At 73.2% G+C, this 56,433-nt stretch carries 51 protein-coding genes and 1 tRNA gene (2 of these 52 cut by a window edge); 23 read left to right on the forward strand and 29 right to left on the reverse strand.

The window, feature by feature from the left end:
* A protein-coding gene (locus APR03_RS02140) for a hypothetical protein (protein ID WP_253832260.1) crosses the window boundary here: on the reverse strand, nucleotides 1-1,131 show its 5' portion. It extends 438 nt beyond the left edge of the window; 1,131 of the gene's 1,569 nt are visible here — the first part of the coding sequence; the start codon lies at nucleotides 1,129-1,131; the stop codon falls past the left edge of the window.
* A gap of 17 nt (nucleotides 1,132-1,148) precedes the next feature.
* A complete protein-coding gene (locus APR03_RS02145) occupies nucleotides 1,149-1,976 on the reverse strand; it encodes an ABC transporter ATP-binding protein (RefSeq protein WP_253832262.1) in 828 nt (275 codons plus the stop codon).
* A gap of 179 nt (nucleotides 1,977-2,155) precedes the next feature.
* On the opposite strand from APR03_RS02145, the gene APR03_RS02150 reads away from it, so the two are divergent.
* On the forward strand, nucleotides 2,156-3,655 hold the full coding sequence (locus APR03_RS02150) for a DNA recombination protein RmuC (RefSeq protein ID WP_253832264.1): 1,500 nt from the start codon (nucleotides 2,156-2,158) through the stop codon (nucleotides 3,653-3,655).
* Between the two features lie 2 nt (nucleotides 3,656-3,657).
* Here the strand turns inward: APR03_RS02150 and APR03_RS02155 are convergent, their stop codons facing one another.
* Entirely contained in the window at nucleotides 3,658-4,695 is a 1,038-nt protein-coding gene (locus APR03_RS02155) for a 4-hydroxy-3-methylbut-2-enyl diphosphate reductase (protein WP_253832266.1), read from the reverse strand.
* Between the two features lie 64 nt (nucleotides 4,696-4,759).
* Between APR03_RS02155 and xseA the strand changes: the two genes are divergently transcribed.
* Nucleotides 4,760-6,049, forward strand: coding sequence for an exodeoxyribonuclease VII large subunit (gene xseA / locus APR03_RS02160; RefSeq protein WP_253832268.1), 1,290 nt, complete (start codon nucleotides 4,760-4,762; stop codon nucleotides 6,047-6,049).
* Between the two features lie 26 nt (nucleotides 6,050-6,075).
* Entirely contained in the window at nucleotides 6,076-7,218 is a 1,143-nt protein-coding gene (locus APR03_RS02165) for an epoxide hydrolase family protein (RefSeq protein ID WP_253832271.1), read from the forward strand.
* A gap of 40 nt (nucleotides 7,219-7,258) precedes the next feature.
* Here the strand turns inward: APR03_RS02165 and APR03_RS02170 are convergent, their stop codons facing one another.
* Entirely contained in the window at nucleotides 7,259-8,008 is a 750-nt protein-coding gene (locus APR03_RS02170) for a class I SAM-dependent methyltransferase (RefSeq protein WP_253832273.1), read from the reverse strand.
* A 79-nt stretch (nucleotides 8,009-8,087) separates the two neighbouring features.
* Between APR03_RS02170 and APR03_RS02175 the strand changes: the two genes are divergently transcribed.
* Nucleotides 8,088-9,002 carry an RNA polymerase sigma-70 factor gene (locus APR03_RS02175; protein ID WP_253832275.1) on the forward strand — a complete coding sequence of 305 codons (915 nt, stop codon included), beginning with the start codon at nucleotides 8,088-8,090 and terminating at the stop codon, nucleotides 9,000-9,002.
* A 4-nt stretch (nucleotides 9,003-9,006) separates the two neighbouring features.
* Here APR03_RS02175 and APR03_RS02180 read toward each other — a convergent pair whose 3' ends face one another.
* Together APR03_RS02180 and APR03_RS02185 are read right to left on the reverse strand one after the other, a co-directional pair.
* Nucleotides 9,007-9,750, reverse strand: a complete 744-nt coding sequence (locus tag APR03_RS02180) for an SDR family oxidoreductase (protein WP_253832277.1) — start codon at nucleotides 9,748-9,750, stop codon at nucleotides 9,007-9,009.
* Nucleotides 9,751-9,837: 87 nt separating this feature from the next.
* Nucleotides 9,838-11,457, reverse strand: a complete 1,620-nt coding sequence (locus APR03_RS02185) for an ABC-F family ATP-binding cassette domain-containing protein (protein WP_253832279.1) — start codon at nucleotides 11,455-11,457, stop codon at nucleotides 9,838-9,840.
* 119 nt (nucleotides 11,458-11,576) lie between these two features.
* Here APR03_RS02185 and APR03_RS02190 point away from each other — a divergent pair, with 119 nt between their 5' ends.
* From APR03_RS02190 to APR03_RS02205, 4 genes are all read left to right on the forward strand, one after another.
* Nucleotides 11,577-11,849 (forward strand): exodeoxyribonuclease VII small subunit, encoded by a 273-nt coding sequence (locus APR03_RS02190; protein WP_253832281.1) that lies wholly within the window; start codon nucleotides 11,577-11,579, stop codon nucleotides 11,847-11,849.
* Entirely contained in the window at nucleotides 11,846-12,760 is a 915-nt protein-coding gene (locus tag APR03_RS02195; RefSeq protein WP_253832283.1) for a carbohydrate kinase family protein, read from the forward strand. Before APR03_RS02190 ends, APR03_RS02195 begins: the two co-directional genes overlap by 4 nt.
* On the forward strand, nucleotides 12,760-13,428 hold the full coding sequence (locus APR03_RS02200) for a carbonic anhydrase (protein WP_275976948.1): 669 nt from the start codon (nucleotides 12,760-12,762) through the stop codon (nucleotides 13,426-13,428). The genes APR03_RS02195 and APR03_RS02200 overlap by 1 nt, the downstream gene beginning before the upstream one ends.
* Nucleotides 13,429-13,511: 83 nt before the next feature.
* A complete protein-coding gene (locus APR03_RS02205) occupies nucleotides 13,512-14,954 on the forward strand; it encodes a class II fumarate hydratase (protein WP_253832285.1) in 1,443 nt (480 codons plus the stop codon).
* 76 nt (nucleotides 14,955-15,030) lie between these two features.
* On the opposite strand, the gene APR03_RS02210 is transcribed toward APR03_RS02205, so the two are convergent.
* The gene (locus tag APR03_RS02210; protein WP_253832287.1) at nucleotides 15,031-15,801 is read right to left on the reverse strand and encodes a GOLPH3/VPS74 family protein; all 771 of its coding nucleotides are present in this window, start codon (nucleotides 15,799-15,801) and stop codon (nucleotides 15,031-15,033) included.
* A 253-nt stretch (nucleotides 15,802-16,054) separates the two neighbouring features.
* The gene (gene phoH2, locus APR03_RS02215; RefSeq protein ID WP_253832696.1) at nucleotides 16,055-17,314 is read right to left on the reverse strand and encodes an RNA 5'-3' helicase PhoH2; all 1,260 of its coding nucleotides are present in this window, start codon (nucleotides 17,312-17,314) and stop codon (nucleotides 16,055-16,057) included.
* A gap of 505 nt (nucleotides 17,315-17,819) precedes the next feature.
* On the opposite strand from phoH2, the gene APR03_RS02220 reads away from it, so the two are divergent.
* Nucleotides 17,820-18,380 carry a DUF1697 domain-containing protein gene (locus APR03_RS02220; RefSeq protein ID WP_253832289.1) on the forward strand — a complete coding sequence of 187 codons (561 nt, stop codon included), beginning with the start codon at nucleotides 17,820-17,822 and terminating at the stop codon, nucleotides 18,378-18,380.
* Between the two features lie 123 nt (nucleotides 18,381-18,503).
* Nucleotides 18,504-19,796 carry a Na+/H+ antiporter NhaA gene (nhaA, locus tag APR03_RS02225; protein WP_253832291.1) on the forward strand — a complete coding sequence of 431 codons (1,293 nt, stop codon included), beginning with the start codon at nucleotides 18,504-18,506 and terminating at the stop codon, nucleotides 19,794-19,796.
* A 152-nt stretch (nucleotides 19,797-19,948) separates the two neighbouring features.
* On the opposite strand, the gene APR03_RS02230 is transcribed toward nhaA, so the two are convergent.
* The 5 genes from APR03_RS02230 to APR03_RS02250 all read right to left on the reverse strand — a co-directional run bounded on the left by APR03_RS02230 (nucleotide 19,949) and on the right by APR03_RS02250 (nucleotide 24,906).
* Nucleotides 19,949-21,130, reverse strand: a complete 1,182-nt coding sequence (locus tag APR03_RS02230; RefSeq protein ID WP_253832698.1) for an acetyl-CoA C-acetyltransferase — start codon at nucleotides 21,128-21,130, stop codon at nucleotides 19,949-19,951.
* 140 nt (nucleotides 21,131-21,270) lie between these two features.
* Nucleotides 21,271-21,921, reverse strand: a complete 651-nt coding sequence (locus tag APR03_RS02235; RefSeq protein WP_253832293.1) for a CoA transferase subunit B — start codon at nucleotides 21,919-21,921, stop codon at nucleotides 21,271-21,273.
* 3 nt (nucleotides 21,922-21,924) lie between these two features.
* Nucleotides 21,925-22,731 carry a CoA transferase subunit A gene (locus APR03_RS02240; protein ID WP_253832295.1) on the reverse strand — a complete coding sequence of 269 codons (807 nt, stop codon included), beginning with the start codon at nucleotides 22,729-22,731 and terminating at the stop codon, nucleotides 21,925-21,927.
* 67 nt (nucleotides 22,732-22,798) lie between these two features.
* A complete protein-coding gene (locus APR03_RS02245) occupies nucleotides 22,799-23,548 on the reverse strand; it encodes a 3-hydroxybutyrate dehydrogenase (protein ID WP_253832297.1) in 750 nt (249 codons plus the stop codon).
* The gene (locus APR03_RS02250; RefSeq protein WP_253832299.1) at nucleotides 23,545-24,906 is read right to left on the reverse strand and encodes an MFS transporter; all 1,362 of its coding nucleotides are present in this window, start codon (nucleotides 24,904-24,906) and stop codon (nucleotides 23,545-23,547) included. The genes APR03_RS02245 and APR03_RS02250 overlap by 4 nt, the downstream gene beginning before the upstream one ends.
* A 169-nt stretch (nucleotides 24,907-25,075) precedes the next feature.
* Between APR03_RS02250 and APR03_RS02255 the strand changes: the two genes are divergently transcribed.
* Nucleotides 25,076-26,002: a LysR family transcriptional regulator gene (locus tag APR03_RS02255; protein WP_253832301.1), complete on the forward strand. Its 927-nt coding sequence runs from the start codon at nucleotides 25,076-25,078 to the stop codon at nucleotides 26,000-26,002.
* 25 nt (nucleotides 26,003-26,027) lie between these two features.
* On the opposite strand, the gene APR03_RS02260 is transcribed toward APR03_RS02255, so the two are convergent.
* From APR03_RS02260 to APR03_RS02295, 8 genes are read right to left on the reverse strand one after another with little or no spacing between them, the layout of a single operon-like run.
* Nucleotides 26,028-26,993, reverse strand: coding sequence for an alpha/beta fold hydrolase (locus APR03_RS02260; protein ID WP_253832303.1), 966 nt, complete (start codon nucleotides 26,991-26,993; stop codon nucleotides 26,028-26,030).
* On the reverse strand, nucleotides 26,990-27,652 hold the full coding sequence (locus APR03_RS02265; protein ID WP_253832700.1) for a TetR/AcrR family transcriptional regulator: 663 nt from the start codon (nucleotides 27,650-27,652) through the stop codon (nucleotides 26,990-26,992). Before APR03_RS02265 ends, APR03_RS02260 begins: the two co-directional genes overlap by 4 nt.
* Nucleotides 27,653-27,657: 5 nt before the next feature.
* Complete coding sequence (locus APR03_RS02270; protein WP_253832305.1) at nucleotides 27,658-29,214, reverse strand: class I adenylate-forming enzyme family protein; 1,557 nt, start codon at nucleotides 29,212-29,214, stop codon at nucleotides 27,658-27,660.
* Nucleotides 29,211-30,260: a branched-chain amino acid ABC transporter permease gene (locus APR03_RS02275; RefSeq protein WP_253832307.1), complete on the reverse strand. Its 1,050-nt coding sequence runs from the start codon at nucleotides 30,258-30,260 to the stop codon at nucleotides 29,211-29,213. Before APR03_RS02275 ends, APR03_RS02270 begins: the two co-directional genes overlap by 4 nt.
* Nucleotides 30,257-31,132 (reverse strand): branched-chain amino acid ABC transporter permease, encoded by an 876-nt coding sequence (locus tag APR03_RS02280; RefSeq protein ID WP_253832309.1) that lies wholly within the window; start codon nucleotides 31,130-31,132, stop codon nucleotides 30,257-30,259. The genes APR03_RS02275 and APR03_RS02280 overlap by 4 nt, the downstream gene beginning before the upstream one ends.
* Nucleotides 31,129-31,863, reverse strand: a complete 735-nt coding sequence (locus APR03_RS02285) for an ABC transporter ATP-binding protein (protein WP_253832311.1) — start codon at nucleotides 31,861-31,863, stop codon at nucleotides 31,129-31,131. Before APR03_RS02285 ends, APR03_RS02280 begins: the two co-directional genes overlap by 4 nt.
* Nucleotides 31,860-32,645, reverse strand: a complete 786-nt coding sequence (locus APR03_RS02290) for an ABC transporter ATP-binding protein (protein ID WP_253832313.1) — start codon at nucleotides 32,643-32,645, stop codon at nucleotides 31,860-31,862. The genes APR03_RS02285 and APR03_RS02290 overlap by 4 nt, the downstream gene beginning before the upstream one ends.
* Complete coding sequence (locus APR03_RS02295; RefSeq protein WP_253832315.1) at nucleotides 32,645-33,841, reverse strand: substrate-binding domain-containing protein; 1,197 nt, start codon at nucleotides 33,839-33,841, stop codon at nucleotides 32,645-32,647. The genes APR03_RS02290 and APR03_RS02295 overlap by 1 nt, the downstream gene beginning before the upstream one ends.
* Before the next feature lie 246 nt (nucleotides 33,842-34,087).
* On the opposite strand from APR03_RS02295, the gene APR03_RS02300 reads away from it, so the two are divergent.
* On the forward strand, nucleotides 34,088-35,371 hold the full coding sequence (locus APR03_RS02300) for an extracellular catalytic domain type 1 short-chain-length polyhydroxyalkanoate depolymerase (RefSeq protein ID WP_253832316.1): 1,284 nt from the start codon (nucleotides 34,088-34,090) through the stop codon (nucleotides 35,369-35,371).
* Nucleotides 35,372-35,447: 76 nt separating this feature from the next.
* Here the strand turns inward: APR03_RS02300 and APR03_RS02305 are convergent, their stop codons facing one another.
* Nucleotides 35,448-36,980 carry a helix-turn-helix domain-containing protein gene (locus APR03_RS02305; protein WP_372494733.1) on the reverse strand — a complete coding sequence of 511 codons (1,533 nt, stop codon included), beginning with the start codon at nucleotides 36,978-36,980 and terminating at the stop codon, nucleotides 35,448-35,450.
* Between the two features lie 156 nt (nucleotides 36,981-37,136).
* Between APR03_RS02305 and aceA the strand changes: the two genes are divergently transcribed.
* From aceA to APR03_RS02320, 3 genes are all read left to right on the forward strand, one after another.
* Nucleotides 37,137-38,495 (forward strand): isocitrate lyase, encoded by a 1,359-nt coding sequence (aceA, locus tag APR03_RS02310; protein ID WP_253832320.1) that lies wholly within the window; start codon nucleotides 37,137-37,139, stop codon nucleotides 38,493-38,495.
* Nucleotides 38,495-40,318: a malate synthase A gene (gene aceB / locus APR03_RS02315; protein WP_253832322.1), complete on the forward strand. Its 1,824-nt coding sequence runs from the start codon at nucleotides 38,495-38,497 to the stop codon at nucleotides 40,316-40,318. Before aceA ends, aceB begins: the two co-directional genes overlap by 1 nt.
* A 317-nt stretch (nucleotides 40,319-40,635) precedes the next feature.
* Nucleotides 40,636-42,138 carry a M15 family metallopeptidase gene (locus APR03_RS02320; protein WP_253832324.1) on the forward strand — a complete coding sequence of 501 codons (1,503 nt, stop codon included), beginning with the start codon at nucleotides 40,636-40,638 and terminating at the stop codon, nucleotides 42,136-42,138.
* On the opposite strand, the gene APR03_RS02325 is transcribed toward APR03_RS02320, so the two are convergent.
* A complete protein-coding gene (locus APR03_RS02325; RefSeq protein WP_253832326.1) occupies nucleotides 42,135-42,410 on the reverse strand; it encodes a DUF2798 domain-containing protein in 276 nt (91 codons plus the stop codon). The two genes, APR03_RS02320 and APR03_RS02325, sit on opposite strands and share 4 nt — an antisense overlap.
* Nucleotides 42,411-42,668: 258 nt before the next feature.
* Between APR03_RS02325 and APR03_RS02330 the strand changes: the two genes are divergently transcribed.
* Complete coding sequence (locus tag APR03_RS02330) at nucleotides 42,669-43,400, forward strand: hypothetical protein (protein ID WP_253832328.1); 732 nt, start codon at nucleotides 42,669-42,671, stop codon at nucleotides 43,398-43,400.
* 80 nt (nucleotides 43,401-43,480) lie between these two features.
* On the opposite strand, the gene lysA is transcribed toward APR03_RS02330, so the two are convergent.
* The 4 genes from lysA to APR03_RS02350 form a co-directional block, all read right to left on the reverse strand.
* A complete protein-coding gene (gene lysA, locus APR03_RS02335; RefSeq protein WP_253832330.1) occupies nucleotides 43,481-44,842 on the reverse strand; it encodes a diaminopimelate decarboxylase in 1,362 nt (453 codons plus the stop codon).
* On the reverse strand, nucleotides 44,839-46,500 hold the full coding sequence (argS, locus tag APR03_RS02340) for an arginine--tRNA ligase (protein ID WP_253832332.1): 1,662 nt from the start codon (nucleotides 46,498-46,500) through the stop codon (nucleotides 44,839-44,841). Before argS ends, lysA begins: the two co-directional genes overlap by 4 nt.
* 125 nt (nucleotides 46,501-46,625) lie before the next feature.
* Nucleotides 46,626-48,239, reverse strand: coding sequence for a hypothetical protein (locus tag APR03_RS02345; protein WP_253832334.1), 1,614 nt, complete (start codon nucleotides 48,237-48,239; stop codon nucleotides 46,626-46,628).
* Nucleotides 48,236-48,826 carry a SigE family RNA polymerase sigma factor gene (locus tag APR03_RS02350; protein WP_275976950.1) on the reverse strand — a complete coding sequence of 197 codons (591 nt, stop codon included), beginning with the start codon at nucleotides 48,824-48,826 and terminating at the stop codon, nucleotides 48,236-48,238. The genes APR03_RS02345 and APR03_RS02350 overlap by 4 nt, the downstream gene beginning before the upstream one ends.
* Nucleotides 48,827-49,036: 210 nt before the next feature.
* Here APR03_RS02350 and APR03_RS02355 point away from each other — a divergent pair.
* From APR03_RS02355 to APR03_RS02385, 7 genes are all read left to right on the forward strand, one after another.
* Nucleotides 49,037-49,112: transfer RNA gene (locus APR03_RS02355), tRNA-Arg, on the forward strand.
* A 262-nt stretch (nucleotides 49,113-49,374) separates the two neighbouring features.
* Nucleotides 49,375-50,913 carry a SulP family inorganic anion transporter gene (locus tag APR03_RS02360; protein ID WP_253832336.1) on the forward strand — a complete coding sequence of 513 codons (1,539 nt, stop codon included), beginning with the start codon at nucleotides 49,375-49,377 and terminating at the stop codon, nucleotides 50,911-50,913.
* A gap of 202 nt (nucleotides 50,914-51,115) precedes the next feature.
* Entirely contained in the window at nucleotides 51,116-51,421 is a 306-nt protein-coding gene (locus APR03_RS02365; protein ID WP_253832338.1) for a hypothetical protein, read from the forward strand.
* Between the two features lie 141 nt (nucleotides 51,422-51,562).
* Nucleotides 51,563-51,814, forward strand: a complete 252-nt coding sequence (locus APR03_RS02370) for a cupin domain-containing protein (protein ID WP_253832340.1) — start codon at nucleotides 51,563-51,565, stop codon at nucleotides 51,812-51,814.
* 13 nt (nucleotides 51,815-51,827) lie between these two features.
* Nucleotides 51,828-52,625, forward strand: a complete 798-nt coding sequence (locus APR03_RS02375) for a sulfite exporter TauE/SafE family protein (RefSeq protein WP_253832342.1) — start codon at nucleotides 51,828-51,830, stop codon at nucleotides 52,623-52,625.
* A gap of 57 nt (nucleotides 52,626-52,682) precedes the next feature.
* Nucleotides 52,683-53,264, forward strand: a complete 582-nt coding sequence (locus tag APR03_RS02380; RefSeq protein ID WP_253832344.1) for an STM3941 family protein — start codon at nucleotides 52,683-52,685, stop codon at nucleotides 53,262-53,264.
* Nucleotides 53,265-53,303: 39 nt separating this feature from the next.
* Nucleotides 53,304-53,966, forward strand: a complete 663-nt coding sequence (locus APR03_RS02385; protein ID WP_253832346.1) for a CYTH domain-containing protein — start codon at nucleotides 53,304-53,306, stop codon at nucleotides 53,964-53,966.
* A 28-nt stretch (nucleotides 53,967-53,994) separates the two neighbouring features.
* Here the strand turns inward: APR03_RS02385 and APR03_RS25145 are convergent, their stop codons facing one another.
* Together APR03_RS25145 and APR03_RS02395 are read right to left on the reverse strand one after the other, a co-directional pair.
* Nucleotides 53,995-55,257: a M15 family metallopeptidase gene (locus APR03_RS25145; protein ID WP_253832348.1), complete on the reverse strand. Its 1,263-nt coding sequence runs from the start codon at nucleotides 55,255-55,257 to the stop codon at nucleotides 53,995-53,997.
* Between the two features lie 157 nt (nucleotides 55,258-55,414).
* On the reverse strand, nucleotides 55,415-56,433 hold the 3' portion of the coding sequence (locus APR03_RS02395) for a hemolysin family protein (protein WP_253832350.1). 34 nt of this gene lie beyond the right edge of the window; only the last 1,019 of its 1,053 coding nucleotides appear in the window; its start codon lies off the right edge, out of view — the gene reads right to left on this strand; the stop codon is at nucleotides 55,415-55,417.

Raw genomic sequence — 56,433 nt, forward strand, 5'->3', positions numbered from 1 at the left:
CAGCAGCATCGGCACGGTCCGACCCCACCGGTCGGCCCGCCCGTCCACCCCGGCGGCCACGTGCAGCGCGAACGCGGTGTAGTCGTAGCCGATGTCGTTGGAGATGCTGAACCCGAGCAGCCAGGCCACGAAGGGGCCCGTCGCGAGCAGCATGAAGTAGTTGCCCGTGCTCTGCGTCGCGAAGTAGATGACGACCGGCAGCAGCGGGACCACCGCGATCGAGCCGGAGTACCTGGGGTCACGGAGCCAGTAGGTCGCCGTCCGCGCGGCGACGCCCCACGTGGGCGAGAACCGCACCAGGCCGAACGCGCCCAGCCCCTTCGCCCGGCCGCCCCCGCCGTCACCCATGGGCGGGCGCACCAGTGCCCGGCCGAGCGCCCGGTCCCAGACCAGCCAGGCAAGCCCGATCGTGCCGAGCGCGACGGCGAGCCGTCCGACCAGGCCGAGCCAGTCGCCGTCGTGCGCCGCACCGGCGAGCGCCCACGCGGCGCCGAACGGTGTCCAGCCGACGACGGCCGCCGCCTGCTGCACCATCGCGAGGAACGCGTTGCCGTCCTCCGCGGGCCCCACCGAGATCTCGACACCGTTGGTGAGCCAGCCGATGAGTGGGCCGATGAGCACCGCGAGCACGACGGCCACGATCGCGACGACCTCGCGGTAGCGGCGGGACTCCAGCACCGGCGCGAGCGTCGTGGTGATGGCGCGGGAGCCGATGACGCACGTGGCGACGCCGAGCACGGCGCCCACCAGGGCCACCAGGAGCACCCCCGGCTCGACCACCCACGCGAAGGCGGTGCCGAGCGCGAGGAGCACGGTCGCGATGCCGGGCACGGAGATCAGGCCCGCCACCGCCAGCCCGGCGACGAGGGTGCGTCGCGGGATCGCGAAGGTCGTGAACCGGTGCGGGTCGAGCGTCGCGTCCACGCCGAAGGCGAAGATCGGGATCAGCCACCAGCCGAGCACGGTCACGGCACCGCCGAGGGTGACGGCCAGACCGGCCAGCGCCGGGTCCTCGAAGAAGGAGATGGCGGCGACGGCCACGACCAGGGAGCCGACGATGCCCAGCGCGTAGAGCGACGCCAGGATCAGGCCGATGGTCTGCCACACGCTCTTGCGGAACGTGTTGCCCATCAGAGTCAGCTTGAGGGTCAGGAACCGCGCAACCACGAGAGCCCCTCCGAGTGCTGACGGCCTCCGACGAGGTCCACGAACCGGTCCTCCAGGCTCTGCTCGCCGCGCACCTCGTCCACGGTGCCCGCCGCGAGCACGTGCCCGCCGGCCATCACGGCGACGTGGTCGCACATGCGCTGCACGAGGTCCATGACGTGGCTGGAGACGATGACCGTGCCCCCGCCCGCCACGTAACCCTTGAGGATGTCGCGGATGTTCGCGGCGCTCACGGGGTCGACGGCCTCGAACGGCTCGTCCAGCACCAGGGTCCGCGGGGCGTGGATCATCGCGCTGCCCAGCGCGATCTTCTTCGTCATGCCCGCCGAGTAGTCGACCACGAACGTGTCCGCGTCAGCCGTGAGGTCGAACGCCTGGAGCAGGTCGGCCGTGCGCTCGACGACGGTCGCCTTGTCCATCCCGCGCAGCATCCCGGCGTAGGTGAGCAGCTGGCGGCCCGTGAGCCTGTCGAACAGACGCACGCCGTCGGGCAGGATGCCGAGCGTGGCCTTGGCCTCGTCGGGGTGCGCCCACAGGTCCACACCGTGCACCGACGCGCCGCCGAAGTCAGGGCGCAGCAGCCCGGTCGCCATCGAGAGCATGGTGGTCTTGCCCGCCCCGTTGGGACCCACCAGGCCGTAGAACGAGCCCGCCGGCACGTCGAGGTCGACGCCGGAGACGGCGATCTTCTGGCCGAACCGCTTCCACAGGCCGCGCACGCTGAGCGCGGCGGACGGGTCGAACGGGGGCGGTTCCGGGGCTCCCTGGGGTCCGCCGCCCCCAGGGTTCGGGTGGGCTGGGGTCGTCATGACACACAACGTATCGGTGACGTCCGACACCGCGGATCCGACGCGGGGATGAGTACCGGAGGAAAACGGGGTCCACCTGTGGTCGGAGGTCGGCGCCGCCGGCTCGCGGACCGCACGAATCAGACCGTGCGGGGTGTCGTCGTGCCGGAGTGTCGGTGGCTCGTGGCAGCCTGTCGCCCATGGACATCGTCGCGACGATTCTGCTGATCCTCGGCGCCCTCCTGGTGGGCGCGCTGCTGGGATGGCTCGGGCATGCGCAGCGCATCGCCCCCGCCCAGCGCGCCACCGACCTGGAGACGGCGCGCCTGCGCGCCCAGGCCGAGTCGGCCGAGCAGCAGATCGCGGCAGCGCAGGACCGGGCGGACGAGCTGGTGGCCGCGGCGCGCGAGCGGGCCGCCGAGCAGATCGCCGCCGCGCGGACCGAGCAGGAGAACGCCCGGCGGCAGTTCCAGGCGCTCGCCGGAGACGCACTGGACGCCAACAGCAAGCGGTTCCTGGAGCTGGCGGAGGAGCGGCTCAAGCGCTCGACCTCGGACGGCGTGCAGGCGCTGGCCCAGCGTGAGGCGGCCGTGAAGTCCCTGGTGGACCCGCTGACCAAGGCCGTGGAGCAGGTCCGTACGGAGGTGCTCCAGGCCGAGAAGGCGCGCATCGAGGGTCAGGGCGCGCTCGTGGAGCAGATGCGCAACGTGGCCGAGGTGTCGGCGGAGCTGCGCAACGGCACCGCCGACCTGGTCACCGCGCTGCGGTCGTCGCAGACCCGCGGTGCGTGGGGGGAGCTCCAGCTCCGCAAGGTCGTCGAGTCGGCGGGCATGATCAACCGCGTCGACTTCACCGAGCAGGCGCAGGTGACGAACGAGGACGGCACGCTCCGCCCGGACATGGTCATCAACCTCGCCGGCGGCAAGCGCGTGGTCGTCGACTCCAAGGTGGCGTTCATCGGCTTCCTGGAGGCCCAGCAGTCCGACGACGCCGCGTACCGCGAGCAGCGGCTGGACGCGCACGTGCGCCACATGCGCAAGCACGTGGACGACCTCGCCGGCAAGAAGTACTGGAACCAGTTCGAGCCGGCGCCTGAGTTCGTGGTCATGTTCGTGCCCGCGGAGGCGTTCCTGTCGGCGTCTCTCGAGCGCGCCCCGGAGCTGCTGGAGTACGCGGCGCAGAAGAACGTCATCATCGCGACACCCACCACGATGCTGGCCCTGCTCCGCACCGTGGCGTACGCGTGGCGGCAGGAGTCGCTCGCGGAGAACGCGCAGAAGGTGCTCAGCGTCGGCAAGGAGCTGTACGCGCGGCTCGTCACCATGACGGGCCACGTCACCCGGACCGGCCGGGCGCTGGAGACCGCGACGAAGAGCTACAACCAGATGATCGGCTCGCTGGAGCGCAACGTGCTGACGTCGGCCCGGCGCATGGTCGAGCTGGACGTGGTCGACGAGCGGGACGCCGTCGAGGAGCTCAAGGGCGTCGAGGAGGTGCCCCGCCCGATCACGAAGCCGGAGCTGCTCGCCGCGGACGAGGGCGGCATCGTCGCGATCGACCGCGCCCAGGAGGCCGAGGGGATCCTGGTCCAGGAGCTGGAGGTCACGGCGCTGGCGGTGACCGACAAGCGCGCCCTGGAGGCGGTCGAGAAGGCCGCGGCCGACGGCAAGGACTCCCCTGCCGTCGACCAGGCCGGCTGACCTCAGACCTGCGGAAGCTCCTTGCGGGCCTCGCGGCGGGGGCGCTTGGTCTCCTCGCCCGCGGCCTTGAGGCCGGCGCGCAGCTCGCGCGGCAGCGAGAACATCAGGTCCTCGGTGGCGGTGCGCACCTCCTCGACGGAGCCGAAGCCGTGGTCGGCGAGGTGCGAGACGACGTCCTGCACCAGGATCTCCGGCACCGACGCGCCGGAGGTGACGCCGACCGTCGTCGCGCCCTCGAGCCACTCGTCCTTGATCTCGGCCTTCCGGTCCACGCGGTAGGACGCGCGGGCGCCCGACTGCAGGGCGACCTCGACGAGCCGCACCGAGTTGGACGAGTTCGCGGAACCGACCACGATCACGACGTCGCACTCCGGCGCGAGCTTCTTCACCGCGACCTGGCGGTTCTGGGTGGCGTAGCAGATGTCGTCGCTCGGCGGGTCCTGCAGCGACGGGAACCGCTCGCGCAGGCGCCGCACCGTCTCCATGGTCTCGTCCACCGAGAGCGTGGTCTGCGAGATCCACACGACCTTCGCCGGGTCGCGGACGACCACCTGGTCCACCTCGTCGGGCGAGTTCACCACCTGCACGTGCTCGGGCGCCTCACCCGCGGTGCCCTCGACCTCCTCGTGACCGGTGTGCCCGATCAGCAGGATGTCGTAGTCGTCCTTCGCGAACCGGACGGCCTCCTTGTGCACCTTGGTGACCAGGGGGCAGGTCGCGTCGATGGTCTCCAGGCTGCGTGCCTCGGCCGAGGCGCGCACGGCCGGCGAGACGCCGTGGGCGGAGAACACCAGGCGTGCGCCCTCCGGCACCTCGTCGGTCTCGTTCACGAAGATCGCGCCGCGCTCGCGCAGCGTCTCGACGACGTGCTTGTTGTGGACGATCTCCTTGCGCACGTACACGGGGGTGCCGTAGGTCTCCAGGGCCTTCTCGACGGCGACCACCGCACGGTCCACGCCGGCGCAGTAGCCGCGCGGGGCGGCCAGCAGGACACGCTTGGTTGTGGTCTCAGCAGGACGCTCAGGGCTCGTGACGCTCACACCGGCCAGTCTAGGGGCGGTGTGCGGAGGCCTTGTGTCGGTGGTGGGTGGCAGGGTTGGACACGTGACGGACTCCACCCAGCGGCCCCTGCCCACCGAGCTGCCCGAGAAGGCGCTCGACACCACCCCCACCAGCCCCTGGCCCGTCCGCGTGCTCTCCGAGAAGATCCGGGGCTACATCGACCGGATGCCGCCGGTCTGGGTCGAGGGCCAGGTCGTGCAGTTCAACGAGCGGCCCGGCTCCGGCATGCAGTGGCTCACGCTCCGGGACACCGAGGCCGACGCGTCGCTGCCTGTGACGATCTTCTCGCGCGTGCTGGCGATGCTGCCGCAGCCGCCCGCCGAGGGTGACCACGTCGTCGTCCACGCGAAGCCCGTGTTCTGGACCAAGCGCGGCACGCTGCAGATGCAGGCGAACCAGATCAAGGCGGTCGGCGTGGGCGAGCTGCTGGCCCGGATCGAGGCGCTGAAGAAGGTGCTGGCGGCCGAGGGCCTGTTCGACCTGTCGCGCAAGCAGCGGCTGCCCTTCCTGCCCGCGGTCGTCGGCCTGGTGTGCGGCCGCGAGTCCAAGGCGGAGCACGACGTCGTCGTCAACGCGCGCGCCCGCTGGCCGCAGGTGCGGTTCGAGATCCGTGAGGTCGCCGTCCAGGGCGTGAACGCCGTGCGTGAGGTGTCCGCGGCGATCGCCGAGCTGGACCGGGACCCGGCCGTGGACGTCATCGTCGTGGCCCGCGGCGGCGGCTCGGTCGAGGACCTGCTGCCGTTCAGCAACGAGTCGCTGGTCCGCGCCGTCGCGCAGGCCCGTACGCCGCTCGTCAGCGCGATCGGGCACGAGACGGACGCGCCGCTGCTCGACCTCGTCGCCGACTACCGGGCCTCGACCCCGACCGACGCGGCCAAGCGGATCGTGCCCGACGTCTCCGAGGAGCGGCTGCGCCTCACGCAGGCACGGGGCCGCATGCGCGGCGCGGTCGCGGCCATGCTGGACCGCGAGCAGCGCGGGCTCGACGGTGTCCGCTCCCGCCCCGTGCTGGCCGCGCCGCAGACGATGCTGGAGGCGCGCGAGCGCGACGTCGTGCAGGCACTCCGGCACAGCCGACATGCGCTCAACGCGCTCCTGCTGCACGCGAGCGGTGAGATCGGCAGGCTCGGCGCGCAGGTCAGAGCCCTGTCGCCGGCCTCGACCCTGGAGCGCGGCTACGCCGTCGTCCAGCGTGCGGACGGCCACGTGGTCCGCCGGCCCGACGACGTGGCGACCGGCGCCGACGTGCACGTCCGCCTGGCCGAGGGCGCACTGGAGGCCACGGTCACCGGGACGCGCTCGTCACGCCGCGCGGTAGAGGACAACACCTGACCGCTACACCCGGCACAGTGGGTGTCATGACCGAGAACAGCACCCTCGTACCGTTCCGCATCGACGTGCCGCAGGCCGACCTCGACGACCTGCGGGACCGGCTCGCACGCACGCGCCGGCCGGCCCCCGTCCCGGGCCGGGACGACCGCACGGACTTCAGCCGCGGGATCCCGCAGGCGTACCTGACCGAGCTCGCGGAGTACTGGCGCGACGGCTTCGACTGGCGCGCCCAGGAGGCGCGGCTCAACGAGCACGAGCAGTTCACGACGGTCGTGGACGGGCAGACGTTTCACGTGGTGCACGTCCGCTCGGCCGACCCGCAGGCCACCCCGCTGATCCTCTGCCACGGCTGGCCGGGATCGTTCGTGGAGTACCAGCGGCTGATCCCGCTGCTGACCGACCGGTTCCACCTCGTCATCCCGTCGCTGCCCGGCTTCGGGTTCTCGACGCCGCTGTCCGGCACCGGGTGGGAGCTCGCGCGGACCACCGCCGCCTACGCCGAGATCATGACCCGGCTCGGGTACGAGCGGTTCGGGGCGCACGGCACCGACATCGGCGCGGGCGCCGCCGGCCGGCTCGCGGCGCTGTACCCGGAGCGCGTCGTCGGCACCCACACCGGTGGCGACGGCCGGATGCTCGGCATGGTCGGCGACAAGTTCCCCTACCCCGAGGGCCTGTCCGACGACGAGATCGCCCAGATCGAGGCGATCCGCACCGCCGACCGGGCCGAGCGCGGCTACTTCGAGATGCAGAACCACCGCCCCGACACCATCGCCGCGGCCCTGGCCGACTCCCCCGTCGGCCAGCTCGCCTGGATCGCCGAGAAGTTCCAGACCTGGACCAATGGCGCCCACGCCACCCCCGACGACGCCGTCGACCGCGACCAGCTCCTGACCGACGTCAGCCTGTACTGGTTCACCAACAGCGGCGCGTCGAGCGCGCAGTTCTACTACGAGTCCGAGCACTCGGGGCTCGACTGGGTGGCGCCCTCCGGCGTGCCCGCCGCCTGGGTCCTCTTCGACACCCACCCGCTGGCGCGCCGCGCGCTGGATCCCTGGAACGCGGTGAGCCACTGGACCGAGTTCACCGAGGGCGGGCACTTCCCGGCGATGGAGGAACCCGAGCTGCTCGCGGGAGACATCCGCGACTTCTTCGACACCCTCGCCTGAGGGTCCGCGCGAGATCTGGCCCTGCGCCGCTGGCTGCGCGTCAGCGGCGGCGGGCCACGAAGACCCACTCCAGGCCCGGCCGGTCCGGCGCGTCCAGCACCTCCTCGACGTCGAAGCCCGCCGCGGCCAGCGACGCCTCGATCTCGTCCCGTTCGCGGAACCGCAGGGTCGAGACCGAGGTGACCACGTCGCCGTCGGGCAGCAGGCCGGGCGGGAAGCGGTAGGTGCCCTGGAAGGTGACCAGCGGGAGGGCTACCTCCAGGAGGTCGTTCCAGGTCTCGACCTCGCCGATGCCGGGGATCTCCCGGCGCAGCGACTGGTGCTCGCGCGTCCAGCCGAGCCAGGCCTGCCGGGCCGGCACGCGCGTCTCGAACACGAGGGCACCGCCGGGGCGCAGCGCCTTCTGGACGGCGGCGAGCGCCCCGGCCCAGTCGTCGTCGGTGACGAACACCTGGGCGACGTTCCCGGTCATCGTGGCGAGGTCGGCGGCGAGCCCGAGCCCGCCCACCGTCTCGGCTCCGCCCTCGACCCAGGTGACCGCCTCGGCGCCGGGCTTGCCGCGGGCGACCTCGAGGGACGCCGGGGCCGGGTCGACGCCGGTCACGCTCAGTCCCCGGCCGGCGAGCAGGAGCGCGAGCACCCCGGTGCCGCAGCCGACGTCGAGCACGGTGCGGGCCCCGAGCCGTTCGGCGAGGCCGACGTAGAGGTCGAGGTCGCTGCGGTCGTCGTCGAAAGCGTCGTAGAGCCGGGCGAGGCGGGGGTCCACGAAGATCGGGTCGGGTGTGGTCATGACACCATGTTCACCCGTCGCCCGACCGCCCCCAAGAACATTTGGTCGCGTACCGTCGTCGGTGCACGAGGGAGACGCAATGACAGGTGACGTGGACACGCTCGACGACGCGGCGGAGGTGTTCGGCGGCGCGCGGCGCCGGCTCTTCGGCATCGCGTACCGGATGCTGGGCTCGGCGGCGGAAGCCGAGGACGTGGTTCAGGAGACGTGGGTGCGGTGGCAGACGACCGACCGGTCGGCCGTCCGCAACCCGGAGGCCTTCCTGACGACGACCACCACCCGCCTCGCGATCAACGTGCTGCAGAGCGCGCGGGTGCGCCGGGAGGCGTACGTCGGGCCGTGGCTGCCCGAGCCGGTGGACACCAGCGCGGACCCGACGCTCGGCGCCGAGCGGGCGGAGGCCCTGGACGTGGCGGTGCTGGTGCTGCTGGAACGGCTCAGCCCCACGGAGCGGGCCGCGTACGTGCTGCGCGAGGCGTTCGACTACGGCTACCCGGAGATCGCGCAGATCGTGGGCGCGACCCCGACGGCGGCCCGGCAGCTCGTGAGCCGGGCCCGGAAGCATCTCGACTCCGGGCGGCGCAACGCGGTGAGCGACGACGACCGGCGGGCGCTCCTGGACGCGTTCCTCGCCGCGGCCCGGGTGGGTGACGTGGCCGCGCTGGAGCGGCTGCTCGCCGAGGACGTCGTGACCCGTGCCGACAGCAACGGGCGCGCGAAGCACGTCGCGCGGGTGGCCGTACAGGGCCGGGCCAAGGTGGCCCGCGTGCTGTCCACGTTCGCGGACGTCTTCTGGGCGGGCATCACCACCCGGCCGGTCGCGGTCAACGGCACCGAGGGTTACGCGATGGAGCGCGACGGCGAGCTGGTCGGCGTCCTGTCCGTCGAGGTGTCCGACGCGGGGATCCACGAGCTGGCCTGGCAGCTGAACCCCGAGAAGGTGGCCGGTCTCCGGCAGGTCCTGGGGTACCAGGACCCGCCGGGGCCGCGGTGACCCGTTACGCCTGGGCCGCCCGCCACTGGTCGTAGCCGACCTCACCGAGCAGGGCCTCGCCGTGGGGCACGAGGTCCTTGTCCTGCAGGCGCGCGCCGAAGTAGGTGGCCTCGGCGTCGGCCCGGACCTCGCGCGGGTCGCCCTTGGCGGCCAGGTGCTCGCGCACGATCTCGTCGAAGCCGACCACGTCCGGCCCGGCGATCTCGATGGTGCCGTTCAGCGGCGTGCCCGCGGCGGTCCGCGCCACGAACCGGGCCACGTCCGACGAGGCGATGGGCTGGAAGCGGACGGGCGCGACGTGCGCGACGCCGTCGACCGTCCCGCTGTCGGCGATCGAGCTGAGGAACTCGAAGAACTGCGTGGACCGGACGATCGACCAGCCCGCGCCGGAGGCCTTGACGAGATCCTCCTGGACCACCTTGGCGCGCATGTATCCGGAGTCGATGCGGTCGGTGCCCACGATCGACAGGATCACGTGGTGCCCCACGCCCGCCGCGGCCTCGGCCTCCAGCAGGTTGGTCGTGGACGTCCGGAAGAAGCTGGTGACGTCTTCCTCGGCGAACGAGGGCGAGTTGCTGAGGTCGACCACCACCTGCGCGCCCTCGAGCACCTCGGGCAGACCCTCGCCGGTCAGGGTGTTCACGCCCGTCTGCGGCGCGGCGGCGACCGCTTCGTGCCCGTGGTCGGTCAAATTGCGGACGACCTGGCTGCCGACGAGTCCGGTCCCGCCGATGACGACGATCTTCATGGTGTGCTCCCGTTCGTGTCTGACGACGGGCCGGACGGCCCGTCGTCCTCTCGACCGGGAGCTCACGCGATCTGTGACAGCCGACCGCTACCGCTCGCGGTCGACGCGCCGCTCGTCCCAGACGGGTTCCGACGTCTCGCGCACCACGCCGTCGGACCCGAAGACGAGGTACCGGTCGAACGACCGGGCGAACCAGCGGTCGTGCGTCACGGCCAGGACCGTGCCGTCGAACGACTCCAGGCCGTCCTGCAGCGCCTCGGCGGACTCGAGGTCGAGGTTGTCGGTGGGCTCGTCGAGCAGCAGCGCCGTCGAGCCGGCGAGCTCGAGCAGCAGGATCTGGAACCGCGCCTGCTGGCCGCCGGACAGCCGGTCGAAGGGCCGGTCGGCCTGCTCCGTGAGCTCGTACCGGCGCAGGCGCGCCATCGCCTTGCCCTTGTCCTGGGCGTGGTCCTCCCACAGGATGTCGAGCAGCGCGCGCCCGAACAGCTCCGGGTGCGCGTGCGTCTGCGCGAAGTGCCCGGCGACCACCCGTGCGCCGAGCTTCCAGGAGCCGGTGTGGGCGACGTCGCCGCCCGCGAGCAGCCGCAGGAAGTGCGACTTGCCCGAGCCGTTCGAGCCGAGCACCGCCACCCGCTCGCCGTAGAAGACCTCGAGGTCGAACGGCTTCATGAGACCCGTGAGCTCCAGACCCTCGCAGGTGACGGCCCGCAGGCCGGTGCGTCCCCCGCGCAGGTGCATGGTGATGTCCTGCTCGCGCGGCGGCTCGGGCGGCGGGCCCGCCTCCTCGAACTTCTTCAGCCGGGTCTGTGCGGCGCGGTAGCGCGACGCCATGTCCGGGCTGCTCGCGGCCTGGTTGCGCAGGGTCAGGACAAGCTTCTTGAGCTGCGCGTGCTTCTCGTCCCAGCGGCGTCGCAGCTCCTCGAACCGCGCGAACCGCTCGCGGCGCGCGTCGTGGAACGTGGCGAACCCGCCGCCGTGCACCCAAGCGTCGGCGCCCGCGGGGCTCGGCTCCAGGGAGACGATGCGGTCGGCCGCACGGGAGAGCAGCTCGCGGTCGTGCGACACGAACAGGACCGTCTTCTTGGTGGACCTGAGCTGGTCCTCCAGCCACCGCTTGCCCGGCACGTCGAGGTAGTTGTCCGGCTCGTCGAGCAGCAGCACCTCGTCGGTGCCGCGCAGCAGGGCCTCGAGCACGAGCCGCTTCTGCTCGCCGCCGGACATCGTCCGCACCTCGCGGAACTGCGCCCTGTCGTAGGGGATGCCGAGGGCGGCCATGGTGCAGACGTCCCACAGGGTCTCGGCCTCGTAGCCGCGCACCTCCGCCCAGTCGGACAGCGCCTGCGCGTACGCCATCTGGGCGGCCTCGTCGTCCACGGTCAGCATGCGGTGCTCGGCCTCGTCGACGGCGCGCGCCACCTCCCGCAGGCGGGGCGCCGACACGGACACCAGCAGGTCACGCACCGTGGTCTCGTCGCGCACCGACCCGACGAACTGGCGCATGACGCCCAGTCCGCCGCTCACCGCCACGGACCCCGCGTGCGGGTCCAGCTCGCCGGTGATGATGCGCAGCAGGGTGGTCTTGCCGGCTCCGTTCGGTCCGACGATCGCCGTGGCGCTGCCCTCACCCACGCGAAACGAGACGTCGCCCAGCAGGGTCCGGCCATCCGGCAGGTGGTATTCGACGTGCGCTACTTCGAGATGGCCCATGGGTCACCATGGTCCGGTGTCGTGGGGCCCGGGGCCAAACTGATTCCGCACGGGTCCCTGAGTGGTCCCCCTGTGGACGACCGACCACGGATGTCGGTGACGTGCTGTTGACTGTCCCCGTGAGTACAGACGCTGTGACCGGAACCGATCCGACGAAGGACGCCCCCGACGTCGCGGGCCTGAGCTACGAGCAGGCGCGCGACGAGCTCGTGCAGGTGGTCGGCCGCCTGGAGGCCGGCGGCGAGCCGCTCGAGGCGTCGCTCGCGCTCTGGGAGCGCGGCGAGGCCCTGGCCGCGCGCTGCCAGGAGTGGCTCGACGGCGCCCGCGAGCGCCTCGCCGCCGCGCAGCAGGCCACGGCCGGTTCGGCCGACTCCCCGGAGGAGGCTCGATGAGCGCGCACGTGCTCGCCGTGGGCGAGGCTCTCGTGGACCAGGTGCGCCGGCCGGACGGGTCGACGGCCGACCACCCCGGCGGCAGCATCGCCAACGTGGCGCTCACGCTGGGCCGGCTGGGTCGCGAGGTCCGGCTGGCGACGTGGCTGGGCCCGGACGAGCGGGGCGACCTGGTGCGCGGCTGGCTCGCCGAGTCGGACGTCGCCGTGGTCGAGGGCAGCGACGGCGCGGAGCGCACCAGCGTCGCGGTGGCCACGCTGGACGACGACGGGTCGGCCACCTACGACTTCGACCTCACCTGGCGGGTCCCCGCGGAGGCCCGGGCCGACGCCGACACGCTGGCGGTGCACACCGGCTCCATCGCGGCGATGCTCGAGCCGGGCGCGGGGCAGGTGCGTGAGCTCCTGGAGGCGGCGCGGGCGACGGCGACGACCACGTACGATCCGAACGCCCGGCCCGCGATCATGGGGCAGGCGGACGAGGTACGTCCCCGCGTCGAGGCGCTCGTGCAGCTGTCCGACGTGGTCAAGGTCAGCGACGAGGACCTGGGCTGGCTCTACCCGGGCACCGACCCGGTGGCCGTGGCGCGCGAGTGGCAGAGCGGCACGCCGGCCCTGGTGGTCGTGACGTTCGGCGGCAAGGGTGCGGTGGCCGTGTCGGACGACGGCGAGGTCGAGGTGGTGGCTCCACGCGTCGACGTGGTCGACACCGTCGGCGCGGGCGACTCGTTCATGGGCGCGCTGATCGACGGCCTGTGGGAGCACGGTCTGCTGGGGGCGGACCGGCGCGACGCGCTGAACGCCGTGGGCGTGGGTACCGTGCGGCGGGTGCTCGAAGGTTGTGTCGCGGTGGCCGCCGTCACCGTGTCCCGGGCGGGCGCGAACCCGCCGCGACGCGAGGAGATCGCCTGATGAACCCGGTACCGATGCCCGAGCGGCTCAGCCCGCGCGACGCCTGGGCGCTGCTGCGCTCCGGCAACGACCGGTTCGTCGCGGACGCGCCCGCCCATCCGTCGCAGGGCGCGGACCGGCGCCGCGAGCTGCAGGCGGCGCAGCACCCGCACACGGTGATCTTCGGCTGCTCCGACTCCCGCGTGGCGGCGGAGATCGTCTTCGACCAGGGCCTGGGCGACATGTTCGTGGTGCGCACCGCGGGCCACGTCGTGGACACCACGGTGATCGGCTCGATCGAGTACGGCGTGGACATCCTGGGGGCCTCGCTCGTCGTGGTGCTGGGGCACGACTCGTGCGGGGCCGTCGCGGCCGCCGCGCACACGCTGTCCACGGGCGAGCAGCCCGAGGGGTTCGTCCGCGCGGTGGTCGACCGGGTCATCCCGTCGATCGCGAACATCACGTCGGGTGACCCCGCGGCGGCCATGGCCCTGCTGTCCGACCAGGACCTGCTGCGCCGCGAGCACGTCAAGCACACTGTGGGGATGCTGCACGGCTACTCGGCGGGCTTGAAGCAGGCGGTCGAGGACGGGCGGTGCGCCGTGGTCGGCCTCGAGTACGACCTCGCGGTGGGCAACGCCCGGCTGGTGAACGTGATCGGTGACATCGGGGAGAACCCGCCGTCCTGACGCGCGCGGCGACGCGCCGCAGGGGTGACACGAGTCACGCGCTGCGGTGCGTCGCCCGTGCGCGGCTGCGGCACGATAGACCCATGACTGCTGACACCGTCGTCTCGCCGGGCTCCGCCGAGCCCGGCGACACCACCGACTACCGCATCGAGCACGACACCATGGGCGAGGTCCGGGTCCCCGCGAACGCCCTGTACCGCGCGCAGACGCAGCGGGCCGTCGAGAACTTCCCCATCTCCGGCACCCCGCTCGAGCGCGCCCACATCGAGGCCCTCGCGCGCGTCAAGAAGGCCGCCGCGACGGCGAACGCTGAGCTCGGCGTGCTCGACCAGGACATCGCGGACGCCATCGTCGCCGCCGCGGACGAGGTCGCCTCCGGCAGGCACGACGCGCACTTCCCGATCGACGTCTACCAGACCGGCTCGGGCACGTCGTCGAACATGAACACCAACGAGGTGCTCGCGACGCTGGCGACGCGGTCCCTCGGCAAGGACGTGCACCCGAACGACCACGTCAACGCCTCGCAGTCGTCCAACGACGTCTTCCCCACGTCGGTGCACGTGGCCGCGACGTCCGGCGTCGTCAACGACCTGGTGCCCGCGCTGAACCACCTGGCGGACGCCCTGCAGGCGAAGTCGGACGAGTTCGCGACCGTGGTGAAGTCCGGGCGCACGCACCTCATGGACGCCACCCCGGTGACGCTGGGCCAGGAGTTCGGCGGCTACGCGGCCGCCGTCCGGTACGGCGTCGAGCGCCTGCAGGCCGCGCTGCCGCGCGCCGCCGAGGTGCCGCTCGGCGGTACCGCCGTGGGTACGGGCATCAACACCCCCGCGGGCTTCCCGCAGCGGGTCATCGCGCTGCTCGCACAGGACACCGGCCTGCCGCTGACCGAGGCCCGCGACCACTTCGAGGCGCAGTCGGCGCGCGACGGCCTGGTGGAGCTGTCCGGCGCGCTGCGCACCATCGCCGTCTCCGTGACGAAGATCTGCAACGACCTGCGCTGGATGGGCTCCGGCCCCAACACGGGCCTCGGCGAGATCGCCCTGCCCGACCTGCAGCCGGGTTCGTCGATCATGCCGGGCAAGGTCAACCCGGTCATCCCCGAGGCCGTGCTCATGGTCTGCGCCCGCGTGATCGGCAACGACGCCACCGTCGCCTGGGCCGGTGCGTCGGGCTCGTTCGAGCTCAACGTGCAGATCCCCGTCATCGCGCAGGGCGTGCTGGAGTCGATCCGCCTGCTGTCGAGCTCCGCGCGGGTGCTGGCGGACAAGACCGTCAGCGGCATCACCGCCAACGTGGACCGGGCGCGCGCCCTGGCCGAGTCGTCGCCGTCGATCGTCACGCCGCTGAACCGCGCGATCGGCTACGAGTCGGCCGCCAAGGTCGCCAAGCACGCGGTCAAGGAGGGCATCACGGTGCGTCAGGCCGTGCTCGACCTCGGCTTCGTGGAGCGCGGCGAGGTCACCGAGGAGCAGCTCGACACCGCCCTCGACGTGCTGTCGATGACGCGTCCGCCGCAGGCCTGAGCCGCACGGCAGAAGCGCCTGCCCCGCTCCCGGAACCGGGATCGGGGCAGGCGCTCTTTGGTGCGGATGACCGGCGTCAGACCGCGGGCGTCTCGGCGGGCGCAGCGGCCTCGACCGGGGCCGCCGCCTCGGCGCCCTCCTTCGTGGCCTGCAGGATGACGGCGGCGGCGACCGCCGCGCCGACCGTGGCGACGGCGGCGACCGAGGCCGCGATGGCGACCTGCGTGGCGACGGTGGCGACGCCCCACTCGCTGCCGGCGATCTCCTCGGCGCGCTCCTGGGCGACCTTGCGCTGCTCCTTGCCGACCAGGCCGGAGATGAGGCCGGAGCCGTGCAGCAGGGAGATCAGGGTGGCGGTGCGCTCGTCCGGCTCCGCGCCGTCGACCAGCACCTTGGTGAGGTTGGCGCGCAGCGCGGTCTCGTGGCTCGAGTCGGCGGCCGGCCAGCGGGTCACGGGGAGCATGCGGAAGAGCTTGGACTCCTCCTTCTCCAGGATGCCCCGCTCCACGAGCGCGGCCAGGAGGTTCTCCTCGGCGTCCTTCGAGATCGCCTCGACGACCTTGCGCGCCGGGGCGTCGGGCGTGGCGAGCACGGACTGCAGCGCGGCGTCCAGGGCGACGTGGCCCGTCGGGGTGTTGTCGGTGACGATGATCGTGGCGTCACCGGCCTTCTCGCGCTCCTCCTTGGTGGCCCCGGCCTCCGGAGCACCCCGCAGCAGGGTCTTGCGCGCGTCGGCGAGGTCGGCCAGGAGCGCGCCGGCGAGGCGAACGCCCAGGTTGTCGACGTTGGCGGTCTTGCCCGTCTCGTCGTCGACGGCGAGCAGCAGGAAGTCTTCGGCAATGAGCATGCCCCAGATGCTATATCCGACAAGGGAGACACAACCGAATTGAGACTCCGCGCGGACACGCCTCCCGAATCTCTTTGGTTAGGCTTACCTAATTCTGGTAGTCTCGCGCTGCACGCATCGGGAGGCGCGCCGCGGGACTGCGGGGCTGGGGGGTTCCGTCCGGCGGCGCGCTCCTCGCGCGGCGGCAGTACCACGAGGTGCCTGTGGCCCGGGCCGTCGAGACGGCCCGGGCCACTGGCGTCCGTCCCGACGGTCAGACGTCCAGGCGTTCCAGCATGTCGGTCACCAGCGCCGCCACGGGCGACCGCTCCGACCGGGTCAGGGTCACGTGGGCGAACAGCGGGTGCCCCTTGAGCGCCTCGATGACGGCGGCGACGCCGTCGTGCCGCCCCACCCGCAGGTTGTCCCGCTGCGCCACGTCGTGCGTGAGCACCACCCGCGAGCTCTGCCCGATCCGGGAGAGCACGGTCAGGAGCACGTTGCGCTCCAGCGACTGCGCCTCGTCGACGATGACGAACGAGTCGTGCAGGGACCGCCCGCGGATGTGGGTGAGCGGCAGCACCTCGAGCATGTCGCGGGCGATGACCTCCTCGACCACGGCCGGCGAGACCAGGGCGCCGAGCGTGTCGTAGACGGCCTGCGACCACGGGTTCATCTTCTCGGACTCGTTGCCGGGCAGGTAGCCCAGCTCCTGCCCGCCGACGGCGTACAGCGGCCGGAACACGACCACCTTGCGGTGCTGCTGCCGCTCCAGCACGGCCTCCAGGCCGGCGCACAGGGCGAGCGCCGACTTGCCGGTGCCGGCACGCCCGCCGAGCGAGACGATGCCGATCTCCTCGTCCAGCAGGAGGTCGATCGCCACGCGCTGCTCGGCCGAGCGCCCGTGCACGCCGAACACCTCCTGGTCGCCGCGCACCAGCCGCACGCGCTTGTCCGCCGTCACGCGGCCGAGCGCCGAACCGCCCGGCGAGTGCACCACCATGCCGGTGTGGACGAGGAGCGGCTCGGCCGCCTCGACCGTCGCCGGGTCCAGGGCGGCGATCTCGACGGACTCGTTCTCCCACAGCGAGCCCATCTGCTCGTCGGAGAGGTCGATCTCCCGCATGCCGGTCCAGCCGGAGTCCACGGCGAGCTCGGCCCGGTACTCCTCGGCCTGCAGGCCCACCGCGGATGCCTTCACGCGCATCGGCAGGTCCTTCGAGACCACGGTGACGCTGCTGCCCTCGGCGGCGAGGTTGGCGGCCACCGCGAGGATCCGGGTGTCGTTGTCCCCCAGCCGGAACCCGGCGGGCAGGACGGTGGGGTCCACGTGGTTGAGCTCCACGCGCAGGGTGCCGCCCGCGTCCCCGACCGGGACGGGCGAGTCGAGCCGGCCGTGCTGCACCCGCAGCCCGTCCAGCATCCGCAGTGCGCTCCGGGCGAAGTACCCGAGCTCCGCGTGGTGACGCTTGGCCTCCAGCTCCGTGATCACGACGATGGGGAGGACGACGTCGTGCTCCGCGAACCGCAACATCGCCTTCGGGTCGCTCAACAGCACTGACGTGTCGATGACGAAGGTCCTGCGTTCGTCACCTGCCGCGCCGGCAGCGGCGTCGGCACTCTGGTCGGACGGACGTGTGGTGTGTGCGGAATGGCTCACTGCGGCTCTCCCTCCGGCGCCGAAACGCCGTGACAGCCTGGTCGTTACCTGGCGGGTACCGCCTGCCGGCGGACCCGACCCGGCGACACCGGGGCTGGTGGATGGGCCGGGCGACCGGCTCGGCGCGTCGCGTCGTGGCGCAGAGCCGGGGCCGGCCCTTCTCCACGGAGCGAGCACTCCATAGGTTGGCCTCCCGAAGGGGCGACTGGGTGCCGTCCCTGGAGTGGAAACTACGCGCCCTGTCATCGCGTGGCCAGGGTTTGCCCCCGGCGGGTCGCAAGTTGTCACGAAGTGTTCACACAGTGGCAATGGCTTCGCCCGCACGTCAAGGAATCGCAAAACTCGCTGAGAGGCGCGCCGTACGTGCAGGATGGGACGCATGGCTCATCTCGCGATCCTGCTCCGCGCGGTCAACATCGGGCCCGGTCTGCGCGTCACGTCCGCGGACCTGCGCGACGCCGCCGACGACGCCGGCCTCGGCGACCCACGGACCCTCCTGAACAGCGGCAACCTCGTGGCCACGCCCGGCACCTCGGGGGCGGACGGTCCGGCGGAGGCCGCCCGCCTGGTGCAGGACAGGCTGACCGAGCGGCTCGGCCGGCCCGTGGCCGCCGTCGGGCTGAGTGCCGCGCAGCTGGAGGACATCGCCCGGGCGAACCCCTTCCCGGCCGCGGCCCGCGACGACCCGTCCCACCTCCAGGTGCACGTGCCCCTCGGCGCGCTCGACGAGGCCGCCGTGGCCCGGCTCGACCTGGCCAACGCGGGCCGGGAGCTGCTCGCGACCGCCGCGGGCGTGCTGTACGTGCACTACGCGGACGGCATCGGCCGCTCCCGGCTCACGTCGGCCGTGATCGACCGGGCGGTCGGCGCGCCGACGACGGCACGGAACTGGAACACGATCACCAAGCTGCGCGCCGCCTGCGCGGACGACGCGGCGTAAGGCCGGCCACGGCGCTCCGTGCGGCCGCCTGTAGGGTGAGGCCCAGGGAGTGCCGGGAAGTCTGGTCGGCGTGGACCGGGTCGACCGGTCCGGTTCAGCCGACCCCACCCGAGAGGACGACCTTTGTCCGGTAGCACCCCTGCCCCCACCCGGATCCAGCGCCTGCGCGCCTGGGCATCCCGCGAGACCACGGGCGGCGCGCTCCTGATCGGCGCCGCGTTCCTCGCGCTCCTGTGGGCCAACTCGCCGTGGCGCGACGCGTACGAGAGCCTGTCCGGCACCGTGGTCGGCCCGGCCGCGATCGGCCCGCTGCCCGTGCACCTCGACCTGTCGCTCGCGACCTGGGCCGCCGACGGCCTCCTCGCGATCTTCTTCTTCGTGGTGGGCGTCGAGCTCAAGCAGGAGTTCGTCGCCGGGAGCCTGCGCAACCCCAAGGAAGCGGGCGTCCCGATGATCGCCGCGGTGGGCGGCATGGCCGTCCCCGCCCTGATCTACGTGGGCACCGTGCTGGCGCTCGGCGAGCCCGGCGCCCTGCACGGGTGGGCCATCCCCACCGCCACCGACATCGCGTTCGCGGTGGGCGTGCTGGCGATCTTCGGCCGAGGGCTGCCGTCGGCGATCCGCACGTTCCTCCTGACGCTCGCCGTCGTGGACGACCTGCTGGCGATCGTCGTGATCGCCATCTTCTACACGAGCGAGATCCACTGGCTGTCGCTGCTCGGCACCCTGGTCTGCGTGGCGCTGTTCGCCTGGCACGTGCGCTCGCGCCGGCCGCGGTGGTTCGTGCTGGTCCCGCTCGCCGTCGTCGCGTGGGCGCTGATGCACTCCTCCGGCGTGCACGCGACAATCGCGGGCGTGCTGCTCGGCTTCACCGTGCCGGCGATCGCCCGGCACGGCGAGGCGGTGTCGCGCACCACGCGGTACGAGCACCGGCTCCGGCCCGTCTCGTCGGGCATCGCGCTGCCGGTGTTCGCGTTCTTCGCCGCGGGCGTCTCCCTGGTCGACGGCGGCGGCCCGGCCGCCGTGATCGGCCAGCCCGTGGTGGCGGCCATCGCCGGCGGCCTGGTGATCGGCAAGCTCGTGGGCGTGCTGGGCACGACGGCCCTGGTCACCCGCCTCACGCCGCTGCGCCTGCCCGACGGGATCGGCGTGCGCGACCTGCTGCCGGTCGGGCTGCTGGCCGGCATCGGGTTCACCGTGTCGCTGCTGATCAGCGAGCTGTCGTTCGGCGACTCGGAGCACACGGACGGCGCCAAGATCGCGATCCTGGGCGGGTCGGTGCTCGCCGCGATCCTGGGCAGCGTGTCCCTGCGCTGGGACGCCCGCAAGGCCCGGACGACGGACATGAACCTGGACGGCCGCGAGGACGAGGTGCGCGACTACATCGGCGACGCGAAGGACCGCGAGACCCACTGACCAGCCCCCCACCCCGCCGAAGTAGAACTGTGGCGAGATAGAACGCTGGCGAGGTAGAACGCTGGCGCGCGAGTGGTGCGCCAGCGTTCTACCTCGCCAGCGTTCTATCTCGCCGGCGTTCTATCTCGCCACGGTTCTACTTCGCCACAGTTCTACTTCGGCGGGAGCTCCAGGAGGAGGGCCTCGCCCTGGCCGCCACCCCCGCACAGGCCGACCGCAGCACGGCCGCCACCGCGGCGGGCCAGCTCGTGGGCCGCGTGCACCGCGATGCGCGCGCCGGACGCCCCCACCGGGTGCCCCAGCGCGATGCCACCGCCGTGCACGTTGACGCGGTCCAGCGGCACGCCCAGCTCCTTGGCGGACACGCCGACCACGACCGCGAACGCCTCGTTGATCTCCACGAGGTCGAGGTCCGAGGCCGACCAGCCCTGCCGCTCCAGCGCCCGGGCGATGGCCCGCGCGGGCTGGGAGTGCAGCGAGTTGTCCGGGCCGGCCACCTGGCCGTGCGCGCGCACCGTCGCCAGCACGGGCACGCCGGCCGCCTCGGCCCGCTCCCGCGTGGTGAGCACGAGCGCCGAGGCGCCGTCGGAGATCTGCGACGAGTTGCCCGCCGTCAGGGTGCCGTCCTTCCGGAACGCCGGACGCAGCCGCGCGAGCGACTCCGCGGTCGTGTCCGGGCGCACGCCCTCGTCGGTGCGCACCTCGACGGGCTCGCCGCGGCGCTGCGGCACCGACACCGGCGCGAGCTCCGCCTCGAAGTACCCGTCCTTGGCCGCCGCGGCCGCTCGCTGGTGCGAGGCCGCCGCGATCGCGTCCTGCTCCTCGCGCGAGACGAACACGTCGCCCGTGTTGTGCTCCTCGGTCGAGATGCCCATCGACACGTCGTCGAACGCGTCGGTCAGGGCGTCGTGCGCCACGGAGTCCAGCAGCTCTGCCGATCCGTAGCCGAACCCGGCGCGCGCGCCCGGCAGCAGGTGCGGGGCGTTCGTCATCGACTCCTGGCCACCGACCAGCACCACCGACGCCTCGCCGGTGCGCAGCAGGCGTGCGCCGTCGATGATCGCCGTCAGACCGGACAGGCACACCTTGTTCACCGTCACGGCGTGCACGTCCCAGGACACGCCCGCCGCCACCGCCGTCTGCCGCGCGGGGTTCTGTCCCGCGCCCGCCTGGATCACCTGGCCGAACACCACGGTGTCCACGTCCGCCGCGAGCGCTCCTGCATCCTCCAGCGCCTTGCGGGCCGCCACCGCGCCCAGCTCGACGGCGCTCAGCGTCGCCAGCGAACCCTTCAGCCGCCCCTGCGGCGTCCGCGCCGCCGAGACGATCACCACGTCGTCCGCGCGGGGTGCCGCGCCCTGACCACCCGTGGCGCCCGGACCAGTGCTCGTGGCACCCGTCGGGGCGGTACCTGCGTCACTCATGAGACCTCCTTTGGCCGTTCTTCCCAGCGTATCCGCGTCCTGACGCCCGGTCAGCCCACCGGCTCGACGAGCTCGACGGTGAGGTCCGGCTCGGTCTTCTCCACGACCTCCTCGGCCGTCACCCCGGGGGCGAGCTCGCGCAGCACCAGGCCGGACGGCGTCACGTCGAGCACCGCCAGGTCGGTGATGATGCGGTTCACCACGCCCTTGCCGGTCAGGGGCAGCGAGCACTCGCGCAGGATCTTCGGCGACCCGTCGCGCGCCACGTGCTCCATGAGCACGATGACCCGGCCGGCGCCGTGCACCAGGTCCATGGCGCCGCCCATGCCCTTGACCATCTTGCCGGGGATCATCCAGTTGGCCAGGTCGCCCGTGGCCGACACCTGCATGCCGCCGAGGATCGCCGCGTCGATCTTGCCGCCACGGATCATGCCGAACGACGTGGCGGAGTCGAAGATCGACGAGCCGGGCAGCAGCGTCACCGTCTCCTTGCCCGCGTTGATGAGGTCGGGGTCCACGGCGTCCTCGGTGGGGTACGGCCCCACCCCGAGGATGCCGTTCTCGGACTGCAGCACCAGGTGGCGCCCCTCGGGCACGTAGTTGGGCACGAGCGTGGGCAGCCCGATGCCCAGGTTCACGTACATGCCGTCGGCCAGCTCGCGCGCGGCGCGCGCGGCCATCTCGTGTCGCGTCAGTGCCATGGTTCAGGCCTCCTTCGGGGTCGCGGCCGACGACGGCGCGGCCACCGTGCGCCGCTCGATCCGCTTCTCGATGTCGGTGCCGACGTGCACCACGCGGTGCACGTACACGCCCGGCAGGTGCACGGTGTCCGGGTCGATCTCTCCCGGCTCGACGAGCTCCTCCACCTGGGCGATGCAGACGCGGCCCGCCATCGCGGCGAGCGGCGAGAAGTTGCGCGCGGACTTGTTGAAGACGAGGTTGCCGTGCCGGTCGCCCCGCAGGGCGTGCACGAGCGCGAAGTCGGTGCTGATCGCCTCCTCCAGCACGTACTCGGCGCCGTCGGTGCCGAAGGTGCGCACCTCCTTGGGCGGCGAGGCGATCGCCACGCCGCCGGCGCCGTCGTACTTGCGCGGCAGGCCACCGTCGGCCACCTGCGTGCCGACGCCCGTGCGCGTGAAGAAGGCTGCGATGCCCGCGCCGCCGGCGCGCAGCTTCTCGGCGAGCGTGCCCTGCGGGGTGAGCTCCAGCTCGAGCTCACCCGAGAGGAACTGCCGCTCGAACTCCTTGTTCTCGCCCACGTAGGAGCTGGTCATCTTCGCGATGCGCTGGGCCGACAGCAGCACGCCCAGACCCCAGTCGTCGACGCCGCAGTTGTTGCTCACCACCGACAGGCCCGTGGTGCCCTGCGCCAGCAGCGCCTCGATCAGTGCGATCGGGTTGCCGCACAGCCCGAAGCCACCCACGGCGAGCGAGGCGCCGTCGGGGATGTCGGCCACCGCCTCGGCCGCGCTCGCGACCACCTTGTCGAACCCGGTGCGTGCTCCAGTCATCCTTGACTCCTTCGTCGGTCCCGGCACGTCGTGCCATGTGCCAGTGTCACACCCCGGACGCCCCGGGTCATCGTGCGCTCCAGCCGCCGTCGATGGTCCAGGACGCGCCGGACACCATCGCGGCGTCCGGGCCGGTGAGCCAGCCCACCAGGGCGGCCACCTCGTGCGGCTCCACCAGGCGCTTCACCGCGGACTCGGCGAGCATGACCCGGGCCAGCACCTCGGACTCCGGGATGCCGTGCACGCGCGCCTGCTCGGCCATCTGCTTCTCCACGAGCGGTGTGCGCACGTACCCCGGGTTGACGCACACGCTGGTGACCCCGTGCTCGCCGCCCTCGAGCGCCGTCACCTTGGACAGCCCCTCGAGCCCGTGCTTGGCCGACACGTACGCCGACTTGAACGGCGACGCCACCAGCCCGTGCACCGACGAGATGTTGACCACCCGCCCCCAGCCCCGCTCGTACATGCCGGGCAGCGCGGCGCGCACCAGCAGAAACGGCGCCTCCAGCATGATGCGGTGCACCAGACGGAAGTCGTCGGGCACGAAGTCCTGCAGCGGGCTGACCCGCTGGATGCCCGCGTTGTTCACGAGCACGTCCGTGTCGAGCCGCAGGTCGTCGAGCGCCCGCGTGTCGGAGAGGTCCACGACCCACGCCTCGCCGCCCACCTCCTGCGCGACGGCCTTGGCGCCGTCGCCGTCCACGTCGGCCACGGTCACGTGGGCGCCCCGCGCGGCCAGCTCGCGCGCGCACGCCGCGCCGATCCCGCTCGCTCCGCCCGTGACCAGCGCCCGCCGGCCCGTCAACGAGGCGTTCATGCCCGGCCTCCCGCCGCCGCGCGCTCGCGCGCCTGGTCCTCGGCGTCGAGGGCGTGCAGCGACGCGCCCTTCGTCTCGCGCAGCGCCAGCGCCGCGACGAGCGTGATGAGGGCGGCCACGGCCATGTAGACGGCGGTGGGCCACCACGAGCCGGTGTTCTTGAGCCAGGTGGTGGCGAGGATGGGAGCCAGCGAGCCGGCGACGATCGAGGTCACCTGGTAGCTGATCGAGACGCCGGAGTACCGCATCCGGGTCGGGAACATCTCGGCCATGGTCGCGGGCTGCACGGCGTACATGAGGGCGTGGAAGAGCAGCCCGGCCGCCAGGACGCCGAGGATGACCCAGGAGTTCCTGGTGTCCATCGCCGGGAAGGCGAACCAGCACCAGGTCGCGCCGAGCACGGCGCCCGTGACGTAGACCGGCTTGCGGCCGACGCGGTCGGCCAGCCGCCCCACGGCGAGGATCACGACGAAGTGGAAGGCGTGCGCGGTGGCGACGACGCCGAGGATGCGTGTGGTGTCCATGCCGAGCGCGGTGCCGAGGTAGACGATCGAGAAGCTGACCACGAGGTAGTACAGGATGTTCTCGGCGAACCGCAGGCCCATGCCGGTGAGCACGCCGCGCGGGTAGCGCCGGACGACCTCGAGCACGCCGTAGCCCTGGGCGCCCTCGTCGATCTCGGCCTTCGCCTCCTCGTAGATGGGCGCGTCGGAGACCCGGGTGCGCACGTAGTAGCCCACGACGATGACGACGGCGGACAGCCAGAACGCGACGCGCCAGCCCCAGGCGAGGAACGCGGCGTCGGTCAGCAGGCCCGACATGGCGTAGAGCACGACGGTCGCCAGGAGGTTGCCCACGGGCACACCGGCCTGCGGCCACGCGGTCCAGCGCGCCCGCTCGTCGTCGCGGCTGTGCTCGGCCACGAGCAGGACGGCGCCGCCCCACTCCCCGCCCAGCGCGACCCCCTGCACGAAGCGCAGGACGACGAGGAGCGCCGGCGCGACGAAGCCCACCTGCTGGAACGTTGGCAGGCAGCCCATGAGCACGGTCGCCGCGCCGATGAGCAGGATGGTGAGCTGCAGGGTGTGCTTGCGGCCGAGCTTGTCGCCCAGGTGGCCGAAGATCACGCCGCCGAGCGGCCGCGCGACGAACCCGACGGCATAGGTCACGAAGGCGGCGATGATCGCGTCGTAGGCGTTGCCCGTCTCCGGCATCAGCACCTTGTTGAACACGAGCGCCGCGGCGGTCGCATAGAGGAAGAAGTCGTACCACTCGACGACCGTGCCGGCCATCGAGGCGGCGACGATGCGCCGGATCAGCGACCGGTCCTCCGGTGCGGGGGTCTGTTGTGCAGACATGCTGCTGCTCCTAGGTGTCGACTCTGACACGAGGGAGGCGAGGGGCCGGTGGGCCCGCCTCGCCACCGATGACGTGCCCGAGTGTTCCCGGCCGCGGTGTGCGCAGCAATGACGAAGTGGGCAGACGCGATGTGCACGGATGCACATCCGGCCTTGGTACGGTCGCGACATGCCCGCCCGCACCGACCCGCCGGGCCAGGTGGCCGACCAGCTCCTGGTGCTCCTGGAGGTGGCCCGCACCGGCCGCTACACGACCGCTGCGCAGGCGCTCGGCGTCAACCACACGACGGTCGCCCGCAACGTCGCGGCGCTCGAGCGCGCCCTGGGCGGCAAGCTCCTGGTACGCGGTGCGGACGGCTGGGAGCTGACGGCGCTCGGCCGCCGGGCGGCGCGGGCCGGCGAGGCCGTCTCGGAGGCCGTCGACCGCCTGGTCGCGGGGGACGCCGAGGCGGACCCGGTCACCGGCGTCGTGCGCATGACGGCGACCGACGGGTTCAGCGCCTACGTGGCCTCGCCCGCGATCGCCGGGCTGCGCCGTGAGCACCCCGAGCTGTCCGTGGAGCTCGTCACCGTCACGCGCGTGGCCACGCACCACCGGTCCGGGGTGGACATCGACGTCGTCGTCGGCGAGCCGAAGGTGCAGCAGGCCAAGGCCCTGCGCCTGGGCGAGTACGTGCTGGGCATGTACGGGGCGCGCGACTACCTGGAGCGCCAGGGCACGCCGACGAGCGTCGCCGAGCTGTCCCGGCACGGGCTGGTCTACTTCGTGGACTCGATGCTCCAGGTCAACGACCTCGACGTGCCCCGGCGGCTCGTGCCGGGCATGCAGGATGCGCTGGCCTCGACGAACGTGTTCGTGCACGTCGAGGCCACGCGCGCGGGCGCCGGGCTGGGGTTCCTGCCGTGCTTCATGGCCGACCGGCACCCCGACCTCGTGCGCCTGCTGCCCGACGAGGTCACCGAGCGGCTGCCCTACTGGGCCGTGGTGCGCAGCGAGTCCTGGCGGCGGCCCGCGGTCGCCGCGGTGGTGCAGGCCCTGGCCGGGGAGATGAACCGGCAGCGCGCCGCGATGCTGGGCCGGGCGGCGAGCGCCTGACGCGCGCCTCCGGCCCGCCGCCGGGTCAGGGCCCGACCGCCTCCACGACCGCCGAGATGCCCGGCTCGGCCATGATGATCGTGTAGTGGTTCACGCCGGGCACCTCGCGCGCGGTCAGGTGCGGCAGGTGCCCCTCCCACTCGGCGACGGCCTCCGCGGGGTACATGCCGCCCGGCTGGTCGAGCAGCCCGCGCGGCGCGCGCAGGAAGGTGACCGGCAGGTCCGCTTCGGCGGCCCAGGCGAGCGCGCCCGGCAGCGCCGCGCCGCGCGCGGAGTCCGCGGAGTCCGCCGCGACGGCGCCAGGCGAGGTGGACGGCCGGAGCACCGGGTCGCCACCGGCCGCGGCCGGATGCTCCGCCAGGTCGTAGTCCACGTACTGCTCCACCACGGGGGACCACTCGGCGAACGCCGGGTGCGCCCGCCAGAACTCGCGGTAGGCCTCGGGGCTGTCGAAGGTCTGGGTGAGCCGCTCCAGGGCAGGCCCGAGCAGCGCGCCCACCAGCTCCTCCGGCGTCGCGTCGGCGGGCACGCCCGGGGGCAGCGGGATGGGCAGGCCGCCGTCCACGAGCACGAGCCGGGACACGAGCTCCGGGTGCCGGTGGGTCAGCACCAGCGAGACGAACCCGCCCATCGAGTGCCCCACCACCACGGCCGGTCCCCCGGCGAGCGCGCGGACCACGGCGGCGACGTCGTCGGCGTGCGCGGCCATGCCGTACGGGCCGGGCAGTCCGTTGCTGCGGCCGCGTCCGCGCAGGTCGGGTGCCACCACGCGGCGTCCGGGCAGCGCGGCCGCGACGGCGGGCCACGCCCGGTGGGAGGCGGTGATGCCGTGCACCAGCACGACGGCGGGCAGCGGCTCGCCGTCGGGCCCGGTCGCGGCGGGCGCCGTCGGCTCCCAGACGCCCACGCGCAGCGGGCCGCCCGCCACCGCGACGTCGCGGGCGGCGTAGGTGTGCGAGCCGGTGGCCTCCACCTGGTCGACGATGCTCACGGTCGCTCCTCCCCCGCCCTGCCGGGCGCGAGCGCCCGCTCGATGAACGTCATGGCCTGCTCGAACACCTCGGGCGGCACTGCCGACGTCGGGCCGCCGGGCGCGACGTCGGGGCCCCACAGGACCCACCGCATGCCCACGATCTCGCCGATGCCCATGAGCGCCCACGCGGCGACCTCGGGGTCGATGTCGCCGACCTCCCCGGCAGCCTGCGCTGTCGCGAGGCCGTCGCGGTAGCCCTCGACGATCCGCGTGTAGTGCAGGCGCAGGGCACCCGGCGACACGAACTCCGCCTGCCGCACGATCCGGTACAGCGCCGGGTGCTCGGCCGTGAACCGGAAGAACGCGCGGAAGCCGGCCCGTTCGGCCTCGATCCGGGTCTCCGCCTGCGAGGACGCCTCGATCATGGCGTGCCGCACGCGCCGGTTGAGGTCCTCGACCACCTCGTCGAACACCTCGATCTTCGAGGTGAAGTACAGGTAGAACGTGCCCTGGCCGACCCCTGCGGCCTCGGTGATCTTCACGATCGACGCGTCGTGGAAGCCCAGGTCGGCGAAGACCTGCTCGGCGGCCACCAGGATCCGCGCCCGGGTGCGCTCGCCCTTCGTGAGGCGCTTGCCGGTCGGTTCGGCGGGTTCGGTCGCGCTGGGGCGGGAGATGGTGCTCACCGGGCCTCCTCGATGGTGTCGTGGTCGTGGTCGGGTCGCTCCGGGGCGAGCGCGGAGCGCACCACCTTGTCCAGGGACGAGCGTGGCAGGTCGGGCACGAGCTCGAAGTGCCGGGGCACCTTGTAGCCCGCCAGCTCGCGGCGGCAGAACGCCTCCAGGTCGTCGGCGTCGGTCAGCCGGCCGCCGCGCGGCACCACGAACGCGTGGCCCACCTCGCCCCACCGGTCGTCCGGCACCCCGACGACGGCGGCGTCCGCCACCGCGGGGTGCCGGCGCAGCACGGCCTCGACCTCGGCGGGCGTGACGTTCTCGCCGCCCGTGATGAACACGTCCTTGAGCCGGTCGACCACCCGGTAGTAGCCGTCCGCGTCGCGTTCCACGAGGTCGCCGGTGCGCAGCCAGCCGCGCGCGAAGGACGCGGCGGTCGCCTCCGGGTCCCGGAAGTAGCCGGCGAACACGCTCGGTCCGCGCACCAGCAGCTCGCCGGTCGCCGGTCCGGCGAGGTGCTCGCCCGTGACCGGGTCGGCCACCGCCACCTCGACGTGCGGGTAGGGCACCCCGGCGGAACCGGCGCGGTCGCGCGCGACGTCGTCGGGCAGGCACAGCACGTTGGGTCCCGCCTCGGTGAGGCCGTAGCCCTGCGTGAGCGCCACGCCCCGGCGGTGCCAGGCGCGCAGCAGCGGTTCGGGCATGGGCGCGCCGCCCACCACGGCGTGGCGCAGGGAGCTCAGGTCGGCCGCGGCGAACCCGGGGTGCTCGGCGAGCAGCAGGTAGTTGGTGGGCACGCCCATCATCGTGGTCACGCGCCGGTCGGCCACCAGGCGCAGCACGCGCTCCGGCTCGAAGGTGCGCTCCAGCACCACCGTCGCACCCGTCCACCAGGCCAGCAGCGGCTGGATGTTCCAGCCGCCCACGTGGAACTGCGGCAGCACGGACAGCACTACGTCCGCGCTGGTCAGCTCCACGGTGCGGGACAGGGACAGGTTGTTCCAGAAGCAGTTGGCGTGGGTCAGCAGCGCGCCGCGGGACGTCCCGCCCGTGCCGGACGTGAACACCAGCAGCAGCGGGTCGTCGTCGTGCACCGCGCGGCTCGGCGGCGGCTCCGCGAGGCTCCGCCGCGTGGGCGGCGGTACCCGCGCCTCCACGCCGTGCGGCCCGAGCGCCGTGCGCGACGGCGGCAGCGGCAGCCGTTCCAGCGCGGCGTCGGCGAGGGTGCCGCACTCCTCCGCGACGAGCACGAGGGCCGGGTCGGCCCGGTCGAGCTGCGCCGCGAGCTCGTGCGGCGACAGCCGCCACGACAGCGGCGCGAGCACCAGCCCGGCCTTGGCGCACGCGAAGAACAGGACCACCTGGTCCGAGCTGTTCCCCGTCACCGTCGCGACCCGGTCCCCCACGCCGTAGCCCGCGGCGCGGAACCGGGCGGCCAGGGCCGTGGCCCGCTCCTCCAGGGCGCGGTAGGTCAGCGTGACGCCGCGGTCGTCCACGGCCACGCGGTCGGGCGTGGCCAGGGCGCGGTCGCGGGGCCAGCGGCCCAGGGTGTGCAGGTCCGTCATGCGGCGGCCCCCTCGGGTACGGGCCGGCGGCGCGCGGCCAGCCGCTCGGCCGCCCCCGCCAGCCCGCCGGGCAGGAAGATCACGACCAGGATGAAGCACGTGCCCAGCAGGAACATGGGTTCCGACAGCGGGATGCGCAGCACGGCGGGCAGCCCGGCCACCGCGTCGGAGTGCGCCAGCTCGGCGAGCCGCTGGTCGAGCACGGTGTACAGCACCGCCCCGACCACGGCCCCCCACCGCGACCCGACCCCGCCCAGCACCACCATGACCAGCAGCGTCAGCGTGAAGTCCGCCGTCGACGTGGCCGGCGACGCCCCCGACTGGAGCAGCAGGTACGCCATGCCCACGACGGTCGCGAGCGACGCCGCCAGCACGAACACGACGAGCTTGGTCAGGTAGGGTCGGCCGCCGATGATGCGCACGCGCACCTCGTTCTCCCGCACCGCGGCGGCCATGTGCCCGGCCCGGCTGCGCTCGATCCACAGCACCACCAGGTAGACCAGCACGAGCACCGCGAGCGCCAGCCAGTACAGGTTGCGGGTGTTGACCACGCCGACCAGGGCGTCCGGCACGCCGGCGGTGGCGAGCGCGAGGCCCTCCTCGCCGCCGGTCAGGTCCCCCTGGTCGCGGCGCACGAGCACGTTGCCGGCCTGCGCGAACGCGAGCGTGACCATGGCGAAGGAGATCCCGGTGACGCGCAGCGACACCGCGCCGACCACGAACGCCAGCGCGATGCCGCCCACGAGCACCAGGGCGGCGGCGGGCAGGAGCGGGACGTCGGTGCGGTCCAGCACGATCGCGAGGCCGTAGGTGCCGGCCGCGAAGTACAGGGCGTGCCCGAAGCTCATCAGGCCCGCGAGCCCGAACAGCAGGTGGTAGGAGAGCGCGAGCGCCGCCGTCAGCCAGCACAGGGCCAGGAGCTGGAGGGAGCCGGGCTCGTAGGTGTAGCCCGGCAGCACGCCGGGCACGGGCAGGGCGAGCAGGGGCAGGCAGGCGAGGAGCACGAGCGTGCCGAGCGCGCCGAGCAGCGTGCGGGTGCGGTTCATGCGGGCCTCCCGAGCAGTCCGGACGGGCGCACGAGCAGCACGAGCGCCAGGAGCAGGACGACGATGAGGTCGCCCGTGTTGTTCAGGTAGAAGTTGGCGAGCTGCTGCAGCACGGCGACGACGACGGAGGCCACCGCCGCGCCGGTCAGCGAGCCCATGCCGCCGATCACGGTGACGATGAACGCGAAGATCAGCAGGCTCGCGCCCATGTGGGGCGAGACGTAGTTGAGCGACTGGGTGGCGAGCACGCCGCCCAGGCCCGCGGCCGCCCCGCCGACGGCGAACACGAGCGTGAACGCGCGCCGCACGTCGATGCCCAGCGCGGTGACCATGGCGCGGTTCTCCACCCCGGCCCGGATGATCAGGCCGTAGCGGGTGTACCGCAGGAACGCGACGATCCCGCCGAGCACCACGGCCCCGGCCAGCACGTTGAGGAACGCGGTGTTGGGCACGCGGGCGCCCAGCACGTCGGTGGTCGAGGCGAGCCACCCGGGCCGGGTGACGTTGCGGGGGTTGGGGCCCCAGATGCCCTCGAACAGCGCGACGGTGGCGAGCGACAGCCCCACGGTGACGAGCACCTGCTCGATGTGCCGGTCGTAGAGGGGGCGGATCAGCCCGAGCTCGGTGGCGGTCGCGGCGGCCGCGCCGGTGAGCGCGCCCACCACGAGGCCGAGCAGCAGCCCGCCCCACGTGCCCGCGCCGACGAGGTTGCCCGCCGCGAGCCCGACGAACGCGCCGAGCGTGAGGAACGACCCGTGCGCGAAGTTGAGCACCCCCATCAGGCCGTAGATCAGGGACAGGCCCGAGGCGACGAGGAAGTAGAGCCCGCCGAGGCCGAGACCGGTGGCGAGCAGCAGGATCAGGGTGCTCATCGGGCGGCCTCCGTCTCGGCGTGCACGCCCAGCAGGCGCTGCAGCAGGTCGGCGTCGTCGAGCAGGTCGCGTGCGGGGCCCGTGTGCACCACCCGGCCGGCGTCGATCACCACGACGCGGTCCGCGAGCCGCTCCACGACCTGCAGGTTCTGCTCCACGAGGAGGATCGGTACGGTCCGCGCGGCGGCGGCCAGCGCCTCGGCCACCTCGCCGACGATCCGGGGCGCGAGCCCCTTGGTGGGCTCGTCCACGAGCAGGATGCGGTTGTCGTTGAGCAGCGCCCGCGCCAGGGACACCATCTGCTGCTGGCCGCCGGACAGCGTGCCGGCGCGCTGCGCCGCCCGGGTGGCCAGGTCCGGGAACAGGGCGTCGACGAGCGCGCGGTGCTCCGCCGTCGTGCCACCGGGGCCCGCCCGGTGCGCGAGCCGCAGGTTCTCCGCGACAGTGAGCCCCGCGAAGACCTCGCGGTCCTCGGGCACGTAGCCGACGCCGCGGCGCACGATGCGGTCGGTGCGCTCGCCGTCGACGCGGACGCCGTCGAGCAGCACCTCGCCCGAGCGTTCGACGAGGCCGAGGACCGCGCGCAGCGTCGACGTCTTGCCCACGCCGTTGCGGCCCAGCACCGCGGTGACGCCCGCGGCCGGTACCTCGAACGACACGTCGTGCACCACCTCCTGGCCGGCGATGCGCGCGGACAGGCCGCGCACCTCCAGCACGTTCGGCCCGCTCATGCCGCGCTCCCTGCCGTCGTGCCCGCCGTCGTGCCCAGGTAGGCCGACTGCACGGTCTCGTCCGCCATGACCTTTTCCGGGACGTCGCACGTGAGCAGCTCGCCGTGGTGCAGCACCGCGACCCGGTCCGCGAGGCCGAGCACCACGTCCATGTGGTGCTCCACCATGAGCACCGTGCGCCCGGACGCGTTGATGGCCCGGATCACCTCGACGAGCCCGGCCACGTCGCCCGTCGCGACGCCGGCCATGGGCTCGTCGAGCAGCACCACGGAGGAGTCCATGGCCAGCAGCACGGCGATCTCGAGCTTGCGCTTGTCGCCGTGGGACAGGTCGCCGGCCGCGGCGTCGGCCCGGTGGGTCAGACCCACCGTGGCCAGGTGCTCGGTCGCCTCCGCCGACGCCGCGTCGCCGCGCCGGGGGAAGCTGAGCACCGAGAGGCTGCCGCCGCGGCGGCGCTGGGTGGCGAGCCGCACGTTCTCGGCGACCGACAGGCGCGGGAACAGGCTGGACGTCTGGAAGGTCCGGCCCAGCCCGGCCCGGGCGCGCACCGCGACGGACGCCGCCGTGACGTCCCGGCCCGCCAGCAGCACCCGGCCGCTCGTGGGCCGGTAGATGCCGCTGACCAGGTTGAACAGCGTCGTCTTGCCCGCACCGTTGGGGCCGATGACGCCCACCAGCTCGCCGCGCCCCACCGTGAGGTCGATCCCGGAGAGGATCCGCGCCCCGCCGATCGTGAGCCCGAGCCCCGTGACCTCGAGGACCGGCTCGCCACCCGCCGCCACTAGCCGGTCACCTCGGCCGGCGCCACGGACTCGCCGTCGATGACCTCGACGAGCTCCGGTGCCCACGTGTCGCCGTCCTCGACCAGCCTGGCCTGGTACATCGGCTGGACGAGCGCGTGGTCGGAGGCGCGCACCGTGGTCTCGCCCTTGGGGCCCTCGAACGTGTACCCCTCCAGCGCGTCGACCATGGCCTCGACGTCCCCGGCACCCTCCTCGATCGCGTGCACGATCATCTGCGCGGCCACGAAGCCGTCGGGCGTGAACAGGTCGGGCGTTCCGCCGGCCGCCTCGACGGCGTCGAGCATCACGGTCTCGGTCTCGGTGCCCGCCGCGCCCGGGAAGTAGTGGTTGAGGAAGCTGACCTTCTCGGCCGCGTCGCCGTAGGCGCCGTAGGTGGCGACGTCGCCCAGGCCGGTGACCACGGTGGTCTCGTCGAGCACGCCCTGCTGGTCCAGGCCCTGCCACATGGCGCCCGTCGTGGCGCCGGCCCAGGCCACGAAGACCATGTCCGCCTGCGCGTCGAGCACCTTCTTGGCGAACGGCGTGAACTCCGTGGCGTCCTCGGGCACCAGCACCGAGGAGACCTCGGCGCCCTGCTCGCCGAGCACTCCCTCCACCGCGGCGAGGTTGCCCTGCCCGAAGGCGTTGTCCTGGGCGAACACGACGACCTTCGCGCCCTGCGGGTCCACGAAGGTGCCCGCCGCCGCGACGTCCTGCAGGGACTGCCGGCCGCTGCGGAACGTGTACCGGTTGATGCCGGTGAGCGTGTCGACGGCCGCTGGGCCGGACACGTACAGCACCTTGTTCTGCTCGGCCTGCTCGGCCAGGGGCAGCGCAACGCCCGAGACCACGGTGCCGGCCAGGATCTGGTAGCCCTTGCCGATCAGGTCCTTGGCCTGCGAGACGGCCTTCTCCGGGTCGCCCGCGTCGTCGTGGTAGGTCACGGTGATCTCGTGGCCGGCCACCGTCCCGGTGCCGCCGGTGGCGTGGTCGAGGCCCGCCTCGAACCCCTCCTTGTAGGCCGCGCCGTAGGCGGCGAGCGGCCCGGACTCCGAGTAGACGATGCCGACGTCGACCGGCGCGGCGCCGTCGTCGTCGCTGCCGCCGGTGGTCGCGGCGGTCGGCGCGCACGCCGCGAGCGCCAGGCCGGTCGCCGCCGCGGCGGCGACGGCCAGGAGGGACTTCCTCGTCCGCATGACACTGCCCTTCTTCGGGTGGTCGCCGCTCGTGGGGTGCGGGCTCCGTCGCCCAAACCTGAGAGGCGATTCAGGTTGCGGAGATACTGGACGAGGCGGGCATCTCGTGTCAACCCGTGCGGCGGACGAACCCTGCTCGGCCCGCTGTTGACAGGTGATTCAGGTCGCACCTAATGTCCCCGATGTCCGGCTGACCCCGCGCATCGGAGCGCCTCGGGCAGCACGACCTCGACGTGGAGGTTCGACATGACACACCCGCATCCGCGCCCGCCCGGCCGACCCGGCCGCCGCGCGCTCGTCTGGACCGCGGCGATCCTCGCCGCGCTGCTCACACCGCCCGCGGTGGCGACCGCCACCGCCGGACCGCCCGGCGGACCTGCCGGGTCCGCTCAGTCCGTCGCCGCCGGCGCCTGGTCCTCCCGCACGGCCGGCGGCATGACCACGCAGCTCTACGTGCCGACCACGCCGCCCGCCCTGGCCGCAGGACGCGCGCTGATGATCACCCTGCACGGCTGCGTGCAGACGGCGACCACCCTGAGGAACGGCGGGAACTGGGCGGCCACCGCCGACGAGCACGGCATGGTCGTGGCCGTGCCCGCCGCGCCGAACGGCGGCGTGCTGCTCGGCTGCTGGGACTACTACGACACGTCCCACTCGCGGGCCAACCCGGCACGGCACGACGACAACCTGCTCCAGCTCGTCGACGACCTGCTCGGCGACGCCTCCCTCGACATCGACCCCCACCAGGTCTACCTCTCCGGGCTCTCGTCCGGCGGCGGCGAGACCATGGTCATGGGCTGCCTCGCGCCCGACGTGTTCGCCGGGATCGGGATCGACGCCGGCCCCACGGTCGGCACCACGTCGGGCCAGATCGGGTCGGTGGCGACCACCAGGGCGCAGGCCACCACCGTCTGCCGCAACTTCGCCTCGACCGGGTCGCCGGGCTTCGGCACGCAGGTGACGTCGGTAGTCTACGGCTCGTCCGACACCACCGTCGCGACCGGGTACAACACCCTGAACGCGCAGGTCATGGCGGATATCTACGGCGCCACGACGCAGTCCTCGTTCTCCCTGGCGGGGCTGCCCGGCAGCAACACCGCGGGCACCGGCACCCTGTGGTCCGACGCCGCGGGACCGCGCGTCTCCCTGATCGCCAACACGAACGTGGGCCACGCGTGGCCGGCCGGCGGCGGCCCGGGCGGCTCGTACATCTCGACGAGCTCGGTCAACTACCCCGCGTATGTGACGGACTTCTTCTTCGACACCAACCGCCGCGTGGACCGGTCCGCCGAACCCACCGACCCGCCCACCGACCCGCCGACGGACCCGCCCACCGAACCCGGCCTGTACTGCGGGTCGGCCACCAACGCGCAGCACCGGGCCGCGGGCCGGGCCACGTCGTACGGCATCGACCCGTACAACCCGTTCTACGCCGTCGGCTCGCTGGACTACCTGGGCCAGGGCAACGCGACGACGACCACGCTGCGCGAGACGTCAGAGGGGGTGTTCGACAAGGTCAGCGGCTGCTGACGCCTCAGCCCTCGGGAGCGTGCCGCACTCATCCCTCGGGAGCGTGCCGCACTCATCCCTCGGGAGCGTGCCGCACTCATCCCTCGGGAGCGTGCCGCTCCAGGAACCGGTAGACCTCCGTGGTCTCCACGCCCGGGTACGCGCCCGAGGGCATCGCGGCGAGCATCGACGCGTGCGGCCGCGCCGAGGGCCACGCGTAGTCGCCCCACTTCTCGATCAGGTCCGCGGGCGGACGGCGGCAGCACGACTCGTCCGGGCAGGACGACGCCGTCCGCACCGTGGTCTCTCGTCCCGAGAACCACTTGACGTGCGCGAACGGCACGCCGACCGACACGGAGAACGCGCCGTCCGAGGTGTTCTCCACGCGCGAGGTGCACCAGTAGGTGCCCGACGGCGTGTCCGTGTACTGCGCGTACGGGTTGAACCGGTCCTCGACGTCGAACACCTGGCGCGCCGTCCACCGCTTGCAGACGTGCTGACCCTCGACCGCGCCCAGCGCGTCCGCGGGGAACCGGACGCCGTCGTTCTCGTACGCCTTGTGCAGGATCCCCGACTCGTGGACCTTCATGAAGTGCACCGGGATGCCCAGGTGCCGCGTGGCGAGGTTGGTGAACCGGTGCGCCGCGGTCTCGAACGACACCCCGAACGCGTCGCGCAGGTCCTCGATGGCGATGGCGCGCTCGTCCTTGGCCTCGCGGAGGAACTTCACGCCCGGCTTCTCGGGCACCATGAGCGCCGCCGCCAGGTAGTTCGCCTCGACCCGCTGGCGCAGGAACTCCCCGTAGTGGCGCGGCTCCGTGTGGTCCAGCACGTGCGAGGCGAGCGCCTGGAGCAGCGCCGACCGGGTGTTGGACCGCCCGCGGAACCCCTTGGACGGCAGGTACACGCGGCGGTTGCGGGTGTCGATCACGGAGCGCGTCGAGTGCGGCAGGTCGCCCACGTAGTGCAGCGTGAACCCGAGGTGCGCGGCGATCTCCGCGGCCATCCGCTGCGGCAGCGGGCCGGAGGTGTGGCCGACGTCGGCGAGCAGCCCCTTGGCGACCTGCTCCAGCTCGGGCAGGTAGTTGTCCCGGGCGCGCATGTCGTCGCGCAGCTCGGCGTTGGCCCGGCGGGCCTCCTCGGGGGTGGCCGCACGCTCGGTGTGCAGGCGCTCGAGCTCCCGGTGCAGCGCCAGGATGGTGGACAGCGCGTCGTGCGGCAGCGACTTGCCGATGCGCACGCCCTCGATGCCGAGCGAGGCGAACAGCGGCCCGCGCTGCACACGCTCCAGCTCGATCTCGAGCGCGTCCCGCTCGGACGGCGGCTCGGCCGACAGCAGGTCGTCCACGCTCGCGCCGAGCGCCCGCGCGATGGCCTGCAGCTGGGAGAACTTCGGCTCGCGCTTCCCGTTCTCCAGCGTGCTGACCTGCGACGGGGCCCGGTCGATGGCCGTGGCGAGGTCGTCGAGGGTCATGCCCTTGCTCGTGCGCAGGTGGCGGATGCGGCGGCCGATCGTCAGCGCGTCGGGCTCGCCGTCCGGAACCGTCACCACGAGGTTCTGACCGCTCTGCGTAGGACGCGAGGAAGCGGAGTTTCGCGCGGTTCTGCGTGCGCCGACGGAAGATGCCATGCCCGAGGGTGACATACGCGACACCTTCCGATCAACAGAAGAACCCGAGATCTTCTGCCGGGATTCGCTTGTGAAGGGGCTTCGCGGAGGCCGAAGGTCGTATCACGTCACCGGCAGACGCGGTGACCACGTTCCGTCCCGAGGAGGAGAACCGCCATGAGCGCACCCACGATCAACCCCACGTCCGAGGCGACCACGTCCGCGACGACCGCGGTGCCGGCGGCGAACTCCGTCCGCGCCGGCGACCAGGTGCAGACCGCCGACGAGCTGCGCGAGTCCTGGGCGGCCGACCCCCGGTGGGCCGGCGTCGAGCGCACCTACACCGCCGAGGACGTCGTCGCCCTGCGCGGCTCCGTGGGCGAGGAGAACACGCTCGCCCGGCGCGGGGCCGAGCGTCTCTGGCGCCAGCTGCACGAGGAGAACTACATCAACGCCCTCGGGGCGCTGACCGGCAACCAGGCCGTGCAGCAGGTCAAGGCCGGGCTGCAGGCCATCTACCTGTCCGGCTGGCAGGTGGCCGGCGACGCCAACCTCGCGGGCCAGACCTACCCGGACCAGTCCCTCTACCCGGCCAACTCGGTGCCGGCCGTGGTGCGCCGCATCAACAACGCCCTGCTGCGCGCCGACCAGATCGACGTCGCCGAGAACGGCGCCCCGACCCGCGACTGGCTCGCGCCGATCGTGGCCGACGCCGAGGCCGGGTTCGGCGGGCCGCTCAACGCGTACGAGCTGATGAAGTCGATGATCCAGTCGGGCGCCGCGGGCGTGCACTGGGAGGACCAGCTCGCCTCGGAGAAGAAGTGCGGCCACCTGGGCGGCAAGGTGCTCATCCCCACCCAGCAGCACATCCGCACCCTCAACGCCGCGCGCCTGGCCGCCGACGTCGCCGACGTCCCGTCGGTCGTGATCGCCCGGACCGACGCCGAGGCGGCGACACTGATCACCTCCGACGTCGACGAGCGTGACCGCCCGTTCATCACCGGCGAGCGCACCAGCGAGGGCTTCTACAAGGTCACCAACGGCATCGAGCCGTGCATCGCCCGCGCCAAGGCCTACGCGCCCTACTCCGACCTGATCTGGATGGAGACCGGCACGCCGGACCTGGAGCTCGCGCGCACGTTCGCCGAGGCCGTCAAGGCCGACCACCCGGACCAGATGCTGGCGTACAACTGCTCACCGTCGTTCAACTGGAAGAAGCACCTCGACGACGACACGATCGCCAAGTTCCAGCGCGAGCTGGGCGCCATGGGCTTCACCTTCCAGTTCATCACGCTGGCCGGCTTCCACGCCCTGAACTACTCGATGTTCGACCTGGCCCACGGCTACGCCCGCGAGCAGATGTCGGCCTACGTGAAGCTGCAGGAGCTCGAGTTCGCCGCCGAGGAGCGCGGCTACACCGCCACGCGCCACCAGCGCGAGGTCGGCACCGGCTACTTCGACCGCGTGGCCACCGCCCTCAACCCGGACTCCGCGACCACCGCGCTGGCCGGCTCGACCGAGACGGCGCAGTTCTGATGACCGCCACGATCGACACCCGCGCCCAGGGCACCAGCCCCTACGACCCCGACGCCGGCCTGGCCGGCCTCGGCACCCCGCCGTCGCGGACGGCGTCCGCTCCGACGACGGCGGCCCGCGGCTCCGCACCGCGCACGCTGCTGGGCGGCGGCGTGGGGGCCTCCGGCACCGGCGCCCGCCGCGGCGTGATCACCGTGACGGCCCCCGTCGGCCCCCGGTACGAAGAGATCCTCACGCCCGAGGCCCTCGGGTTCCTGGCCCTGCTCCACGACCGGTTCGACGCCGCGCGCGACGAGCTGATCGCGCAGCGCCAGCTCCGGCGTCAGGACATCGCGGACGGCACCGACCCCGACTTCCGGGCCTCCACCCGGCCGGTGCGCGACGACCCCGACTGGCGGGTCGCCGGCTCGCGGAACGCCCCCGGCCTCGAGGACCGGCGCGTCGAGATCACAGGTCCCACCGACCCGAAGATGACCATCAACGCGCTCAACTCCGGGGCCCGGTGCTGGCTCGCCGACGCCGAGGACGCCTCCAGCCCCACGTGGCCCAACGTGGTGGAGGGGCAGCTCGCCCTGCACGACGCGATCCGTGGCACGCTCACCTTCACCAACGAGGCGGGCAAGGAGTACCGGCTGCGGTCGGCGGACATCGCGGACCTGCCCACCATCGTGTTCCGGCCGCGCGGCTGGCACCTCGACGAGGCCCACCTGCGCTACACGGACGCGCACGGCATCACGAGCAACGCCCTGGGCAGCCTCGTGGACTTCGGGCTGTACTTCTTCCACAACGCGGCCGAGCTCATCGCCCGCGGGCGCGGGCCGTACTTCTACCTGCCGAAGCTCGAGGGCTACCGAGAGGCGCGGCTGTGGAACGAGGTGTTCGAGGTGGCGCAGGACGCCCTCGGCATCCCCCGGGGCACGATCCGTGCGACGGTGCTCGTCGAGACGCTGCCCGCGGCGTTCGAGATGGAGGAGATCCTCTACGAGCTGCGCGACCACTGCGCGGGCCTGAACGCGGGACGCTGGGACTACCTGTTCTCGGTGATCAAGTGCTTCCGCACCCGCGGGGAGTCGTACGTGCTCCCGGACCGCGCACAGGTCACCATGACGGCGCCGTTCATGCGCGCGTACACCGAGCTGCTCGTGGCCACGTGCCACAGGCGCGGGGCGCACGCCATCGGCGGCATGAGCGCGTTCATCCCCGACCGCCGCGACCCGGAGGTCACCGAGCGCGCGTTCGCCCAGGTGGCCGCCGACAAGCGGCGCGAGGCCGGCGACGGGTTCGACGGCACGTGGGTGGCGCACCCCGACCTCATCCCCGTGGCCCTCGCCGAGTTCGACGCGGTGCTCGGGGACGCTCCGAACCAGGTGTCCCGCCTGCGGGACGACGTCGCCGTGGGGCAGCACGAGCTGCTCGACGTCGCGTCGGCCCGCCGGGGCGGGGCCACGGTGACGTCGGCGGGCCTGCGGTCCAACGTCTCGGTCGCCGTCCGGTATCTCGACGCCTGGCTCCGCGGTACCGGGGCTGCGGCGCTCGACAACCTCATGGAGGACGCCGCCACCGCCGAGATCTCACGGTCGCAGGTGTGGCAGTGGATCGCCTCCGGCACGGTGACGGACGACGACCAGGAGCCCGTGACCCGCGAGCGGGTCGACGCGATCCTGCTCGACGTGGTCGCCGACCTGCCGCAGGAGCCCGGGAACCGGATCGAGGACGCGGCGGCGATCTTCCGCCAGGTCGCCCTCCAGGACGACTTCCCGCCGTTCCTCACCACCCCCGCCTACCAGGGCCACCTGGTCGACTCGGCGGTCGACCGGCCGTAGGCGGCCGCACCAGAGCCGGGGTGCCCCGCCACCGGGCGGGGCACCCCCTCCATCCGCCCGGCACCGTGACCGCAGCCGATCTCTCTCCGCACCCCGCCACCCCTGGGGCCACGCGGTCACGGTGCCGGGCTTCTCACCGCCAGGGGTTCTTGCCTGATTCGTCGGAATCGCTACCCTGGCGTCCTCGACCGGCGGCACCGGAGCCGCGCCCGGCGCACGACTACCGGCCCGCGCTCGCGTCCTGTCGCCGGAGCCGGACCTGCCGTGCGGCCGACCGCGCGGCAGCAGCAGAGCCGTAGCACGTATCAGGGGGCGTCGTGAGAGCAGTACCGGACAGGCCAGACCAGAGCAGGACAGAGCAGGACGGGCAGCCGGGCGGGCCTGGCGGACGCCTCGTCCGTCGCCGCGGCGCCTGGAGCGGCGCCGTCGCGCTCGCCGTGACGGGCGGGGTGCTCGTCAGCGCCTCGGCGAGCGTGCCGCTGCCAGGAGCGCTCCCGGGGACGGCGGCGCCGACGGTCCCCAGCGGTTCGACGTCGTCCGCCCTGGACGCGACCGGGACGGCCACGCGTGCCGCCGCCGTCGGGGCGGCGCACCGCGAGGTCTCGGTGGACCAGGTGCTCGCCGTGCTGGACCGCGCCCAGAAGATGCTGCGGCGCAGCCCCTCCCCCGACATCGCGCAGGCGGCCGCGGAGCTCGGCATGCTCTGGACCACGTACCGCGCCCAGGAGCTGGTGCTCGCGGAGCAGGACGCGCCGGCGCGCGCCACGGAGGGGATCGTCGACCGGGTGACCTTCGACCAGGTCGCCGTCGCCGCGATGCGGCTCGCGAACATGCTGGACCCGACGTCGCCGGGTGCGCTGATCGAGCTGCGGGCGGACGCCGGGTCCACGCTGCGCCGGAGCCTGCTGGAGACCGTGGCCGCGCACGGCGCGTCCACCGTGGGCTACGCGAACGGCCGTATCCCCGCCGACGTGCTGTGCCCGCTGGAGTTCGCGCCCGGGCACCTGCTGCGCTGCGACGCCGCCGAGCGGCTGACCGCCCTGAGCGCCGCGTTCGAGCAGCGGTTCGGCTACCCGATCCCGCTCACCGACTCCTACCGCTCGCTGGCCACCCAGGTGGCGGTCAAGGGCACCAAGCCGCACCTGGCGGCGATCCCGGGCACGTCGAACCACGGGTGGGGACTCGCTGTCGACCTGGACGACCCGGTGGCCGGCGGCGCCTCGGCGGAGTACGTCTGGCTGCGCCTGCACGGACCCGACTACGGCTGGGACAACCCGTCCTGGGCGCGCCTGGACGGCGCCAAGCCCGAGCCGTGGCACTTCGAGTTCTTCGCGGCAGGAGCCGTCCCGGACCGCGCCGTCGACCCGTCCGACGTCGGCACGTGGGCGCCCGGCGGAGCCGGTGGTGCGCACGAGGAGAGCGCCGCACGGCCGGCGACCCACGTCGTGGAGCGGCCCGCCGCGCAGGACCGCCCGGGTGCGGGCGGCTCCGGCGGGGACGGCCAGGGTGCCGGCGGCACGGGTGGGGATGGTGCCGGCGGCACGGGTGGGGATGGTGCCGGCGGCACGGGTGGGGACGACGGCGCGGCGGACGCGCCGGACACCGACGCGCCCCCGGCGCCGGCCCCCGCGCCCGCCGAGCCGCCCGCCGCACCGCCCACCGAGCCGCCTGCCGAGGAGCCGGACGCACCCGCAGGACTCGTGGAGGACGTCGTCGGCGGGACCGTCGGCCTGGTGACCGGCACGGTGGACGGCGTGGTCGGCGGGCTGGTGGGCGGCCTGCTCGGCGCCGGCGACACGGCCGGCGCGCCGACCGACTAGACGGCGTCGTCCGCCCGCGGGCTCTCGGTAGCCGGTGCGGCCGCGCTGCCAGCCCGCGGGCGGAGGATGGCGTTGGTCAGCGCCGTCGAGGTCGGCCAGGCGACCATGGTGAGCAGGAACGCGAGGGGCCAGGCGATGGCGAACTGGCGCGGCCAGCTCGCGAGCCACTCCAGGGACGGCCCGCCCGAGAAGATGAGGCCGAGGAGGCCCGACATCGTCGCGGCCATGAGGAAGGTCATGATGACCTGGGAGAGGAAGGTCTGCTTGTTCATCGTCGGTACCTTGTCCGGGCCGACGGCGCCAGGGCTGGTCGCGCTGACGCCACCGACCCTCGTCGAGGGATGGGGCGCCACGGGTTCGCGCCGGCGGCGCGACTTCATCTCAGCGGGACCGAGGGCTGGAATAACCACACCAGCCTGAATCTTTTTGGCGCCCCCATCCTACCGTCGCCGGATGCTGGGGCGGGTGATCTTCTCGTCACGCGGCCTGACTCGGGCTTTTTAGCCCATATCACCGGATAACGTGCGCGCATGTCCGACGACGAGGGCGCGGTCCGCGCTCCAGAACCCAGCACCACCTCGACCCCGGAGCCCGCTCCGGACCCGGCCGAGACGACCCCCGCCGAGGCGCCCGCCGCCACGGCGACCACTGCCGTGGCGACCGCCGAGCGTCCGGCCGCCGAGCCCACTGCCGAGTCCACCGCCGAGCTCACTGCCGAGTCCGCTGCCGCCGAGCAGCCGGCCGACGCCGGGACCTCCACGCCGGGCGCGGCGCTGGCCTTCCTCAAGACCCACGCGGTCACCCTCGTGCTGGCCGTGCTGCTCGTGGCCGCCATCGTCTGGGGTGCGCTGGGCCTCGTCTCGGTCAACGACTGGAAGGCGCGCGCCGCGGCGACGGCGTCCGACCTGGCGAGCGTCGAGCAGACGCTCGCCGAGGCCCGGGCCACGATCGACGACCTGGAGATCGCCCGCGACCGCGCCGAGAGCACGGCGACGGCGTGCGTCGGCGCGATCGACGACGCGGACGCCATGCTCGAGGTGTCGGCCGAGATCGACGAGAAGACGGTCGTCTACCTGGAGGGCCTCACCGACCTCATGTCGGCGGTCGCCGCGGGCGACGTGGCCGGTGCGGAGACGATCGGCGCGGAGGTCGACGCGCTCGGTGTGCAGCTGGAGGATCTCAGCGAGCGCATCGAGGGTCACATCGACGACTACGAGGACACCGCCAAGGGCTGCCACGTGGACGACGTCCAGGACGCCTGACCGGGCCGGGACAGCAGTACGGCGGGCGGGCGGCCACGTGGTCGCCCGCCCGCCGTGCTGTGCCGGCTCGTGTGCGGGGGTCAGCCCTGGTCGAGCCCCAGCAGGTCGTCCTCGGTCTCGCGGCGCACGAGCACCCGCGACGCGCCGTCGGCCACCGCGACCACGGGCGGCCGGGGCAGCATGTTGTAGTTCGACGCCATGGACCGCCCGTAGGCGCCCGTCGCAGCCACGGCGAGCAGGTCGCCCTCGCGCACGTCGGCGGGGAGCTGCACCTCGTGCACCACGATGTCGCCGGACTCGCAGTGCTTGCCCACCACGCGCGCCAGCACCGTCTCGGCCGCGGACGACCGGCCCACGACCTCGGCGTGGTACGCCGCCCCGTACAGGGCCGGGCGGATGTTGTCGCTCATGCCGCCGTCGACCGACACGTAGGTGCGCGTGAAGTCGGTGCCGTCGTCGGCGGAGACGGTGACCGGCTTGACCGTGCCCACGGTGTAGAGCGTGAGACCCGCCGGCCCGACGATCGCGCGGCCGGGCTCGATCGAGAACCGCGGCAGGCTCGTGCCCAGGTCCTGGCAGACGCCGGCCACCGACTGCGCGATGTCCTTGGCGACGCGCTCGGGGTCGAGCGCGACGTCGCCCGGCAGGTAGGCGATGCCGTAGCCCCCGCCGAGGTCGACCTCGTCGACCAGCACGCCCGACCGCTCGGCCAGGTCGGCGCGCAGGCGCAGCACCACGCGCGCCGCCGCCTCGAACCCGTCGGGGTCGAGGATCTGCGAGCCGATGTGCGAGTGGATGCCGAGCAGCCGCAGCTCCGGGTGCTTCAGCACCTGCAGCAGCGCGGTCATGGCGGGGCTCTCGCCGCCGGACGCCGGGTTCACCGACAGCCCGAACTTCTGGTCCTCGTGCGCCGTGGCGATGTACTCGTGCCCGCCTGCGTGGACGCCGGTGGTGACCCGGACCATGACCGGCGCCACCACGCCCCGCTCGGCGGCGAGGCGGGCGACCCGCTCGATCTCGACCAGCGAGTCGACGATGATGCGGCCCACGCCGGCGTCGAGAGCGCGCAGGATCTCGGCGTCGGACTTGTTGTTGCCGTGCAGGCCGATCTCGGCGCCCGGCACCTCGGCCCGCAGCGCGACGGCGAGCTCGCCGCCCGACGCCGTGTCGACGCGCAGGCCCTCCTCGCGCGCCCAGCGTGCGACCGCGACGGTGAGCAGCGCCTTGCCGGCGTAGTACACGTCGACACCCGTGCCGACGGCGCCGAACGCCGCCTCGAACGCCGTGCGGTAGGCCCGCGCACGCGTGCGGAAGTCGGCCTCGTCCAGCACGTACGCCGGGGTGCCGTGCTCGGCCGCGAGGTCGCGCACGTCGACACCCGCGACGGCGACCGCGCCGTCCGGCCGCCGCCCGACGCCGCTCGACCAGGGCGCGCCCGTCACATCCGCTCCGGGGCGCTCACGCCGAGCAGGTCGAGGCCGTTGGCCAGGACCGTGCGGACGGCGTCGTTGAGCCACAGGCGGGCGCGGTGCGCGTCGGTGACCTCCTCGTCGGGGTACGGCGTGACACGCAGACCGGCCTCGTCGTTGTACCAGGCGTGGAAGTCGCCGGCGAGCGCCTCGAGGTAGCGGGCCACGCGGTGCGGCTCGCGCAGCTCGGCGGCCTGCGCCACGATCCGCGGGAACTCGGTGAGCCGGCCGATCAGCGCCGCCTCGGAGGGGTTGGAGAGCTGGGCCGGGTCGAACCCGTCCGCGCGGCGCACACCGCGCTCGACGGCCTTGGCGGCGAGCTGGACGGTGCGGCTGTGCGCGTACTGGACGTAGAAGACCGGGTTGTCGTTGGACTGCTTGATCATGTCCTCGCCCTGCAGCTCCAGCGGGGTGTCCGCGGGGTAGCGGGCCAGCGAGTAGCGCACGGCGTCCCGGCCGATCCACTCGACGAGGTCGCGCAGCTCGATGATGTTGCCCGCGCGCTTGGACAGCCTGGCCCCGCCGACGTTCACGAGCTGCCCGATGAGCACCTCGATGTTCGTCTCCGGGTCGTCGCCCGCGCAGGCCGCGATGGCCTTGAGTCGGTTGATGTAGCCGTGGTGGTCGGCGCCGAGCAGGTAGATCTTGCCCGGGAACCCGCGGTCCTTCTTCGACAGGTAGTACGCGGCGTCGGCGGCGAAGTACGTGGGCTCGCCGTTGGCCCGGATCATCACGCGGTCCTTGTCGTCCGTGAAGTCCGTGGTGCGCAGCCAGACCGCGCCCTCCTGCTCGAACACGTGGCCCTGCTCGCGCAGGCGCGCCACGGCCTTCTCGACGGCACCCGAGCTGTGCAGGTCCCGCTCGGAGAACCAGACGTCGAAGTGCACGCCGAAGCTCTCCAGCACCTCGCGGATCTCCGCGAGCTGGTGCGCGTAGCCGGCCTCGCGAGCCACGGCCACGGCCTCGTCGTGCGGCAGCTCGGGCAGGTCCGGGCGGTCCGCGAGCACCTTGGCGGCAAGCTCCTTGACGTACTCGCCGCGGTAGCCGCCCTCGGGGATCTCGCCGTCCGTGGCGCGCGCCAGCACGGACGCGCCGAACCGGTCCATCTGCGCGCCGGCGTCGTTGATGTAGTACTCGGCCGTCACGTCGGCGCCCGCGGCGCGCAGGATGCGCGCGAGCGAGTCGCCCAGCGCGGCCCAGCGGGTGTGGCCGATGTGCAGCGGGCCGGTCGGGTTGGCGCTGATGTACTCGAGATTGATGACCTGGCCGGTCAGGGCGTCGCCCCGGCCGTACGCGGCCCCGGCCTCGACGATCGTGCGGGCCAGCTCGCCCGCGGCGGCGGCGTCGAGCGTGATGTTGAGGAAGCCCGGGCCGGCGACGTCCACGGCCTGGATGCCCGGCGTCGCGCCGAGGCGCGCGGCCAGGTCCTCCGCGAGCGCCCGCGGCGTCGTGCCCGCCTTCTTGGCGAGCTGGAGGGCCACGTTGGTGGCCCAGTCCCCGTGCTCTCGCTGCCGGGGTCGCTCCACGTGGACCGACGCCGGCACGGCGTCGGCGGGCAGGGCGAGTGTGCCGTCGGCGACGGCCGCGGCAAGGGCAGCGCTCAGCGCTTCGGAGAGCTCGGTAGGTGTCACGTATCGATTCTACGGGCGCACGGGGACACCGAGCCCGCGCTTTCCACAGGCCGGGAACCGGCACGGGGCCACGGTGCGGGACGGCGGCCGGTGCACCCGGGTGCACCGGCCGCCGTCGGCCGAGGTCAGGACGAGGTGAGCCCCGCCGCGTCCAGGGACGCGAGGATCTGCCACCAGCGCTCCTCGGTCGCCCCGGCCCCCTCGTACCGCACCGTGAACGCCTTGCGCCCGTCGGCCGTGAGGTGGAAGGTGGCGCGGCCCAGGAAGGTCGGCTCACCGGTCTGGTCGTCGGTCCCGACGGTCACGGTGCCGCGCGTCGTACCCCGTGGCTCGTACCGGTACCCGCGCTCCTCGAGCGCGACCGGCTGGTCGTAGGCCTCCGCGTCCCAGAGCTCGAACGAGAGGTCCTCCCAGGTGTCCGGCGAGTCGCTGCTCCAGACGCCCCAGGACCCCTCGTCGCTCCGCAGACCGGGCGGCAGCGCGAGGCGGATGCCCTCGAACGTCGCCGGCTCCCAGTCCGCCGGCGGGTCCTGGAGCAACGGCTCCGCGGGGTCCAGCGCCTCGTAGCCGGGGGCCCCCTCGGTCGCACCCGGGCCGAAGCCGAGGCCGCCGAGGATCGCCGTGAGCTCGCCGTCGAGGTTGCCGGCGCCGGCGTACCCGGAGAGGTTCACCGTGTAGCTCCTGCCCCCGGCACGGCGAACCTCGGCGTAGGCGCGGTACTCGCCGTCGAACCGCTCGACCAGCACGGTCGACGCGTCGGCGTCGGCCAGCTCGAACCGGTAGAAGTCCGGGAAGGACGCGATGTCGGCGAGCGACTCGGTGTTCTCCAGCCGGTCGGCCACGGCGATCTCCAGCTCGGCCGTGCCGTCCGGCCGGCGCAGCAGGACGGTGTCGGACGGGTGCTCGTCGCCCTGCGCGCCCACCGGTGCCCAGTCGCCGGGCGCGGCGTACGTCAGTCCGTGGAGCTCGGACCGCGCCCAGCCCGCGGGCGGCTCCGTGGTCTCCAGCAGCGGCAGGTCCTCCTGGACGGCCGACGGCGGTTCGTCCGGCCCGGTGGGGGCGCCGTCCACGCGCACCGACTCGACGAGCCGCTCGAAGGTCTCCTGGGGCGCGTCGTCGCCCGTGAGGCTCATGGTCAGACGCACCACCGCCCCGGAGGTCAGCTCGACGTCCAGCTCTCCGACGAAGTCGCCGTCGCCGTCCCCGCGCTCCCAGTACCCCGGCAGCTCGACGTCGCCGGCCGAATACCACGACCACCGGGCAGCCGCGGCGCCGGGCACGTCGACATCGGTCACCGGGTTCCCGACCAGCTCGCCGACGAGCGGCGCACCCTGCGCGGGGTCGACCGCGACCCACGAGGGAGCGTGCTCGATCACCTCCATGTCGTCGTCCGGGATCACGGGGTCGAGCCCCCACATCGGGTCGCCCGTGGGGCTGAACTCCTGGTAGTCGTCCGGCAGCTCGAAGACCAGACCGTCGGAGCGGACCTCCGCCGGCCCCTCGTCCTGTACCCACGGCAGGAACGCGGGGAGCACCGGCCGCTGGAGCACCAGGGCAGTCCCCGCCGTGGCCACGGCCACCAGCAGGAGCGCCGCCGCTCCCCCGATCACGCCGCGCCGGGTGCGCTCGTGCCGGATCGCGCGCCGGGCCATCGCCTCGCCGTCGATCCCGTCCACGGGCCCGACCTGGGCCGCCGCGTCGTGGATCAGGCCCACCAGGGTGTCGCTCTGCTCCTTCATCGCTGCGCCTCCTTCCGCGAGGTGTGGGATCTGTCGGTACCCGCGGGCGGCTCGGTGCCGAGCAGGGTCCGCAGCCGGTCGAGCCCGCGCGACGCCCCCGACTTCACCGCGCCCACCGAGATCCCGAGATCGTCGGCGGTCTGCTTCTCGGTCCGGTCCAGCAGGTAGCGCAGGACGACGACGCGCCGCTGCCCCGCGGGGAGCTGCCGCAGCGCCCGCACCAGCGCGTCGCGGTCGACGACGTGCTGCGTGCCGTCGGGCGCGGAACCCGGCCGGAGGTCGGTCGGGGACACCAGGACGTCCCTCTTGGTCCGGCGCCAGGCATCGATCCTGGCCGTCGCGATCACCCGGCGCGCGTAGGCGAACGGGTCGCCGTCGCCGACCTTGCCCCAGGCCCGGTAGGTGCGCTCCAGCGCGAGCTGCACCAGATCGGCGGCCCGGTGCGTGTCGCCGCACAGCAGGTACGCGATGCGGGACAGCTCGGGCGACCGGTCCCGCGCGAACGCGGTGAAGCGTTCGGCGGCCGTGCCCGTGGTCACCACCCGCGCACGGGAGTCGTCGAGGACCACCGCGTCATCGCCCGCCATGCCCACCACCTCGTTCGTCGCCTGCGCGCCGGTCCGCGCGCCCCTCGGTCCGTGCTCTTCGCGGAATCACGGCACACAGACGCAGGTGACGGCCAGAAGGTTGCCGGGCTGCGCGGCACGGCTCACAGCAATGGATGCACACTCGGGCCCGCTTACCTGGTAGTCTCACTTCGGCCGTCAGGGGAGCATCTTCTCCCCGTCAGCGGCCTCGCGCCTGTAGCTCAGTGGATAGAGCGTCTGCCTCCGGAGCAGAAGGTCGGGGGTTCGAATCCCTTCAGGCGCACCACCCGGAAAGGGCTCCTCACCAGGCATTATGCCGAATGAGGGGCCCTTTCGCTGTCCCGAGCCGGGAGTGGTTCGCCATCCGGTCGGCCTCCCACGGTAAAGTCCAGGGCGCCTGGTCCCGTCGTCCCAGCTCCTCGGAGCCGGCCACTCCCACTGATACCCCTTCCGTGCGCAGCGTCGCGTGCTCAGTCCTGTCCACCCGGACCGGGTCTCGCGACCACGGTCCTCGGGGCGCGCGCCCCAGAGCCCGAAGGAACCGCTGCGTGTCGCACACACCCGATCCCACCCCGGCACCGGAAGCCGCAGCCGGGGCCCCCGAGGCGGCCGCGTCCGGTTCGTTCCGGGCTGCGTTCAGCTCCGTGAAGACGTTCCGCACCGAGGTGCTGGCAGGCCTGGTGGTGGCTCTGGCCCTGATCCCGGAGGCGATCGCGTTCTCGATCATCGCGGGCGTCGACCCGCGGATCGGGCTGTTCGCGTCGTTCACGATGGCCGTGACCGTGGCGTTCCTCGGCGGGCGCCCGGCCATGATCTCCGCCGCGACGGGCGCGGTCGCACTGGTCGTCGCGCCGGTAATGCGCGAGCACGGGCTGGATTATCTCATCGCCACCGTCATTCTCGGCGGGATCATCCAGGTGGTGCTGGGCGTGCTCGGGATCGCCAAGATCATGCGGTTCATCCCGCGGTCGGTGATGGTCGGCTTCGTCAACGCCCTGGCGATCCTCATCTTCCTGTCCCAGCTGCCGCACCTGGTCGGCGTGCCGTGGGTGGTCTACCCGCTGGTCGCCGTCGGCATCCTGATCATCGTGCTCCTGCCCCGGTGGACCAGGGCTGTCCCTGCTCCACTGGTGGCCATCGTGTTGCTGACCGTCGCGGTGGTCGTCGCGGGCATCAGCGTGCCGACCGTCGGCGACGAGGGCGCCCTGCCCGAGTCGCTGCCCACCCTCATCTTCCCGAACGTGCCGCTCACCCTCGAGACGCTGCAGATCATCGCCCCGTACGCCCTGGCGATGGCACTGGTCGGCATCCTGGAGTCGCTGCTGACCGCCAAGCTGGTCGACGACGTGACCGACACCCACTCGAACAAGACCCGCGAAGCCTGGGGCCAGGGCGCCGCCAACATCGTCACGGGCTTCTTCGGGGGCATGGGCGGCTGCGCCATGATCGGCCAGACCATGATCAACGTGAAGTCTTCCGGGGCGCGCACGCGGCTCTCGACGTTCCTGGCCGGCGTGTTCCTGCTGATCCTCGTGGTGGGCCTCGGCGACGTGGTGGCGATCATGCCGATGGCGGCACTGGTGGCCGTGATGATCATGGTCTCCGTCGGCACGTTCGACTGGCACTCGATCCGCCCGGCCACGCTGCGTCGGATGCCGAAGTCCGAGACCACGGTCATGCTCGCGACCGTCGCGGTCACAGTGGCGACGCACAACCTCGCCTACGGCGTGATCGTCGGAGTGCTCGTCGCGATGGTGCTGTTCGCCAACCGGGTCGCCCACTTCACCTCGGTCCGGCGCCTGGACGCCTCGGACGCCGACGGCCAGCGCGTCTACGCCGTCGAGGGCGAGCTGTTCTTCGCCTCGTCCAACGACCTCGTCTACCAGTTCGACTACGCGGGCGATCCGGAGAACGTGGTGATCGACATGACCGACGCGCACATCTGGGACGCCTCGACCGTGGCCACGCTGGACGCGATCACCACCAGGTACGCGGCCAAGGGCAAGACCGTGACGATCGTCGGGATGAACGACGACTCCGCCGCCCGCCACGAACGGCTCGCCGGGAACCTCGGCACCGGTCACTGACCCGGCGAGTCCCGCCTGACATGCCGCTGCTCTTGCCCTGTGTGCGGTGAAAGAGGATTCGGCGGCGCGCGTGCAAGTCCCGGCTGACCCAGCGACCTGCCCGATTCGGGGCCAGGTCTCGTCTCAGGTCGAGCGGCTCCGGCACGCCCCTGCCGACGGCAGGATGATCACGCGACCCCCGACGATCTGAGATCCTCCTTGCGTGAGCGCGCCCACCACACTCGTCATCGATGACCTCCGCCGGGCGCTCGACCGCGTTCTCGACGACGTCGCTGCAACCCTGGGCGATCGTGTCGAGCTCGACGGCGGCCTCTACTGGCAGGTACCCGTCGACGAGCTCGGCAGCAACGACCCCGACACGGTCGACCTCACCGCCGGAGACCTCGTCGACGACCTCGAGACCATGCGCGACCTCCTCGCGAGCACCGGACCGACGCCCGCCCTCTGGCACGAGCTCAACCACCTGGTCGGCATCCTCCGCGCCCTGGAGGCCAGGACTCTCCCCTGACGCCCGCCAGCCACGTGGTTCCCGCGGCGCCTGCCAGACTGCCCCGATGTCGTTCCGCAAGATCTCCCTCGACGGCCGCTGACCGTCGTCGCCGGCCCGCGACCGCCGTCCGACGACGGGTTCCGCTCCGATCGGGTCCAGGTGCTGCACTGGAACGTCGACGGCCCCTTCGGGGACGACGGGACCCACCTCCACCGGGCGAGCGACGAGGTCTACGTGGTGCTGGAGGGCTCGATCGAGCTGGAGATCGACGGGGCGTCCGTCGAGGTCGTGGCCGGTGAGGCGGTCACCGTCGGCGCGGGCGTCCCGCACGCGCTCGTCGCCGTCCACCACCCCGCGCGCGGCCTGACCATCCGTGGACCCGCGATCAACGACAAGGTGGTGCGCCCGTAGAGTCCACGCTGCCATGGACACCGCACTGGACCTCACGGCCGCCGTCGTCGTCGGCGGCAGCATCGCCACGCTGCTCATGGGGCTGGCCAAGACCGGCCTGCCGCCGCTGGGCGCGCTCGGCGCGGCCGTGATCGCCTCGGTGCTGCCACCGGTCCAGGCCGCCGGGGTCGCCCTGCCGCTGCTGATCGTGGGTGACCTGGTGGCCGTCAGCGCCTACGGCCGCGACGTGCGGTGGCCGGTGCTGCGCGCCCTGCTCCCGAGTGTGACCCTCGGGCTCGTGGTCGGCTTCGCCGCCCTGCGGTGGGCGCCGCCGGAGGTCAGCGCCCGCGTCGTCGGAGCCCTGCTCCTCCTGGCCGGGCTGGGCGACCTGGTGCGGCAGCTCGCCGCACTGCGAGGACGACGCCGCACGACCGACCACCCGGAAAACCCCGGCGCGCACGCACCGCCGTCCGCCCGTGAACGCCTCGCCCGCGCCGCGCTGGGCGCCACCGCCGGGGTGTCGACGATGATCGCGAACGCCGGCGGCCCGCCCATGAGCCTGTACCTGCTGCGGGCCGGGATCTCGCGCGCCGGGCTGCTGGGCACGGTCGCCCTGTTCTTCCTGACCGTCAACGTGGCGAAGCTGCCGTTCAGCGCGGGCCTCGGTCTCGTCTCCGCGGAGTCGCTGCGGGTCTCCCTCGTGCTGCTCCCCGGCCTGGTCGTCGGTCTGCTGATCGGCCGGGCGGTCGCCCACCGCATCTCGGGGCCGGTGTTCAGCGCCGCCGTGCTCGTCCTGACGGCCGCGGCCGGCGCCCGGCTCCTGGTCGCCTGAGGCCTGCACCGGGTGACGGGCTACCGATACGTCCCAGCCTGACGCTACTGTCCCGGTATGCCCGACGAGTCCGTGGACTTCTACCCGTCCCGCGCCCACGTCCTCACGCTCGCGCTCGGCGCGCTGGGCCTGGTGGCCCTGTGCGCCGCCGTCGCGTGGTTCGGCTTCGGCCTGGCCCAGACCAGCGGCTCACGCGCCGCGCTCGCCGTGGTGTCGGTGAGCGCGATGGGCGTGCTGGTCTTCACCGGCCTGGGCCTCATCGTGGTGCGGCGCCTCCTGCTCCCGACCTGGCCCGTGCTCACGCTCGACGACGACGGCCTGGTCGACTGGCTGCCGAACGTCGGCGTCGAGCACGTGGCCTGGTCGGAGGTCACCGGCTCGCGCCCCGCGAACCTCGTCGGACGGCGCGTGCTCGCCGTCGACGTCGCCGACCCGCGGGCCGTCGCCCGCCGTCAGCGGACGCCGCTGCGCCGCGTCGTGGCCGTGGCCAACACCCGGCTCGTCGGCACGCCCGTGGTGCTCAAGCCCGGCAGCATCAGGTGCACGATGGGCGACCTCGAGGCGGCCTTCGACCACTTCACCGGCCCGCGTCGCGCGGCACCGCAGCCGACCCCGCAGCCGTCGTCACAGCCTGGGTAAACTACCCGGATCAGCCGACGACAGGCACCTGGGGACCGCATGAGCGACGACCGCTACGAACCCGGCCAGAACGATCCGGACCGCGGCTACGCCGACTTCGAGTTCGAGCGCCGGTTCTTCGTGCGCGACCTGCCGGGCGAGCTCCGCGACGCGCCCGCCCTCATCGTGCAGAACTACTTCCTGGCCGACGACGGCTACGCCCTGCGCGTCCGGGTCCAGGCCAGCGACGTCGACGCCGACCTGACCGCGGACACCGACCCCGCGGAGCTGCTGCGCGCGCACGTCGACGAGATCGACTTCGCCGCGGTCACCGTCAAGGGTCCTGCCGTCGGCGGCACGCGGTACGAGGCCGAGCGCGAGCTGGACCCCCGGGTGGGCGTCGAGCTGGTGCGCCGCGGCGGCGACCCGATCGTCAAGGTCCGCTACGCCGCGTGGCTGGGCGCCGACGGCTGGTCGATCGACGTGTTCGGCGGGGCCAACCACCCGCTCGTGGTGGCGGAGTGCGAGCGTTCCGGACCGGTCACCGGCCTGCAGATCCCGGACTTCTGCGTCACCGAGATCACCGACGACCGCCGCTTCTCCAACGAGTCGCTCGCCATGGAGCCCTACAGCGGCTGGGCGCCCGACTTCGCCGCCGAGCTGGCGCACGACGGCCCGCGGTTCCGTCAGGACTTCGGCCCGAACACGCACCTGCGGCTCTGAGGCCGGGGCTCGTCAGAGGGCTCGGCGCTCAGCCGTGCCACTCGCCCTTCTCGACGACGCCGGACACGAACTCCCAGTGCCACGGCTCGTACTTGCTGCCGCCGAGCTGGGCCCACGAGGGATTCTGCCAGCCGTAGGACGGCGCGTTGGCCCAGAGCCAGGAGAAGACCTCGCTGTCGCCGGTCTCCTTCGAGCACAGGTCGATCGCGAGACCCCAGCCGTGCATCGAGGTGCCCGGCGAGGCCGCGAAGTAACCGCGTGACGCCTTGAGCTCGTACTGCGTGTCCAGGTCGCGATAGCTCGCCACGAGGCACATCTCGCGGCCGAACGCCGCGCGGAACGCCTCGTTGAGCGCGCTGAGGGACATGGCGGCATCGGGCCGCAGGTACTCGCCCGCCTGCCACAGCTCGCACAGGGAGTGGTCCGCGAGCGCGCCGTTCGTGCCGTCCACCGGGGCGTCGACGTCGCAGTCGGGCAGCGGGCTGCGGTCGAACGACCGGCTGGCGGCCGACTCGGGCCGCGTGATCGCCTCGGCCCGCACCACGGCCCCTGAGGTCTCCGGGCGCTCGACGGGCTGCGTCACGAGGTCCAGCACGTTGGGTCCGGTCCGCGGCGCGTCGACCTCGAAGGGCGACTCGCCCGACTGCGCCATGCCCTGCGCGAAGGGCGCCGCGATGGTCGCGCAGGCGAGGGTGCCGATGACCGTCGCCCGGGAGATGAGCCGCTGCCCCACGGGGATCGACGACGTCGGCCGGCTCTGCCGGGGCACGGCGCCCGTGACGAGGTGGTCGAACGACTCGCCGTCCGCCGCAGCGGGGGCGGGGGCCGGGACAGGGACAGGGACGACCGGGGCCGGAACGGGGAGCGGCGCCGGCGTGACCTGCGCGGGCGCGGGGAACGGCGCCGCTGCCCGCGTGAACTGGGGTGCCGCCACGGGCTGCACCGGCAGCGGCAGCGCGGCGAACGCCACCCGGGTCTCCGCGACCTGCGGAAGCCCGGCGCGTGGCGGGGCCGACGGCCGTACGGCCTGGGGCCGCGGCACGGGCGCCTGCGTCACCGGCAGGCGACCGGCGGGCGCGTGCGTGACGGGCGGCTGCGTGACGGGCGGGTACGGCGCGGGCGGATATGGCGCGGGCGGGCGCGTCGCCGGTGGGTGAGTCATGGCGGGGTGCGTCACGTGGCCGCGTGCCCCGTGCTCGCGCAGGGCCTGGGCCCGCTGCTCCGCCTCCCGCCGCGCCCGGCGCGTCATGGGCGCGGGCTGCACGCTCGTCGTCACAGCCGTGGACTCCACTGGCCCTCCGTCGTCGTGTGTCCGCGGCCCCTCGCGGTGGACATGTCGCACGCGACACTAACCCCGCTCGGGCCCCCTGCCAAGCCCCCGCCCGCGACGTGCGCTACCCGTGCGTGGGGCTTTCCTTACCTGCGCCCTGCCGGAAACAATCCGTCGGTCACGTCCGGCTCCGCTGCATGGCGTCCCGCACCTCGCCGACGAGCTCCTCCAGGATGTCCTCGAGGAACACGACGCCGAGCACGTCGCCGTCCGTCCCCTCCACGCGAGCCAGGTGCGCTCCGGAGCGCTGCATGACCCGCAGGGCGTCCTCCACCTCGTCGTCCGGCCGCACGGCGGCCAGCGCGCGCACGCGCCAGGACGCCACGGGCTCGAACCGCGCCTGCCCGGTCGCGTACAGCACGTCCTTGAGGTGCAGGTAGCCGACCAGCTCGTCGCCGTCGCCGCCCTGCGTGATCACGGGGAACCGGCTGAAGCCGTGCTTGGAGACCAGCCGCTCGACGTCGTCGGGCGTGCTGTTCTCGTCCACGCACACGAGGCCCGCCACCGGCACCATGACGTCCCGGGCGGTGCGGTTGGAGAACTCGATGGCGCCCGTGAGCAGGCCCTGCTCGTCGCGCAGCACGCCCTCGGCCTGGGAGTGCTCCACGATGGACTGCACCTCCTCCGCGGTGAACGCCGAGGCCACCTCGTCCTTGGGCTCCACGCCCGCGAGCCGCACCGCGTGGTTCGCGATCCAGTTCAGCGCGCTGATCACCGGCCGCAGCGCCCGGCCGAGGAGCACGAGCGGCGGGCCGAACCACATGACGGCCCGGTCCGGACCGGCCACGGCCAGGTTCTTCGGCACCATCTCGCCGAGCACCACGTGCAGGTACACGACCAGCGACAGCGCCACCACGAGGGCGATCGGGTGCGTGAGGTCCTCGCTCACGCCCAGGGCGTGCAGCGGGCCCTCCAGCAGGTGCGCGAGCGCCGGCTCGGCCACGATGCCCAGGCCGGTCGAGCACACGGTGACGCCGAGCTGCGCGCACGCCAGCATGAGCGACACGTGCTCCATGGCCCACAGCACGGTGACGGCGCGGCGGTCGCCTGCCGCGGCGAGCGGCTCGATGGCGCTGCGGCGCGCCGAGATGACGGCGAACTCCGCGCCCACGAAGAACGCGTTGCCGGCCAGCAGCA

It is taken from the genome of Promicromonospora thailandica (assembly GCF_024171955.1).
In the GTDB taxonomy this organism is placed as follows: domain Bacteria; phylum Actinomycetota; class Actinomycetes; order Actinomycetales; family Cellulomonadaceae; genus Promicromonospora; species Promicromonospora thailandica.

Coding starts and splice junctions, on each gene's coding strand:
- APR03_RS02145 (WP_253832262.1), bottom strand. CDS start 1,976: ATGACGACCCCAGCCCACCCGAACCCTGGGGGCGGCGGACCCCAGGGA.
- APR03_RS02150 (WP_253832264.1), top strand. CDS start 2,156: ATGGACATCGTCGCGACGATTCTGCTGATCCTCGGCGCCCTCCTGGTG.
- APR03_RS02165 (WP_253832271.1), top strand. CDS start 6,076: ATGACCGAGAACAGCACCCTCGTACCGTTCCGCATCGACGTGCCGCAG.
- APR03_RS02170 (WP_253832273.1), bottom strand. CDS start 8,008: ATGACCACACCCGACCCGATCTTCGTGGACCCCCGCCTCGCCCGGCTC.
- APR03_RS02175 (WP_253832275.1), top strand. CDS start 8,088: ATGACAGGTGACGTGGACACGCTCGACGACGCGGCGGAGGTGTTCGGC.
- APR03_RS02180 (WP_253832277.1), bottom strand. CDS start 9,750: ATGAAGATCGTCGTCATCGGCGGGACCGGACTCGTCGGCAGCCAGGTC.
- APR03_RS02185 (WP_253832279.1), bottom strand. CDS start 11,457: ATGGGCCATCTCGAAGTAGCGCACGTCGAATACCACCTGCCGGATGGC.
- APR03_RS02195 (WP_253832283.1), top strand. CDS start 11,846: ATGAGCGCGCACGTGCTCGCCGTGGGCGAGGCTCTCGTGGACCAGGTG.
- APR03_RS02200 (WP_275976948.1), top strand. CDS start 12,760: ATGAACCCGGTACCGATGCCCGAGCGGCTCAGCCCGCGCGACGCCTGG.
- APR03_RS02205 (WP_253832285.1), top strand. CDS start 13,512: ATGACTGCTGACACCGTCGTCTCGCCGGGCTCCGCCGAGCCCGGCGAC.
- APR03_RS02210 (WP_253832287.1), bottom strand. CDS start 15,801: ATGCTCATTGCCGAAGACTTCCTGCTGCTCGCCGTCGACGACGAGACG.
- phoH2 (WP_253832696.1), bottom strand. CDS start 17,314: ATGTTGCGGTTCGCGGAGCACGACGTCGTCCTCCCCATCGTCGTGATC.
- APR03_RS02220 (WP_253832289.1), top strand. CDS start 17,820: ATGGCTCATCTCGCGATCCTGCTCCGCGCGGTCAACATCGGGCCCGGT.
- APR03_RS02235 (WP_253832293.1), bottom strand. CDS start 21,921: ATGGCACTGACGCGACACGAGATGGCCGCGCGCGCCGCGCGCGAGCTG.
- APR03_RS02240 (WP_253832295.1), bottom strand. CDS start 22,731: ATGACTGGAGCACGCACCGGGTTCGACAAGGTGGTCGCGAGCGCGGCC.
- APR03_RS02245 (WP_253832297.1), bottom strand. CDS start 23,548: ATGAACGCCTCGTTGACGGGCCGGCGGGCGCTGGTCACGGGCGGAGCG.
- APR03_RS02250 (WP_253832299.1), bottom strand. CDS start 24,906: ATGTCTGCACAACAGACCCCCGCACCGGAGGACCGGTCGCTGATCCGG.
- APR03_RS02255 (WP_253832301.1), top strand. CDS start 25,076: ATGCCCGCCCGCACCGACCCGCCGGGCCAGGTGGCCGACCAGCTCCTG.
- APR03_RS02270 (WP_253832305.1), bottom strand. CDS start 29,214: ATGACGGACCTGCACACCCTGGGCCGCTGGCCCCGCGACCGCGCCCTG.
- APR03_RS02275 (WP_253832307.1), bottom strand. CDS start 30,260: ATGAACCGCACCCGCACGCTGCTCGGCGCGCTCGGCACGCTCGTGCTC.
- APR03_RS02280 (WP_253832309.1), bottom strand. CDS start 31,132: ATGAGCACCCTGATCCTGCTGCTCGCCACCGGTCTCGGCCTCGGCGGG.
- APR03_RS02285 (WP_253832311.1), bottom strand. CDS start 31,863: ATGAGCGGGCCGAACGTGCTGGAGGTGCGCGGCCTGTCCGCGCGCATC.
- APR03_RS02295 (WP_253832315.1), bottom strand. CDS start 33,841: ATGCGGACGAGGAAGTCCCTCCTGGCCGTCGCCGCCGCGGCGGCGACC.
- APR03_RS02300 (WP_253832316.1), top strand. CDS start 34,088: ATGACACACCCGCATCCGCGCCCGCCCGGCCGACCCGGCCGCCGCGCG.
- APR03_RS02305 (WP_372494733.1), bottom strand. CDS start 36,980: ATGGCATCTTCCGTCGGCGCACGCAGAACCGCGCGAAACTCCGCTTCC.
- aceA (WP_253832320.1), top strand. CDS start 37,137: ATGAGCGCACCCACGATCAACCCCACGTCCGAGGCGACCACGTCCGCG.
- aceB (WP_253832322.1), top strand. CDS start 38,495: ATGACCGCCACGATCGACACCCGCGCCCAGGGCACCAGCCCCTACGAC.
- APR03_RS02325 (WP_253832326.1), bottom strand. CDS start 42,410: ATGAACAAGCAGACCTTCCTCTCCCAGGTCATCATGACCTTCCTCATG.
- APR03_RS02330 (WP_253832328.1), top strand. CDS start 42,669: ATGTCCGACGACGAGGGCGCGGTCCGCGCTCCAGAACCCAGCACCACC.
- APR03_RS02345 (WP_253832334.1), bottom strand. CDS start 48,239: ATGAAGGAGCAGAGCGACACCCTGGTGGGCCTGATCCACGACGCGGCG.
- APR03_RS02350 (WP_275976950.1), bottom strand. CDS start 48,826: ATGGCGGGCGATGACGCGGTGGTCCTCGACGACTCCCGTGCGCGGGTG.
- APR03_RS02375 (WP_253832342.1), top strand. CDS start 51,828: ATGGACACCGCACTGGACCTCACGGCCGCCGTCGTCGTCGGCGGCAGC.
- APR03_RS02380 (WP_253832344.1), top strand. CDS start 52,683: ATGCCCGACGAGTCCGTGGACTTCTACCCGTCCCGCGCCCACGTCCTC.
- APR03_RS02385 (WP_253832346.1), top strand. CDS start 53,304: ATGAGCGACGACCGCTACGAACCCGGCCAGAACGATCCGGACCGCGGC.